43 protein-coding genes (2 of these 43 only partly in view) are annotated in these 57,671 nt (G+C 44.6%); 2 read left to right on the forward strand and 41 right to left on the reverse strand.

Annotation, left to right across the window (positions count from 1 at the left end):
- From FDP09_RS20710 to FDP09_RS20795, 18 genes are all read right to left on the reverse strand, one after another.
- Positions 1–860, reverse strand: partial view of an efflux RND transporter periplasmic adaptor subunit gene (locus FDP09_RS20710; protein ID WP_015267869.1) — the start only. Its footprint begins 958 nt before the window's first position; the window shows 860 of its 1,818 coding nt (coding positions 1–860); its start codon is at positions 858–860; its stop codon lies beyond the left edge, outside the window.
- A gap of 1 nt (position 861) precedes the next feature.
- Positions 862–2,109 carry a TolC family protein gene (locus FDP09_RS20715; protein WP_015267870.1) on the reverse strand — a complete coding sequence of 416 codons (1,248 nt, stop codon included), beginning with the start codon at positions 2,107–2,109 and terminating at the stop codon, positions 862–864.
- Positions 2,106–5,930 (reverse strand): efflux RND transporter permease subunit, encoded by a 3,825-nt coding sequence (locus tag FDP09_RS20720; protein ID WP_137404437.1) that lies wholly within the window; start codon positions 5,928–5,930, stop codon positions 2,106–2,108. Before FDP09_RS20720 ends, FDP09_RS20715 begins: the two co-directional genes overlap by 4 nt.
- 107 nt (positions 5,931–6,037) lie before the next feature.
- Positions 6,038–6,457, reverse strand: a complete 420-nt coding sequence (locus tag FDP09_RS20725) for an HYC_CC_PP family protein (protein WP_015267872.1) — start codon at positions 6,455–6,457, stop codon at positions 6,038–6,040.
- Positions 6,458–6,602: 145 nt separating this feature from the next.
- Positions 6,603–7,088: a heavy-metal-associated domain-containing protein gene (locus tag FDP09_RS20730; protein ID WP_015267873.1), complete on the reverse strand. Its 486-nt coding sequence runs from the start codon at positions 7,086–7,088 to the stop codon at positions 6,603–6,605.
- 18 nt (positions 7,089–7,106) lie between these two features.
- Complete coding sequence (locus tag FDP09_RS20735; protein WP_229683330.1) at positions 7,107–7,943, reverse strand: hypothetical protein; 837 nt, start codon at positions 7,941–7,943, stop codon at positions 7,107–7,109.
- Between the two features lie 9 nt (positions 7,944–7,952).
- Positions 7,953–8,357: a hypothetical protein gene (locus FDP09_RS20740; RefSeq protein WP_015267875.1), complete on the reverse strand. Its 405-nt coding sequence runs from the start codon at positions 8,355–8,357 to the stop codon at positions 7,953–7,955.
- Positions 8,358–8,388: 31 nt separating this feature from the next.
- Entirely contained in the window at positions 8,389–8,739 is a 351-nt protein-coding gene (locus tag FDP09_RS20745; RefSeq protein ID WP_015267876.1) for a heavy-metal-associated domain-containing protein, read from the reverse strand.
- A gap of 47 nt (positions 8,740–8,786) precedes the next feature.
- Positions 8,787–9,263: a DoxX family protein gene (locus FDP09_RS24375; protein WP_083891991.1), complete on the reverse strand. Its 477-nt coding sequence runs from the start codon at positions 9,261–9,263 to the stop codon at positions 8,787–8,789.
- The gene (locus FDP09_RS20755) at positions 9,260–10,432 is read right to left on the reverse strand and encodes an MFS transporter (protein WP_137404438.1); all 1,173 of its coding nucleotides are present in this window, start codon (positions 10,430–10,432) and stop codon (positions 9,260–9,262) included. The genes FDP09_RS24375 and FDP09_RS20755 overlap by 4 nt, the downstream gene beginning before the upstream one ends.
- 88 nt (positions 10,433–10,520) lie before the next feature.
- Positions 10,521–10,847: a four-helix bundle copper-binding protein gene (locus tag FDP09_RS20760; RefSeq protein WP_015267879.1), complete on the reverse strand. Its 327-nt coding sequence runs from the start codon at positions 10,845–10,847 to the stop codon at positions 10,521–10,523.
- Between the two features lie 77 nt (positions 10,848–10,924).
- Positions 10,925–11,194 (reverse strand): thioredoxin family protein, encoded by a 270-nt coding sequence (locus FDP09_RS20765; RefSeq protein WP_015267880.1) that lies wholly within the window; start codon positions 11,192–11,194, stop codon positions 10,925–10,927.
- Between the two features lie 216 nt (positions 11,195–11,410).
- Positions 11,411–11,776 carry a metal-sensitive transcriptional regulator gene (locus tag FDP09_RS20770; protein ID WP_015267881.1) on the reverse strand — a complete coding sequence of 122 codons (366 nt, stop codon included), beginning with the start codon at positions 11,774–11,776 and terminating at the stop codon, positions 11,411–11,413.
- Positions 11,777–11,852: 76 nt separating this feature from the next.
- Positions 11,853–13,196, reverse strand: a complete 1,344-nt coding sequence (locus FDP09_RS20775) for a dihydrolipoyl dehydrogenase family protein (RefSeq protein WP_137404439.1) — start codon at positions 13,194–13,196, stop codon at positions 11,853–11,855.
- Positions 13,193–13,414 (reverse strand): GDCCVxC domain-containing (seleno)protein, encoded by a 222-nt coding sequence (locus tag FDP09_RS24070; protein WP_083892019.1) that lies wholly within the window; start codon positions 13,412–13,414, stop codon positions 13,193–13,195. Before FDP09_RS24070 ends, FDP09_RS20775 begins: the two co-directional genes overlap by 4 nt.
- 7 nt (positions 13,415–13,421) lie before the next feature.
- A complete protein-coding gene (locus FDP09_RS20785) occupies positions 13,422–14,057 on the reverse strand; it encodes a class I SAM-dependent methyltransferase (RefSeq protein WP_137404440.1) in 636 nt (211 codons plus the stop codon).
- Entirely contained in the window at positions 14,057–14,959 is a 903-nt protein-coding gene (gene merTP / locus FDP09_RS20790) for a mercuric transport protein MerTP (RefSeq protein WP_137404441.1), read from the reverse strand. The genes FDP09_RS20785 and merTP overlap by 1 nt, the downstream gene beginning before the upstream one ends.
- Positions 14,956–15,330, reverse strand: coding sequence for an ArsR/SmtB family transcription factor (locus FDP09_RS20795; RefSeq protein WP_015267885.1), 375 nt, complete (start codon positions 15,328–15,330; stop codon positions 14,956–14,958). The genes merTP and FDP09_RS20795 overlap by 4 nt, the downstream gene beginning before the upstream one ends.
- 310 nt (positions 15,331–15,640) lie before the next feature.
- Here FDP09_RS20795 and FDP09_RS20800 point away from each other — a divergent pair, with 310 nt between their 5' ends.
- Complete coding sequence (locus FDP09_RS20800; RefSeq protein ID WP_041739003.1) at positions 15,641–15,937, forward strand: DUF4372 domain-containing protein; 297 nt, start codon at positions 15,641–15,643, stop codon at positions 15,935–15,937.
- Between the two features lie 800 nt (positions 15,938–16,737).
- On the opposite strand, the gene FDP09_RS20805 is transcribed toward FDP09_RS20800, so the two are convergent.
- The 20 genes from FDP09_RS20805 to FDP09_RS20905 form a co-directional block, all read right to left on the reverse strand.
- Entirely contained in the window at positions 16,738–17,694 is a 957-nt protein-coding gene (locus tag FDP09_RS20805) for a peptidylprolyl isomerase (RefSeq protein WP_137404442.1), read from the reverse strand.
- A 24-nt stretch (positions 17,695–17,718) separates the two neighbouring features.
- On the reverse strand, positions 17,719–20,352 hold the full coding sequence (locus FDP09_RS20810; protein WP_137404443.1) for a GH116 family glycosyl hydrolase: 2,634 nt from the start codon (positions 20,350–20,352) through the stop codon (positions 17,719–17,721).
- A 44-nt stretch (positions 20,353–20,396) separates the two neighbouring features.
- Complete coding sequence (locus FDP09_RS20815) at positions 20,397–20,789, reverse strand: DUF4945 domain-containing protein (protein ID WP_137404444.1); 393 nt, start codon at positions 20,787–20,789, stop codon at positions 20,397–20,399.
- Positions 20,790–20,819: 30 nt separating this feature from the next.
- The gene (locus FDP09_RS20820; protein ID WP_137404445.1) at positions 20,820–22,550 is read right to left on the reverse strand and encodes a RagB/SusD family nutrient uptake outer membrane protein; all 1,731 of its coding nucleotides are present in this window, start codon (positions 22,548–22,550) and stop codon (positions 20,820–20,822) included.
- 43 nt (positions 22,551–22,593) lie between these two features.
- A complete protein-coding gene (locus tag FDP09_RS20825) occupies positions 22,594–25,800 on the reverse strand; it encodes a SusC/RagA family TonB-linked outer membrane protein (RefSeq protein WP_137404446.1) in 3,207 nt (1,068 codons plus the stop codon).
- Positions 25,801–26,366: 566 nt separating this feature from the next.
- Positions 26,367–28,301 carry a glycoside hydrolase family 172 protein gene (locus FDP09_RS20830; RefSeq protein ID WP_137404447.1) on the reverse strand — a complete coding sequence of 645 codons (1,935 nt, stop codon included), beginning with the start codon at positions 28,299–28,301 and terminating at the stop codon, positions 26,367–26,369.
- 6 nt (positions 28,302–28,307) lie between these two features.
- Positions 28,308–30,350 carry a glycoside hydrolase family 172 protein gene (locus FDP09_RS20835; RefSeq protein ID WP_187328732.1) on the reverse strand — a complete coding sequence of 681 codons (2,043 nt, stop codon included), beginning with the start codon at positions 30,348–30,350 and terminating at the stop codon, positions 28,308–28,310.
- A gap of 144 nt (positions 30,351–30,494) precedes the next feature.
- Positions 30,495–32,054: a sulfatase family protein gene (locus tag FDP09_RS20840; protein ID WP_137404449.1), complete on the reverse strand. Its 1,560-nt coding sequence runs from the start codon at positions 32,052–32,054 to the stop codon at positions 30,495–30,497.
- 28 nt (positions 32,055–32,082) lie between these two features.
- On the reverse strand, positions 32,083–33,300 hold the full coding sequence (locus FDP09_RS20845; RefSeq protein ID WP_137404450.1) for a glycoside hydrolase family 172 protein: 1,218 nt from the start codon (positions 33,298–33,300) through the stop codon (positions 32,083–32,085).
- 19 nt (positions 33,301–33,319) lie between these two features.
- Positions 33,320–34,402 (reverse strand): hypothetical protein, encoded by a 1,083-nt coding sequence (locus FDP09_RS20850; protein WP_222840303.1) that lies wholly within the window; start codon positions 34,400–34,402, stop codon positions 33,320–33,322.
- A gap of 8 nt (positions 34,403–34,410) precedes the next feature.
- On the reverse strand, positions 34,411–36,417 hold the full coding sequence (locus FDP09_RS20855; protein WP_137404451.1) for a glycoside hydrolase family 97 protein: 2,007 nt from the start codon (positions 36,415–36,417) through the stop codon (positions 34,411–34,413).
- A gap of 144 nt (positions 36,418–36,561) precedes the next feature.
- Entirely contained in the window at positions 36,562–37,716 is a 1,155-nt protein-coding gene (locus tag FDP09_RS20860; protein WP_137404452.1) for a glycoside hydrolase family 172 protein, read from the reverse strand.
- Between the two features lie 18 nt (positions 37,717–37,734).
- Positions 37,735–39,444 (reverse strand): ribulokinase, encoded by a 1,710-nt coding sequence (locus FDP09_RS20865; RefSeq protein WP_137404453.1) that lies wholly within the window; start codon positions 39,442–39,444, stop codon positions 37,735–37,737.
- Between the two features lie 2 nt (positions 39,445–39,446).
- A complete protein-coding gene (gene fucP, locus FDP09_RS20870; RefSeq protein ID WP_137404454.1) occupies positions 39,447–40,742 on the reverse strand; it encodes an L-fucose:H+ symporter permease in 1,296 nt (431 codons plus the stop codon).
- Positions 40,743–40,852: 110 nt separating this feature from the next.
- On the reverse strand, positions 40,853–42,625 hold the full coding sequence (locus FDP09_RS20875; protein WP_137404455.1) for an L-fucose isomerase: 1,773 nt from the start codon (positions 42,623–42,625) through the stop codon (positions 40,853–40,855).
- 100 nt (positions 42,626–42,725) lie between these two features.
- On the reverse strand, positions 42,726–43,967 hold the full coding sequence (locus FDP09_RS20880; RefSeq protein WP_137404456.1) for a DUF6786 family protein: 1,242 nt from the start codon (positions 43,965–43,967) through the stop codon (positions 42,726–42,728).
- Positions 43,968–43,978: 11 nt separating this feature from the next.
- A complete protein-coding gene (locus FDP09_RS20885; RefSeq protein ID WP_137404457.1) occupies positions 43,979–45,121 on the reverse strand; it encodes a glycoside hydrolase family 172 protein in 1,143 nt (380 codons plus the stop codon).
- 360 nt (positions 45,122–45,481) lie between these two features.
- Entirely contained in the window at positions 45,482–46,492 is a 1,011-nt protein-coding gene (locus tag FDP09_RS20890) for a LacI family DNA-binding transcriptional regulator (RefSeq protein WP_137404458.1), read from the reverse strand.
- A 1,672-nt stretch (positions 46,493–48,164) separates the two neighbouring features.
- Positions 48,165–49,274, reverse strand: coding sequence for a glycoside hydrolase family 43 protein (locus FDP09_RS20900; protein WP_137404459.1), 1,110 nt, complete (start codon positions 49,272–49,274; stop codon positions 48,165–48,167).
- Between the two features lie 345 nt (positions 49,275–49,619).
- Positions 49,620–50,750 carry an endo-1,4-beta-xylanase gene (locus tag FDP09_RS20905; RefSeq protein WP_137404460.1) on the reverse strand — a complete coding sequence of 377 codons (1,131 nt, stop codon included), beginning with the start codon at positions 50,748–50,750 and terminating at the stop codon, positions 49,620–49,622.
- A 491-nt stretch (positions 50,751–51,241) separates the two neighbouring features.
- On the opposite strand from FDP09_RS20905, the gene FDP09_RS20910 reads away from it, so the two are divergent.
- Complete coding sequence (locus FDP09_RS20910; RefSeq protein WP_229683328.1) at positions 51,242–53,149, forward strand: 7TM-DISM domain-containing protein; 1,908 nt, start codon at positions 51,242–51,244, stop codon at positions 53,147–53,149.
- 57 nt (positions 53,150–53,206) lie between these two features.
- Here FDP09_RS20910 and FDP09_RS20915 read toward each other — a convergent pair whose 3' ends face one another.
- The 3 genes from FDP09_RS20915 to FDP09_RS20925 all read right to left on the reverse strand — a co-directional run.
- Positions 53,207–55,897, reverse strand: coding sequence for a glycoside hydrolase family 3 C-terminal domain-containing protein (locus FDP09_RS20915; RefSeq protein WP_229683327.1), 2,691 nt, complete (start codon positions 55,895–55,897; stop codon positions 53,207–53,209).
- Between the two features lie 81 nt (positions 55,898–55,978).
- Complete coding sequence (locus FDP09_RS20920; protein WP_137404462.1) at positions 55,979–56,923, reverse strand: alpha/beta hydrolase; 945 nt, start codon at positions 56,921–56,923, stop codon at positions 55,979–55,981.
- Positions 56,924–57,094: 171 nt separating this feature from the next.
- Positions 57,095–57,671, reverse strand: partial view of a glycoside hydrolase family 43 protein gene (locus FDP09_RS20925; protein WP_137404463.1) — the 3' portion only. It continues 1,169 nt past the right edge of the window; the window shows 577 of its 1,746 coding nt (coding positions 1,170–1,746); the start codon falls outside the window, past its right edge; it ends in the stop codon at positions 57,095–57,097.

Below are 57,671 nucleotides of genomic sequence, written 5' to 3' on the forward strand. Positions count from 1 at the left end.
TTGCCTTCAAACGTTTGGCCCGGCAATGATTGAACGGTAAACCGCACCTGATCTCCCTTACTTATCCAGGACATTTCCGACTCGTACACATCAAACAGCACCCATACACGGGATAAATTGGCAATCTCATAAACAGGCTCTCCTCGTTTGATGTAGTCACCCACGATGACATTTTTATTCAACACATACCCTGAAATGTCTGCTGTGATGGGAAAATCATCGGAAGGACTTCCCCTTTCTAATATTTTATCTATCTGACCGTCCGAAAGCTTCCAGTTTTTAAGTTTTGTCCGAGCCGATTTAAATAATTGTGGCTGCGTCTCTTTGATCTTCTGCGCTTCAAACAATTCTTCCTGGGCAGTCACTAATTCGGGGGAATAGATATAGGCAATTACCTGTCCCTTATTCACATATTCACCTGTGAAGCTGACATTGAGCCGTTCAATCCTCCCTGAAATATGACTGGATTGAGAAGAAACTAGCCGCTCATCTTCCTGCACCTTACCGTTCAGTCTAACTGTTTTCACCGGATCCATAGTACCTACTGCGGAAGTTGTAATATTCGCCAGTTGCATCGCTGTCGGTGACATGCTGATGGCCATAGGATCAAGTACCTCATTTTGATCTTCTTCCAATGGGATCAAGTCCATTCCGCAAATGGGGCAATCCCCAGGTTCGCTCTGTTTGATCTGAGGGTGCATGGAACAGGTCCATACCGTTTCCCCAGCTTCCTCAGCAGTGTGTTGGTGTTCCTTATCCCTGTTGTTTTCAGACGAACCTCCAAAAATAAGCCAGCCGAGTAGCACGCCCGCCACCAGGGTGGACAGTGCAATGAGTATTATTCTTTTATCCGTATTCATCTTAGTAGTTTTTTGCAGTTAAGTAATGTAGTTTGGCTAAGGCAATGTGAAACTGGATTTCTGCCGTAGCTTTCATCTTTTCATATTTGAGCAGCTGCTGTTGCATACGCAGCACTTCTTCAAATTCCTTTCCTGAATTACCATAAGCGGTAAAAAGCAGGTTGAGTGCTTGATCGGTTTCCTGAATTTGCTGACCGTATAAGGCAAGTAATTCTTGTTGCTGTTGCATCTCAAACCAGGCCATATCATAGCCGGAAGTGAGTGTATTGGCATAGTCTTCCTTTTGGAGTGCATAGCTCTTTTGTATGAGTTTCGCCTCTTTCACCGCTGCTTTGTATTTACCTCTGAAAAGGGGAATGCTTACAGATACCATCGGCATTAGGGCATTTTTGCCATTGTCGTGTGGAGCAGCCATGCCAGAAGCCAGATCGGTACGCTCTCCGATCATTACATAATCCAGTCCTAACCCGAATTTTGGAAGCCCTTGCTTATGTGCTACCTCTTCACTTGCCTCACTGGATGCAATTTTTAAATCCAGTTCTTCCAGTACAGGGTTGTTCAGCAACAAAGAGTCCTTCCTGAAGGTTGTTGGTAAAGGTTGAATTATAAGGGAATCCCGGACAGTAATCAATGCATCTTCCTTTCTGTTAAGCAGTTTATTAAACCTTGTCACCAGCGGTTTTTCCTTATCTTCCAGAATACTCAGATTGGTCACGGCATCTTTCAACATGATATCCACTCTTAGCACATCGACCATAGTACCCGTACCATTTTCAAATTTCTTGTTGGCAATGGTCTTATAGGATTCCAGAATTTCTATATTCTCACGTTCAATCTCTTTCCATTGATTGAGTTCATAAAGCGGATAATAGGCTGCCTCCACCTGATAATACAATAGGTTCCTGGCATCCAGAAAAGACTGGTATTTAGCTTCAGCCATCAAAGCTGCAGCATTACCCTGTGCTTTCAATGTACCAAACCAGGGAAACATCTGTGTTAAAGAAAACCTGGCCCTTTGAGGTCCCACCCTGGTTTCCACAGGCGATATGAAATAGCCAAAAGAGAAACTAGGATCAGACAAGGTATTTACCTGCTCCACTTTCTGGATGGCTGCTTCAAAAGCCGCGTATTTTGCCTGTAGACCAGGATTATTCTTGGCCGCTATTTCAAAATAATCCTCAGGAGCCTGTGCAAAGCCTATTCCGCTCCCGAGAAATAGAAGGATGAGGACATTTATAATTACTTTCATGATCGTGTCTTTTTTATTTTCCTTTCTTCTCTCATGCTGTAAAGCACTGGAACAATGAAAATGCTCACCAGGGCAAACGCCATTCCTCCAAATGAAGGGATGGCCATTGGAATCATAATATCTGAACCACGTCCCGTAGAAGTGAGTACGGGCAGCAGGGCTATCATGGTAGTCGAAACAGTCATCAGGGCCGGACGTATTCTTCTCAAGCCAGCTTCCACAACAGCTTCTCTGACTTGGTTCAAATTTTCAGGACGGTTTCTTTCAAAGCTCTGGTCCAAATAGGTGGCAATAAGTACCCCATCGTCCGTAGCGATGCCAAAAAGAGCTATAAAGCCCACCCAAACGGCCACACTCAAGTTGATGGTGTGCATCTGAAAGAGGTCTCGCATATTAGTGCCGAACAGGGAAAAGTTGACAAACCAGTCTTGTCCATATAACCAAAGCATAATAAATCCGCCACTAAAAGCCATCGCAATACCGGAAAATACCATTAGGGAAGTAGAAACCGATTTAAACTGGAAATAGAGTATGAGAAAGACAATCCCCAGAACCAATGGCACAATGATGGAAAGCCTTTTTTCTGCCCTTACCTGATTTTCATAGCTTCCGGAAAACTTATAGCTGATTCCTGAGGGAACAATTAAGTCCCCTTCATCTATACTCGCCTGAATAGCCGCCTGTGCGTCATTGACTACCCCAACTTCAGAATACCCATCTCTTTTATCAAACAGTACATAACCTACCAAAAAGGTCTCTTCACTCTTGATCGCCTGTGGTCCGCGTACATATTCAAAGTCCACTACTTGACTGATCGGTATTTGCGCCCCAGTTGGTGTAGGCAACAGGATTTTACCCAGTGATTCGGGATCGTCCCGAAGCTCCCTGGGATAGCGGACTCTGACTGGAAAGCGCTCACGCCCTTCTACCGTAGAAGTAATTTTCATCCCCCCTATGGCCGTTTCAACGGTCTGTTGTACGTCTTCAACATTCAATCCATAGCGTGAAATCTCATCCCGGTTAATATTTAAATGAAGATAAGGCTTACCCACAATCCGGTCTGCAAATGCAGCTTCTGCCTTTACAGAAGGAACATTTTTGAGTATTTCTTCCAACCGAAGCCCAAAATCCTCAATGGTTTTAAGATCGGGACCGTATACTTTGATCCCCATTGGAGCACGCATGCCTGTTTGAAGCATGACCAGTCTGGTTTCAATGGGTTGTAGTTTAGGCGCAGAAGTAACTCCCGGTATTTTGGTAACCTTCACAATTTCATTCCAAATGTCATCCGGGGATTTTATCTGAGGCCTCCAGTTTCGGAAATAATTCCCATTATCATCAGGTATAAGTTCCTCCACGGTAATCCCCCGGTCTATAGCCTCATCATTAGTAAGACTATCGCCGCTATCAAGGATAAAACGGTCTTCCTTATCCACTTTAAACCTTACCCGGTGCCCTTTTGCATTGAGCATATACTCCGGTTTATAATTGATGATATTTTCATACATTGAAATAGGTGCAGGATCCAGGGCAGACTCTACACGTCCAAGTTTTCCCACCGTGAGGTCCACCTCAGGAATATTAGTCAGCAACATATCCAGCTGTCCTACGACCTTGCGGTTAAATTCTACACCGGAATGCGGCATGGAGGTTGGCATTAGCAGAAAACTTCCTTCATCAAGGGAAGGCATAAACTCCTTTCCTACACCAGGGAAGCTATGCGTTAAGCCTGACCAGATTTTGGTGGTCTTAATATCCCAGCCTAAAGCATCAAACCCTTTTGCGGCAAAACCAAAAACCGCATTAAAACCCAACCATACATTGGCCCCTACCAGTATCAGGAAGGAAGGTATTAATAGAAATTTGACTTTATTGTCCAAACACCATTTCAGAATTACTTTATAGTAATATTCCAAAACAGAAAAGGAGCCTAAAATAAGCCCTAGCAGAAGGCCCACAAAAATTACATTAAGCAACAGACTTTTACCTGCTCCAAGTGGCAGCCAATATCTGGCCAGTAACCAGGTTATTCCCAGCACAGCAATGATAAGATCCGCTTTTCGGACAATTTTCACATACCATTTTCCAGAATCCTTGTGCGTTTCATGGTACTTGTTTTTTAGGATACCGGACAGGCCATAAAGGGCCAGTACAATGCCTCCCCAATAGTGGCCAAGTATAATGGCTAGAACCCCGATCAGCATTAATCCTATATTTACACCTCTTGCTAGGGCCTTGTTCTTTATCCTGGCCCCAAAAAACCAATGTGCGAGTGTTGGCAATATGATCAATGAAACGATCAAGGCAGCAATCAGGGCAAATGTTTTGGTAAAGGCCAAAGGACCGAATAATTTCCCCTCCGCTGCCTGCATGGTAAATACCGGAATAAAACTCACTATCGTGGTAGATACCGCCGTAAGTATTGCAGTAGCGACTTCAGTAGAGCCATTATAAATGGTCTCCTTGAGTTGTTGGCCAGGAGGGGCCTCATCCATGTGTTTAATGATGTTTTCAGAAAGTATAATTCCCAGATCCACCATAGTACCAATAGCAATGGCAATCCCTGATAATGCTACAATATTGGCATCTACCCCAAAATACCGCATGGCAATAAATACCATCAACACGGCAATAGGCAGAATGCTTGAAATAAGCAATGATGCCCGCAGGTTGTAAACCATCACGATAACTACAAGAATGGAGATAAGAATTTCCAATGACAGGGCTTCTTCCAAAGTTCCCAATGTTTCATAGATGAGTTCTGAACGGTCGTAAAAGGGTACGATGGTTAGCTGGCTCTCCCTTCCGTCTGCCAACGTTTTTTTCGGCAGTCCGGGAGCAATTTCCTTAATCTTATCCTTTACATTATTAATGACTTCCAATGGATTTGCACCGTAACGGGCTACCACAACGCCCCCCACTACTTCGGCACCATCTTTATCCAACAGCCCTCTTCGGGTGGCAGGTCCTAAAGTAGCTACACCGACATCCTTTATCCTTATGGGTACATTATCCTGCACCGCCACCACGGCTTTTTCCAGGTCTTCTACCTGCTTGATGTAACCTAGTCCTCTAACCAGGTACTCAGCCTGATTGATCTCAATGGTTTTGGCCCCTACATCCTTATTGGACCGCTGTACCGCCTGCATAACTTTATGCAAGGGTATTTCATAAGCCTTAAGGGCGTCAGGGTTGACATCTATTTGGTATTCCTGCACAAATCCGCCTATAGATGCCACTTCAGAGACTCCCTCAGTTGCATTCAGTCCGTACTTGACGTAGAAGTCCTGTACAGTACGGATTTCGTGTAAATCCCAGCCTCCGGTAGGATTTCCTTCTTTATCACGGCCCTCTATCGTGTACCAGTACACCTGTCCCAAGGCCGTAGCATCGGGCCCCAGAGCCGGTTGTACCCCCTCAGGCAACAGGCCTGAAGGAAGCGCATTGAGCTTTTCAAGAATACGTGAGCGGGACCAGTAGAACTCTACATCTTCATTGAAAATGATGAAAATACTGGAGAAACCAAATATAGATGAACTGCGTATGGATTTCACCCCTGGAATACCTAGCAGGTAAGTCGTCAGAGGATAAGAAATCTGGTCTTCAATATCCTGCGGAGACCGGCCTTGCCACTGGGTAAACACAATCTGCTGGTTCTCACCGATATCAGGAATGGCATCTACTGGTACCGGATCAGATGGCAAGGTCCCCATCTTCCAGCCAAACGGAGCGGTAACGATACCCCAAACTATAAATCCTGACAATACAAGCACGGTAACTAACTTGTTATCAAGGAAGTACCTAATGATTTTATTTAGCATAATTCGATTTTTTTAAGGAATAAACTCCCAAAAATTATTAACCCCTCAAATAGGGGATTTAGCATTAAGGTTATCCCTAATGCACCACAAAAACCAAATTATGCGATTTAAATTAGAAAGGATTGAAACATTACCTGCCGGTCTTGCTTCAACAAAGGAGGGGAATAATCGGTGTAAACGGTAGAGTGATCCTGATTAAAAGGATCAATACCTAAATAACTGTAAACAAAAGGGATAAAAAAATCAACATTGATCGAATTAAGGGACGTCTTGCTGAATATGGCTTCATCAGATTCGATAGTAGTGTAATGGTTATCACAGCACTTATCTTTAACAACCGTCCTCTCCGCAAATGAGTCATCAGTATTATCCAATTCTGAATGATTCATGCCGCAATCCAACTCCCCATTTCCAAGCATCAGGGCAGATTTAACCGCAATTCCACAACATAGATGGGTGGCCCAAGTAACCCCAATGTTACTCAAAAGCATCACAATCAGTAAGAATATGGAAACTGCTTTTTTCACCTAATTACCGTTAAGAAAATAGTTAGTTTAATTTCTTCCCACAATTATCCAAAATTTCGGGCTGATTACACTTATAGAATTTTGGTTTAATATTATAAGTTTTTGTACTAACATCAAAGAAGCCTGACCAATAAATGGGAAAAAATCACATAATTTCCTCTATTCGAGCCTCCCACGTACCACTTAATTCTCTGTCTGATTTATCCTTAATTAAAAGCCTGGCTTTTATTATTCCAGGATTTAAAGACCTGATTATTTCCCGGGTAGTATCAGAGGTAACTTGGAAGGTTTCGTCATTGACCTTTATTTGCCAAGTGCCTTCACTCTTGCACAGCTCACCGGTTAAAACTACCTCAGCCCTGCGAGCAGAAAATCCATTATTCTTTACTTCTTCCTGAATCTTTTGCAATGTCAGCTTATTATCCGGTGATAGCGTGAGGTAGGCTTTCCCATCATTGAGGCTTACTTTTATGCTTCCCAGTCCACCCATTTTCTTGAGCCCACGTTCCAGGCCATAGGCGCAAGGGGCACAATCCATTCCAAATACCTCCTGATCTACTTTGACCAGCTGTGCCATTGCACTGCCAAAGCTGAAAATGCTTATTACTAATATAATTCCTATCTTTTTCATATTTCTTTTTATTAAATGTTACAACCAATAACTTATATTCATTGAAAGCCTATATCGCTCTTGAGGGCCTTGCACGATATCCTGATAGACCGGAAATAAAGCCCCGAAGGATATTCCCCAGGCACCATAAAGACCAAGAAAGGAAGGCCCAAGCATTACTTTCTTTCCTCTTTGATCAATGGGAGAAATCTGGCCCGCATTCACGCTTGCACCCGGAAACTCAGCCAGCGATTCCACAAATACCCTCCAGTCGGGTTTTGGATAGTCTCCCATGAATATGTTGGGACGATAGCCAACCACCAGACTCGCATAAGGCAAATCGCCCAACTGGTCATTTGACTCTTCTAAGTAATATTGATAGCCGCCACCTACCCATGCGTACCAGGTACGGGAAGCATACCCGGTAGAGATAGCCCCATGCAGGGAGTTGCTTACATTGATACCTCCCCTTGTATCCTCAGTGGGTGTAGAAACACTTAATATGGCAGTAGATTCAAATCTTTTCCCCACGCCAAATGCATTGGAAAAAAAACGATACCAGACCGAAGCTTCAATATCCCCATTGGCGGGCATGTTGCTGTTTCCTCTAGTTCTGGGTGCTTCTGAAAGCCGGTTGATCATTGTCGGGGTAGTGATGTTTAACTGTAGGTCTTCTGTAACGCCATAAGACCAAATATACCTGAGCATGAAAGACTGATCATCTTTAGTGGCCAGACTCATGGCAGCAGCATTAAAATCTACTCCTCCCTTGGCTAAGGTTGGCGTTTGTAGTCCGAAGAGTGGCCCATGTCCTTGAGCGTAGGTTTTTGAAAGTGCCATCATGGCAACTATTATAATTATTATCGTTTGTTTCATCTTTACTTTTTAAATTGCTAAAAATTGTTGAAGTGGAAGCAGCAAGTAAGCAGAGAATAAGCCAACTACGTAAAGCCCAAAAGATATCCAAAGGATAACCTTACTCCACCGGGCGGCTGTATTGCAGGCCGTTTCATTTCCGTATTCATCTATTTCACAAGCCTGATCTTGCTTACGTCCATAGAACAACCAGAAATTGAACCCTATTAGTAATCCTGCACCCAAAAATGTCCAATGTTTATACTTACTTAACCATATCAGTGCGGGAAAATCTGATACCAACCCGGCCACAACCGCCCCCATACCCACAGCTACCAGCAATGATGGCAAGGCACAGCACAACAAGGTAGATACCGAAGTAAACAAGGACGCTATGCTGACGAAATCGTCTTTTAGCTTTATCAATTTTTGCATGATTAACTCTTAAAGTTCTTTGCTACTAAGTTTATTTCTTATCTGTTTTCTTTTTGACCTTAAACCCCCTGTCTTCAATAAGGGCAATAATGTCCTTTTCAGAAATTACCCTACTGTCATACCTGATTACTGATGAACTTTTATCAAAGAGGGTTTCACTGCTAAGAATACCTTTCTGTTCTTTGAGCATATTATCAATGCCATTGGCACATCCTGCCTGGCAACTCATGCCTTCTACTTTCAATTCAAGCTTGGTAGTGTTTTTTTCCATTTGTTCCATTTTCGGTGCTTTTTCTTTTTCTTGGGACTGTGCCCTTGCTCCATTAGCAATGAGTAAGGCTCCTAAACAAAACGTAAATACTAAAACTGTTTTCTTGATCATTTTTCTCATGATTTAACTCCTTTTTAAATTCATTCTCAAAAGTAGATTTATGAGGGGGGTGGTCTCCTAGGCCTTTTTGAAATATTTTTTTGATCTGAGTCTCTGGACCAAAGAAGTAGAACACTAGCCAGAGTGATAATATTTTTCATAACATATTGGCCTTCCATTGTCAGTATAAAAGGAAACTTGGCAAACATTAAATCAGGAAAAATAAAAAAGGTGAGCATTGTACCCAGCATGTGCAGAAATAGTAAGATCAATACAGGTTTTAAAAAATTTCCTATAATCAATAATATACCAAGGAGACTTTCAAAAACTGCCAGCACAATGGTACATGCAGGTGGAGAAATTACATGGAATGTAAGAGAACAAATGGTGCCAGCAGCCAGACTTTCTGCAGGACTTACCCCGGGGAAAAATTTAACTACGCCAAACCAGAAGAATATTGCTCCAATACTGATTCTGAGAATAGTATTGGTTCTATTCCTCAGGTATACAGGTATTGTATCTGATAGTAATTTCACTTTTCAGCTTTAAACATTCGAATGGCAAACAGCATCATCAAACCCTGCAATGCTGCGAATATCAAAAATGCGTTTTCCAAACCAATCGATAAGACTTCTCCAAATATGAGGCTCTCAACTCCAAAACCTGTAAACAGGGCAAAGACATTTAGTCCCATTGCTTGCCCTCCATATTTCTTGCCCCCTAACTCCGTTACAATTCCGGCAAAGAGAGGTTGGGTTAAGTCATATCCTAATGAAATCACTGTAACAGCAATGGCTGCCAATATTACTGATATATTGGTAGCCAATAGAGCAGTGGCCAAAGCCGCAATGCCTAGCCCAGGTATAATAAGCCGAAACCGGCCCCACCTATCTGCGGCCCTTCCGATACTGGAACCAAAAAGAAATCCCGGAACCCCATAGCCCAGAATAGCCAAACCAATACCTATTTCTCCTAAGATATATTTTACAGAGAAATAGTATCCAAGCCAGGTATAGATGCCTGAATGGAATATTCCATTCCAAAAAACAGAACTGTAAGTTTTTGCCCCTCTTGACATTGAAAGCAAATGGAAGAATTTTGAAAAAACCTGCCGTACATTTGGTTTATTTAATTCAGGTTTTTGGGATTTAAAATCAATTTGGAATGAGATAAACCATAATATTATGGCTCCTAAGATTGCAATCCCTAAGAAAAGCATCCGCCATCCGATAAAGGGCTCCAGCACAACTCCTGCGGTAGAACCTAGCGCCATACCCCCTTCCATAGCTGCAAATAGCAAACCTAGAGGTTTACCTCTCTCATGGGGCTCATATAAATCCCCAACCAGCGCCAGCGCCATGGGGATAACTCCGCTTGCACCAAGGCCAGTAAAAAGTCTGAGCATAATCAATTGTGAAGATGTTTGGGCCAAAGCAGTAAGTGCTGTCAACAGTATAAATGCCAGTAGTGAAAACCGAATTATCCGCATCCTTCCAAAACGATCAGAAAGAACCCCATAAAAAAGAATGGAAATACCATAGGTAATCATATAAGCAGGAATGACCAGCCCTATGTATTGCTCCGTTACCCCAAATACTTCTGACAGCTTGGGGATCAAAGGGGCTATCATATAGGCCTGAAAAAATATCAAAGAAGCAGCTAATGCCAGCAACCAGAATGCTTTTGATCTGTAAATTTGTTTCATTAAATCTTTTTAGTCTAAAGACTGTCTAAAGATATAAAAGGTCAATTCTGCCTCGCATAATTGACCTTTTATAAAATAATCTAAATTATTATGCCGCCATTTTAGCGCAACTTTCTGCGCAAGCTTTGCATTTCTCTGCACACTGCTTGCACACCTCACTGTCAAACTTGCTGCACTCTTCTGCACAGGCTTTACAGAGATCGGCACAAATGGCGCAAACCCTGTTTACATAATCCGACTGAGATGCCAGCATTTGGACACAAGCAGTACAAAGGGCAATGCAATCCAGACAAAGCTGATGGCATTTTTTCATATCGGGTTCACCCATATGCTGGTCCAGACAGATGCGCGCAGCGGTGATACAGGCATTACACTCGTCAATACATTGTTGAATTTCGTTGTTCAATGGTTTCATAACTTTGTTGGTTTAAAAGCTTTCCCTGCAGGCACGGCTACAGAGAAAATTTTATGAATAAGCCGTGCCTTATTGTTTTATCCCTGGCCGATACCCGCTTTGATCAGTTCTTCTTTGGTTATACCCTGATCCTGGCAACAGTCCAGCAATTTGCCATTGACTGCTATGGCCGGCACTTTTTTAATCTGGTATTCTTTCAGTTTGCTCAGACAGGTTTTGTCTTCACATTGCTTTACCAGATCATAGACTGTTATTTCACATTGATCACAGGCTAAGTCTTTTACCATACTGACCACCGGATCACAAACTGGGCAATTAGACGTAAATATTTCTACTTGTCTTTTCATAAATTCCTCCTTTTGAATTGTTCTGTAAAATGATTTGAGATTCTTTCCGGATAAGAACAATTCAAAGGTAAGCTAAGGGAGGGGGTGGTCGGCAAGAGTAAGAAGCCAGAAAATTTGATTTATTTTTCCGGAGATAGGTAAAGTGCTGGTGAAAAATGGAAGTTTTACCAGATCATACTGAAGGTAAATCCGGCACTTGCAATATAGAGCAACGGCTTATGAGTCGATATTTGCATTGCCTATTCGTTTCTTTAGCTCGGCTATTTCCTTCATTTTTTGAGTAAGGCTATCCAGTTCCAGGATAGGAAACTGCTGGCGGATAAATTCGATTCGTTCTTCATTCCCGCAATTACCCGGGCAGGCTTCAACGGTTTCTGAAATCTTAATGGCAAGAGCTTTCCGGTAAGCTTCATCCAATAATAAATAATGGGCTTTGTCCAACCCTTTTTGTGCTGCTTTGAACTGTAGCAAAATTTTTTCCGGATCTTTTCCTTCATCCAACATTTTTATCAAGCCATCCACCTGGCCTTTGATGCTTTGTAAGCGTGTCTTTATATCTTTTGTTAGGTCTTTGGGTATCATAATTTTTCACATTTTATTAAAGCTACGTTTCTGCACGGGGTGGTGAACAACGAATTGTTTATGTTTTTGAATTCAATTAAACCATAGACCCGATATCCGAACCCATAGAGGGATTGGAATAGACCATGTTCCTTATGTCAGCTACTTTGAGTTTTCCTCGAATAGCCATCGCAAAAAGATTGATCATTTCTTCCGCATGCGGGCCGATGATATGAGCGCCTAAAATGTGGCCATCTTTATGCGAAATCACTTTGTAGGCATAAGTGGATTCATTAATCCGTTTGGCATTATACCAGTTGGAGGCAGAAGCACTTTTTACCTGGTATTCTACATCTAACTCCTTTGCCTGCTTTTCTGTCATACCTACTGCTGCTAAAGTGGGTAGGGTGAATACTGCACTAGGCATTTCTGTATAGTCAGGCACTTTAGAATTTCCTCTGATAATGTTAGCCGCCACAGCATGTCCTTCCATTACGGCTACAGGCGTGAGGTTTAGCCCATTACTATTAGCTGCATCACCTGCTGCATATACTGTAGGGTTACTCTCACTTTGCAGATATTCATTTACCTCAATGCCTTTTTTGTTGTAAGCAATACTGGCTTTTTCCAGATTCATTCCATCCAACTCTGGTACTCGGCCTGCCGCATTTACTAAAAGGTCAGTGTGATGTGTTTGCTCACCATTTGAAGATTTTGTGAAGACTATAAACTGATCACCATCTTTTTCAATACCAATTACCTCAGTTTCAACATGTAAGAGAATACCTAAATCTTTGGTGGCCTTAACAAGATGTTTTACGATATGCTCATCAAAATTTTCCAGTGGACGCGCACCACGATGGAAGATAGTAATCTTACTGCCCGCTCGAGCAGCAAGGTGGGCAAACTCCATCGCAATATAACCACCTCCAACAAAAGTGATATGTTCAGGAAGCTTTTCCAAGTTTAGAAAATCGGTACTGTCGATGGGCAAATCTCCACCGGTAATATCAAGAGTCACTGGTCTGGCACCTGTGGCAATCACGATTTTACCACCTTCCAGTAGATCATTCCCAATACGGACAGTGTTTTCAGATTCGAAGCTGGCTACTCCGTGGTACTTCTTCACACCTGCTTTTTCATATCCTTTCTCAACGCCTTTGGGCATTTTAGAAACAAAATCGTTTTTGTAAGCCATTAAGTCTTCCCAATTAATCGAAATATCCCCTGAGATGCCTATTCCGCTCATTTTATCAGCTCTACCAATGATTTCGGCCGCTCCCACCAGAATTTTCTTAGGATCACAACCACGAAGGGCACAAGTTCCACCATAAGGTCGTGAGTCGGTGATAGCTGTTTTTAATCCTTTCTTAGCACATTTATTGGCGATGGTCATTCCAGCCATACCGGATCCGATGACGATGATATCATATTTTTTCATGAGCAGCAACTATTTTTTCCACCTTCCTGAATCGGAGGACAGGCGACTGTCCCATAAGAGCAATACACACAGCAATCACCATCTTTGGGCTTGATTACTTCTTGGCAATTTTCACACTCGTAGAAGTACTGGCATGCATCCTTAGGCATGGTCTCTTCTTTTTGATGCCCACAGTTTGGACATGTAATAGTTGATTGTAAAATGATTTCTTTCTCCATTTCAATATTAAATAAGGTCAATTTGTAACTTTCTGAAACTACAAAAAGTGAACTGTTGAATTGTCTCAAAGGGAGTTTTATGATTAACCGATTTGCATTTTAATTTCTCAAAAAACCTCTGAAGAAGAGCTGTCATAGTTGATTCTGAGTATTGTTTGATTTTAATCCCACTGCACTTCTGTGGGCCTTCTTCTGAAAAGGTGCCCAGCATGAGTATTCCTTCTGACTTTATACTTCTTTGGGCATTTTCTAAATAGGTTTCAATTTCTTGTTCTTCAGTTAGAAAATGGAAGGCCGCACGATCATGCCAGAAGTCATATTGTTCTGTTGCTACAAAAGTTTCCGCATCTGCCACTAGCCATTTCACTTTATTGGCACGATTACCAAGTCTTTGCCTTGCTCGCTTAAGTGCTGATTCAGAAATATCGAGAACAGTAATGTTCAGATACCCCAAGTCAATCAGATGATCTACCAGTAAACTGTCCCCTCCACCAACATCTATGATTTTAGTATGTTTAGGTATATTAAACTGCTTTAAGAAACTCAAAGAGGTTTTAGGGGTTGGTTGATACCAGCTTACTTCTTCTAATCGTTTTGATTGATAAATGTTCTCCCAATGTTTTTGCCTGTCAAAACTTCCCATTATTCCTGAATTTTGTTTTCTACTACTTTGTATCCGGTCTTATTGATCGCTTCTACGATTTTGTCTTTTCGTACTTGGCTTGGATCATACTTTACTATGGTATTACCCTTTTCGTATGATGCTTTCACCTCTTCAACTCCATCAAGTTCGCCTACTGCATGGGTTATATGGGATTCACAACCCGAACAGGTCATTCCTTTTACAGATAGTTCTATGGTATTAAAAGTAGTAGATTGAAACAGTGCGTTTTCAGAATTCCAGTCACTTACTTTGGATTCAGTGACCGTATATCCCGTGCTGTTAATTGCCTCAATAATTTTGTTTACATCAACTAATGATGCATTGTATTTTACTTGTGCATTAGCGTTTTTATGCGACGCAGTCGTTTCTAAAACTCCATTCAGACCTGATACTGCATGTTTAACGTGCTCTTCACAGCCTGTGCAGGTCATGCCCTTGAGCTTAAAGTCAGCTAATTTGATTTGGGTCTGATCCTGATCAGCTACAACTCCTGAACTGGTGCTGTTGGGATAGAATATATGTGAATAGGAAGGGAATGCGAGCGTAAGAGTAGCAAACACTGTAACTATTCCCAAAAACTTTTTTGACTGCCAGAACGATGGTTTTTGGTCATCCTCACAGGCACAAGCAATTTCTTCAGCTGTTCTGGATCTGAGTTTTTGATACCAGGCGAAAGCTAACACCCCAATTGTCAGCATAATTAAGTACGGCCTGAAAGGCTCCATCCAGGATAAGGTGGAGGCAATGCCACTAATTCCGGCAAGAAACGAAATTACTGGCGTGATGCAACATAGCGAAGCTACAATAGCAGCCAGCAATCCGGCACTTGCGCTCTTGGTAGAAAAATCTGCCTGTTTGGAATGTTGGTTACTGGTATTCATGACACTGTAGATTTTTGATCTGTCGATACGAGGCTGTCTAAAATTGGAGCAATTACTTTCAGGTTTTCCATTTTAAGTGAATAGAATATGGTTTGTCCTACTTTTTCACTCACCACTAGTCCGCCCTCACGCAGCTTTTTCAAATGCTGAGAAATTGCAGGTACAGTCATATCTAAAATGTCACTCATGTCACAGGGACATAGCTTGGATTCCTTGTGGAGTAGAAAAAGGATTTTAAGCCGGATTTCATTGCCCGACAGGCTCAATGCCTTAGCTACCATAGTTATTGATGGCGCTACTCTGGTAATTTCTACTTTGCAATGTTTGATCTGCTCAACGTCTGCGAAAACCCGGATACATGATTTATTCATAACTGTTCTTATTTAAGCAACTACTTAAATAACGAAGATGGATATTAAAAGTTTAAACTCATAGATGATTTCCATCTGTTTCGTTAGAAAGTTCCATCTACATACTATACATAGCCCAAAGAAATCACAAACAACTACTTTATACTACAATTTTTTTTTTAAGCAATACTAATTACATATCAATAACCAGTACTGTCCCATTAAAATCTAAAACAGTTCTTTGAAACGTCTGAAATAGAGTTAGTTGCAGGGGTTTCTAAAGCGAACGGACTTGAAACTATAGCTTTGTATCAGTTTAACCTGATGGTATATGTTTCAAGATAAATACGTTTTCGCCCAATTGATCTCATTTCTTAATCGGAGTAAGTTCATTCGTATCGTCGCCAGGTATAATGGCGACAAATATGTGAAGCATTTCAACTGTTGGAATCAACTACTGTGCATGATGTTCGGCCAGCTCTCCAATCGTGAAAGTCTAAGAGATTTGATCGCCGCTCTTGATGCACATCATTCCAAATGCTATCATTTAGGGGTGGGGAAGAACGTCTCCAAATCGTCTTTGGCAAGAGCCAATCAGGACAGGGACTATCCTTTTATACTTACTTGAAAAAGGAAAAATCTCAAGGAAAGAGGCTGCTCTCTTATTGGTAGTTAAAAAACACAAAAACCTACGAAATTCTCACTGAAATGGTGAGGCAAAACCTTATCAAAAAACAGGGAAAAGGAAGAGCCACTTATTATGCTCTTAGATGACTACCCTAACTTTGATCATCCTTTCTGATTTCATATATCCGCCAAAAGCCTTAAATCCTCCACTAAGTGGTTCGAGTTTTCTCTTACCAGCTCCACAACCCAAAAACGAGGCGAAAATTCACCTCGTTTTTTATTTATATTACATAAACCAACAAACAAACATCATTTTCACTTATATAATAAGCTGTTAATTCGAAAGAAGAATTGTCAAAAACCAATTCCATCAAAAATCAGAATACTGACAACAACCTTCAAAAATCATATGATTTAACAAATGGTTCGATCAATCCCATTGGCTTAGCCCATAGGATTCGAACCAAATTTTAAACAGATATACACCCAAATACCATTAATTATTCCGAATAAATGGAATAAACTTATTTTAAAAGTTAAAGCTAAGGCAGCCAACAATGGCTTCCTTGAATAACCAAAAGCCCAGAATAACTTATCTTTTTTGACTTTGGCTTATGCTTTCATATCAAACAATTCACAAATACCAAAGGTAAGCCGTTCAGCCTTAGCCCTGAAGCTATATAACCACTTCCTAATTATAGTAGGGGTCAACTTCAATAGGAATAGGATTTCTCAAACTGATTGTAAATCATACTAAGATCTCCCACTTGCTGCTAATTAATATCAAAATACATCATTGCTTTACTCGCTTCTTTCCAACATCACTTTAAGGACTTTCACATCAATAAAGCAATCGCAACCCAGGCCCAGCTCATCATATGCCAACTTGATTGTCCTTTCATCTCCCTTCGTGGCTCCTTCCAGTGCACTTTCAAGTGATCTCATAATCTCCCCGATACCATGGGTATAGGTTATGGGATTGTCAGTCGTTCGCTCCTCCAATACCTCACCTGAACACTTTCGCATCATAAAGCTGACGGTCACTTCACAATTTTTTCCAATACAAACTGGTTTATCACCAGTACAGCTCTGCGCAATTCTCTCTTCAGCAGATGAATCGGGGCAACAACATGATTGTTCTTTTGGTAAATTCAAGCTGGGATGGGCCGGCCGGAGATCACAGCCAAACATCTTCTCGCTCACATGGAGCTTGCCCAAGGCAAACTCATAAAAAACTTCCTCTGTGGGGTATACCCAGTACTTTTCATCCACTTGCACATGACAGCAGGATACTTTCTTCCCTTCACCACTCTGTTTTACCACTGGCCAGGAAAAGAAACTGGCAATACAGGGAATCTTCCCAAAGACTTTCTTGCTCTCCATATCTTCTTTTCTAATGTCAATGCCAATATGGTCCAAGTAGGGAAAACTCCCTCGCTGTTGACCGGATTTTTCCTCTTCCGAAACCGGGATACTGGAAAAAATAATGTTCAGTCCCTCAGGGAAACAATACTTGATGTATCCAACGGCAGCGTTCCTTGCCTGTCCACCATGTGTTGCTATTAATTCATGGGGCAATGAATCCACTGCTTCGACTTTGATGTGTAGGTGTATGCTTTCCGCCAGGTACAATTGCTCCTGAAAGGCAAAATCGCCCCTTGCCATATCACCCAAAAGTAGGACCACCCGTCGGGGCAACAATCCCGCTCGATCCATAAAATCCAAGATTGGCGTAATATTTTTCGGATTGATGTTCATAGGTTTTAGTATTTGGTCGTCGTGTTAGGAAACATGATAATTTGTAACCGGAATTTTTCCCATCGCCACATTCACGTGAGCTTTTCCATTTTTATAGCTCACCGTGCCAAAGCCTGTGGCAGTGGATAGAAAACAGGTGAAATCCCCAATTTTGGAAGAAATATAAAGGGTCTTTTCCACGGCATCATAGCGCAGCCCGGTAAGCCCTTGGAGCATCCCATAGCTTGACAGTGCCCTGGCATACCAGCTACCACATTCATATTCATTGAAAGGATTACGGATCCGGCCATCATAGCGATCCCTGCATGCACGGACGATTTCCAGCCCTTCGTCCACCCGTCCGGTGAGCATTAGGTGGGAAGCCACTTGGTATTCTATTCCTGTCCACACCTCATTGCTGTAGACAAAGGGCAGTGAAAGCTTCCCTCCCTTTGGCCAAGAACACAACAGCAACCCTCCTTCATCACCTAACGCATATCCTGGCCTCTGGGGGTTTACATGGTCGCTGAGCTCTGCCTTAAAGTTATAACGGTGAACCGAAGCAAGATGGCTGGCCACCTGCTCATCGTTCACGGGGTGGGAAAGCCCGCACATCTGGGCTATCCACGCCCCCAAAATCCCGTCAGAAAGGCAGCCCTTGCCATATTGGTATTTTGGGCCTTCCCTTTCCAGTAAAGCCAGTGCCTCCTTGGAGTATTGGGTATGAAAGGACAAGGCTTCTACAGGATTGGGCGCCTTCAGGCCGGTCCATTGGATCTTCTGGATATAATATTCACCGTCAAAAAGCTCTTTTTCCATAAAACCCTTTCCCTTTTGGTATAGATTTCGGTAACCGGACACATCTTTTCCCAGATATTCTCCCATGCCCGTCATCGCCAAAAGTGCGCCAAGGTAAAAACTGGTACACATCCCATCAGGTCCCCAGAATTCGATATCATAGGTATTGTGATGGGGTTCTTCCACGATCCCTTTCCTACCGGGATCCCAAGTGGAAATACAAAAATCCATGCTCTGCTTCACCAGTGGATACATTCGCTTTAGCCATGCTTGGTCCCCGCTGATCCGCCACTCTCTATAGACTTTCATGATTCCTCCCAACTGCCCATCAGCCGCTGAATGGAAATCATGCTTTAAAGGTGAAATCGGCAAATTCGCCCTGAAGGCCTGGTGGCCTTTTTCACTTTGGTTTTCGCATAATTCGGTATGGCGCAGGCTTCTCTCCAGTGCCGGAAACAGGTGGGGCACGGCTTGGGCATAGTTCCACACATGGGTGCATGAACCATGGCAGCATCCCCAGTCATCACTGCAGCCCTCCCAGTTCCACATCCTTCCGTCTCGCTGCCTCATGACGGTCGGGGATTTCAAAATGGTAAGATTGGCGGCCACCGCCTCCATTACCTCAGCAGGAAGTGTACTTGCGTAAAAAGCAGATGAGAACGTTTCGCTTTTGTCTTTTAGTGACTGATAATTGGAATTCCAAAAACCGGCCACTTCATCTATGGTGGCAAATTTCGAGGCATACCACGGCTTGTACTTTTTCGGGGTATCCTCATCGGCCGGTAAGCTTGCGTCTATGTCCGAGGCCTGGTCACAACAGCCTGATCCGGGCGCACATCCCTCCTCTGGCATCGGTTCTCCAAAGTGAAGGTCTGATTCGGGCACGTACCAAGCCATAAGTATCTTGATGGTACGGGACTCACCCGGGCTTAATTGGACAGGAATATAAAGCGACGCCCCAGGGGCTCCTTCCTCCACCGGATCATTGGATTTTACTTTCCCTTCTTTTATCGTTTCCCACACTATGGTGAGCGGATCAAACCATCCTCCCCTGAACCAGCAATGGTCCACCGTAGCTTCTTCTGTGGCGAAAACAGCAAAATCACCTTGGAAAAAAGGCTTGTCCTCTATTGCTTCCTGATGTAGGACAAAACCATTTTCCATGGGCTTTACGGTTCCTTTCTGATCCGGCATCCGCATAAAATTGGCTGAATGGAACGAAAAGACCCCTTCAACAGTACTTTTACCTTTATTGGTCAACTCGTACTCCACTCCTCCTACCGGCAAGCTGGAACTGTCCTCGTCAGTGGGGACAAATGGGCTCCAGCCGACTACTTTTGCCCCAATGGGCAGGTCATCATCGGAAAGGGAAATATGGCCAAAGGGAAAGTGTGCCCTAAAGTCTGCTTGTCCACATCTCGGCAGCCCAAAATTGGCTCCATGGGAACCATTGCCAGAACCTCTCCCACCAAATTTCTTCCAATCCGGAACAGGACCTTCGAGGACTTTGGCTCCCTTTTCCACACCTTTCACAGCGATAGCCGCAAACATATTGGGCTGGCGGAACATCTCTGGCCTGGCCCTTACCGACATGTGTGAAAAGGCACCTGTTCCTTCCAAGCAAAACATCCCTGCCCCAATTCCTCCGATGGGGAAGGCAAGCCTGCTGAGGTGCGCCCCGCTGTACGTTCCGTTATATTCATAGTTGGTCAGCGGGGCACCCTTCTTGATTTTAAGCTTGCTCTTTGAAGAGGTGTTCCTTTCCTTGGCCAAGGCTCCTCCCTGCTCAAAAAAGGAAACAGGAATTGCAGAAGCTCCTGCTCCCAATCCCAGTTTTTTTAGGAATGATCTGCGGTTGGTGGTTGGATTATTTTTGGGCATGTCAGTGTCGGGGTGTTTTTATGGTTGAAATGTTTATTTCACGTTTAGAAATTTACCGTATTTCCCAATGAATACCTGATATCTGATTCAAATTCATCGGAGGTTTCGATATCTGCCAATACCTTCACGATAAATTTGTAGGTGTTTTCTGGATCATAAGGATAGGCAAACGACACGGGATCATTGTCCAGTACCTGTGTTCCGGCATTTTGTCCATTGATGGAAATACTAATATGTACCATTACAGGCTGGACCACGTCAGCGGGATAACTGCTGGGCAGGTCCCACGCCAATGTAACTTCCTGTTCCTCCAAAGTATACTCCAGGTTACTTACAGGATCCACCGGCTCTCCAGGCTTGGACATCAGGATATCATCATCCTGACAACCAAGACAAAAAATCCCCATCATTAATAAATATATCAGTTTTGTTTTCATGGCGTTTTTCGATTTGTTAATTAATTGAAATTAGTAACCGGGATTTTGTTGGTACACTCCCTGGGCCCAATTGATCTGGTTTTGGGGAATGGGCAGGTACTCGTCCCTTCCTGTTGTAAAAAAGGCCACATCCAGCCACGACCTTCTTTCCCTTTCCTTTTCGAAGTGGGCATTCATCACTTCTGCAGCAATACCCCATCGTACCAGATCAAAGAACCTCCGACCTTCCATGGCCATTTCCAAACGGTTTTCCCATATCAATGCCTCCCAAGCATTCTCCTTGGTCCAATTGATATTGACCCCATCCACATAGGGTTCCACACGGTATTCCACCGGGTAGCTGCCATCCGGATAGGCCAGTCTGGTGGCGCTGTTGGACGCACGTTCACGAATTCGGTTGATAATGGGAAGCGCTTCGTCCTGCCTGTCCAGCTGAATCAGAATTTCCGCCTTCCACAGTAGCACTTCTGCAAATCGCACTTCAATTTGGTTCTTGGAATTGAACATCCAGAACTCATCCCATTTGCCCGGACTGTCCGTGGTGACATTTTCCTTCATGGAATGGAAATATCCATAAATACCTGGATCCCTGGATCCTGCACTGTCGTATCGTACACTTTGGTATTTCCATGGGAAACCTGGGATCCCAACCGTGTGGCCCAGCCTGGGATCCCAGGTATTGCCGTCAAAATATGCATCATAATCTGTCAGCTCGGCCTCATCATAGGTATCGAATAGCGGCAAGCCGTCAGCTCCTACACGGAAAGCATTGACCATATTATAGGTGGCCTTATGGAAATCACAGCAACTAAAGTAGGGATTCCACCAAGGGGCCGTAAGACCATTTCCTTCATTTAGGTTGCCTCTGGGTGTACCATCATCCCGGGTAAACTGCAGCTCCCACAAGGATTCGGGAGAGGCATTATCGTATTCCAGGATAAAATTATTGGCAAAATCCTCTGCCAGGTCATATCCTCCCTCGTCTATGATCATATCGATCAGTGAAAGGGCCTCGGTGAGTTTTTCACGATCGATATTGGTCACTTGATGGTTATTGTCCTGCGGATAGCCCATCCACATCAGCGTTTTCGCCTGATAGGCCAAGGCCGCAAACTTATTGGCCCTTCCCACCTCTTCTTGGTTGGCGGGGAGGTTTTGCGCAGCAAAGGCAAAATCGTCAAAGATTTTTTGCCATAAAGGCAAATCATTCGGCATATCTTCAGGACGGTTGGGGATGGTGACGATATCATCAGAAGTCGCCGTCTCATCGATATAGGGAATCCACTTAAACCTGCGCTTCAGCTTAAAATAGATCCATCCGCGCAAAAAGCGCATTTCGGCCAGCCTGGCTTGTTTCAAAGGATAATCTGCATCCTCTATCCGTAAGATGGCGTTGATCGCTGTATTGGTACGGGAGATGCCTTGGTAGCCCCTGTACCACACCCCGTCATTGTTCCCCACGCTGGCATTGACCAATGAAAAAACCTCCATTTGGTACCAAGGGGTCTGGTCACTTAGTCCCCCTCCGCCTTTATAAGCATCATCGGACCTCAAACTGGCGATCCAAGGATTCTGTGTATCAAAAGCATGGGTCCTTGGCATAAATGCATAGGCTGCTGTCACCAGTCCGTCCACATGCTCTGCTGAAGTCAACTGGTCTTCTGTAATGATTCCCTTTGGGGTTACATCCAGGATATCCTGGCACCCTGCCAAGGATAAGCTCAAGACACCCACCACTATATATTTTATCGTTGTTTTCATATCTGTTTATATTTTTCCGTTATTACCATGAATGGACATAGGATCAGAAAGTCACATTTACTCCTACCAAAAACATCTGTGGCCTCACATAAGGGCTTGAATATTCATTGGCCTTGGAAGGGTTTTCGGGATCTATGCCGGTATATTTATCATCTCCCCACCATTTTTTGATGTTGACGATATTCTGTGCATTGACATATAACCTGCACTGCTGCATTCCGAGGTTGGATATAAGGCTTTGTGGAAAGGTATAGCCCAATTCTATGTGCCTAAGCTTCAAGTATGATCCGGATTCCATAAAATAGGTAGAAAGCCGTCTTTCGTCATTGGGGTTCATGAGCGATACCGCTGGAATGGTGGATGTATTGTTTTGGGGTGTCCAAGCGCCCAACAGACGGGTAGCGTGGTTAAAGCCCTGCTGGGTCCACACATTCCAAAAATCGCTGTAGGTCTTCCAGTCATTCCTTACGGTGTTGCCCTTGACACCCTGCCAAAACATGGAGAAGTCAAAGTAACCATAACTTGCATCTACATTGAGCCCATAGATAAAATCCGGATCGCTCACGCCTATCCAGGTACGGTCATGCTCCCAAGTGATCCGGCCATCATTGTTCATGTCCCGGTAACGGATCCTTCCCAAGCCTTTGCCTGGCTGTTCAGGGGAATTGTCCACTTCCTCCTGAGTGGTAAAAAGCCCGTCTGCAATAAACCCGTAGAAGGAATTGAGTGGCCTGCCCAGGATATCATCATCCAGCCCGTTTCCTCCATAGGTGAACTTAACAGATTCCGGAAGATCATCGATCTTGTTTCGATAGGTACTGATATTTCCGGTTACGGAATAATTGAGCTTACCGACATGGCCGTGATAGGTCAGTGCAGCTTCGATGCCTTTATTGGTCATGTTGGCGGCATTGATCCATCGGTATCCGCCCTCTCCAATGGCCCCAAGGTACGGTGGTTCGTACAGCATTCCGTCCGTATATTTATGGAAATAATCCACTGAACCGGACAGGGCACCCTCCATCAACCCGAAGTCCAGGCCAATATCCGTCTGCCTGGTGGCTTCCCAGCGCAGGTTTGCATTGCCCGTATGCACCTTGCGATAACCGGAATAAAGCTCCCCTGTCTCGTTCCCTGCCAAACCATAGCTGGTTCCGTGATGCCCGGAAAAGTAGGCTGCATCATAAAAATTCACCAGGGCATTGGTCGGAATATTGCTGTTTCCGTTTTGGCCCCAGCTCGCCCGTAACTTTAGGTCACTGATGAGATCATTGTCCTTTAAAAAATTTTCCTCACTCAATCGCCATCCTGCTGATACGGCCGGAAAAAATCCAAATTGGTTATTCGTGCCAAACTTGGATGACCCATCATACCTTAACGTGGCAGATAGCAGGTACTTGTCCGAATATACATAGTTAAACTTACCAAAATAGGACAGCAAAGACCACTGATCACCTCCCCCGTTGACTTCTTGGTTTCCCGTGGCCGCATTGAGGAAGGCATAATCATAGTTTTCCAGTTCGATGTCCCTTCTATATCCATTCAGGTCTTGAAAGTTGTACTCCACGGTCTCCATACCGGCGAGTACATCCAGTTTATGGTTTTCGGCTTCCAGGTTATACGTTAGGGTATTGGTCCAAGTGGTGGTCATGTTCTGGCCCCAATAGCTCCTTACGCCGTTATTGATATCCTGTCTTCCACCGCCTTCTTCCCAGGTAAAATCCAGGTTACGGTAATTACTAGCACCGTAATCAATGCCGTAAGAGGCCCTAAAGGCAAAATTTTTCAATAAGGTAAGATTGGCGTAAATATTCCCCACTACTTTATTGGTATAACTGTAATTGTCCTTGTTCATCGTGAGCATACGGACGGGGTTGTTATAGTCATCCATTCCCAGCCTGGTGGCCGATCCTCCCCATCCCCCATCGGTCGTATACACCGGCACGATCGAAGGCATCGTCATAAAGGAGTGGCTTACGTTTTGGTCATTCATTTTGATATTGGACAGGGACATATTTTCGCCTATGGTCAGCCTGTCCTCGATAAGGTTATACTCGGAATTCAAGCGGATGGAATATCTCCTGAACATGGTATGGATCTGTGTTCCCTGGTTTTCGTAATAATTCAGGGAAAAAAGTGTTTTGGCCCTTTCCGAACCATGTGATAGGGACAGTTGCTGGTTGTTTTGGATACCCAACTGCGATCCTTCTTCAAACCAATCCGTATCGGCGGAAGGCATGGTCTGCTCTTCATTTAGCCATTCCAAGGGCGCCACATTGTCCAGGACGGCATTGCCGTTGGGGTCAGTGTGCCAATCGTAAGTATAGATCTGGGTCATTAGGTTCGGATCCTGGCCATCATTGATGGCAGCCTGCCAGAGCGTGGCACCGTACTCCTGTGTATTCATCATGTCCATCCTGTTCATAAAACTGGACACACCAAAAGACCCATTGTACATCACCTTGGTCTGTCCTTCCTTGCCTTTTTTGGTCTCGATCAAGATCACCCCGCTGGCGGCACGGGAGCCATAAATACTGGCCGATGCAGCATCTTTGAGCACTTGGATGGATTCGATGTCCTGGGAGTTGATATCACGCAGATTGAGATTGGTCGGCAGACCGTCCACTACCACCAATGGAGGAGCTGATCTCATCGAAGTGAGTCCCCTTATCTGGACATTGACATTTCCCACAGGACTACCATCCGTGGTGATATAAACACCTGCTAGTCTACCCTGAAGGCCTTGCATCACATTGGCATAACTGTTTTTTTCTATTTCTTCGGTGGATACCGCGGCAATGGCACCGGTAAGGTCCGCTTTCCGTTGGGTCATGTACCCTGTCACCACTACTTCTTCGAGTTGTGCGGTATTTTCCTTTAGCTGAATATTGATGGTGCTTTGGTTTCCCACTGCCATCTCTTGGGTAGAATAGCCAATAAATGAAAACACCAAGGTCGCTTCCCCTTCCGGCACTTCAATGCTGTAGTTGCCGTCTATGTCACTGACAGTCCCCGTAGTAGTGCCCTTTACCAGCACCGACACACCGGGCAAAGTCACACCATCCTCATCTGTGATCTTTCCCGTGACGGTTTTTTCAAGCTTGGAATACATCTTTCCTGTCCAAGCCCCCTCTTTGCTTTCATTCGCATACGCTTCTGCGCTAAGAGAACCTATAAGCCAAAACGAGCCTACAAGCAATAAATGGCAATAGTACCTTTTGCCATAAGGTTGATAAAATTTCAATTTCATAATCTGGTTATTTATGGTTTGTGTTAATTGCAATTTATATTAAGTTAATCGATTAACTAATAATTAATAAATCTGATTTTTCCTTACACGGTTTCCTCCACAGGCATCTTAAAATATCCTCTCTATGCTGATTTTTTAATTTTTAATGGTGAATTCATCGCCTGTTGGGGATAGGCTATTTGAATTTTATAGGGAGATATTTCTCATTATTATAAATGAATTTTCAAGGATGTAAATTAATCGATTAACTAAATTTCTTATAAAAAAGCCAACAACTTGGCCAATACCTTAATTAATTTCACAAATGATCATTACTATTTATAAAAATATCAAATCGTCATATAATATGCAAAAATATATTCTGTTTTTTCACATCGTTTTATGCAAAATGGTGAATTAGACCTAAAACAAGGTAATCAACTGCTTTTGAGCCCGTTAAAGCTTCACCAAATAGTTTTGTATCTACCGGTTCCTTCGACTATGCACAGGAACCGGTAGATACAAAACATTCACCAATCCCGGATTCATCTACTTCGCACCTCATACTTCACACCTCGCTCTTCAACCTACTCCTTCCTAACCAAGTAAATTTTCTTTATTTCAAGGTGATTTGATGCCCCGTCACCTTCTTTTACATGAAAGGTTAGCGTGCTGGTCTGGGCAGTAAAGTATACCTCCCCCAGTTTCCGGTCCTTGACCAGCTTTTCCTCCGGTTTTTTGCTACTGATCCAATCACTTACCCTTTGTTGACGTTGCCACACTTCGAAGTCAGCTCCATCAGGTTTTTCAAAATACGAAAGGTATACTTCATACATTCCCTCTGGAATGCCGTCCAATTCAAACCGGGCCTGCCCGTCAGGACTGCAGGTCATTTGTACCCCTCTCTTCCGTTCTATTGCCAGGCTTCCATTCACCTGAACGTCCACCAGCTCTGGATAAAAGGTATGCTCTTTTGGCAAAACAGTAGAAAGCAGCTCTCCCTCTGGGACCATACCAGCCCTGCCCAGTGGTGAATCCGAGTAATAATAGGCCACACTGGTATAGTCCACCGGATAGCTGTTCCCTTCCGGGCCATGTTCTATTCCCATATAAAGCTCCTCCTCGAAAGGGATCTTATCGCTTAGATAAAACCTGTACCCGCCGGTTCGGGCCATCCGGACAGAATAATCCAGCGAACCGTGGATGGGCAAGCTTATGCCTTTGTCCCACCTATCGGGTATGGCATACCACCCACCGTTAAAATAATCCTCAGAGCCCGTGCCGTGTATGGTCATTTTCCCGTCTACCCGTGTGGAGTCATCCCCTTCGAAAAAAAGGGTCATTTCAGCCTTAAGGCCTTGGGTCAAGAATGTTGTGCCCACATAATGGCCAGCTCCTTTAAGATTTGCAAAAGTATAATACTCCCCGTTTTCGGGTTCTATTTCCCGCCTCCAAGAGGCGTAAAACTTCCCTTCCATGACTTTGTCCCTTGCCTCGGGCACCCAATGCACCACCGCTGTAAACTGCTTTTCGACTTGACCGGTCCCTGCTCTCTTATGATATTTGACAGCAATATTGGCCTTTTCATCATAGGGAAAGGGCAAATAGCAATAGTGGAAGCCATCATAACTTCCCATCAGCATCCCTCTCATGGAGGGGGTGCCATAGGCATAACCAAAAAAATCGGCCACAGGCACATCGATGGCCTTGGTGGATTCCCCGTCCCATGTGGCCTGAAGCACCAAGTCTTTCTCCAAGCCCGTAAAAGCAGCATCGGATTTCAGTTCCAATCCCACAATCCTTCCCGGAACGCTTTTGTCAAAAATCTCTCCAGACTCCCCGGGCGTTAGACGAATGGTTTTCTCTGTCGTTTGGTAGTCCAAATCCTTTGCATTTGGAAACGCTGCCAATTGTGGCTTCTTGATGTCCCATATCGCATTCACCTCCTCAATGGCTCCGCTCAATTTCCGGGCGCCTGCCTCCGTGTAAGTAGATACGGACTGCCCCGGTAACATCCGGTACTGGATCTGATGAAACATGATCTTTTCACCGGTGAAGACAATTTTACAGGATTTGGCAAAAGGGATGGGAAAATAGGTGTAGAATCCCCCAATTTCATTGCCGCTCATTGGCCTTAAAAAGGGATATACCTGGCCTGAAAACAGGTCCTCAAACCTGATTACCAATCCCGGCTCATCATTTCCATCAAAATAGAACTTCAAGGTATCCGCAGTGGGCGTAGGTGTCCAGATCCGGTTGATCACACCAGGTCCGTCAAAATCTGCCAGTACCAAACCGTCCTCTTCCTTTCTGATATAGGAGTATGTACCGTTAAAGCCATCATCGTTACCCCCAGTGGTATCATAACTGCTCACTTGTCCGATCATGGTCCCCTGTCGGTAGGTCGGCAATAGGTCCGGCCGTGCCAGTGACATGATCTCGGCTTCCCAGTCAAATTCTTGCGCAGATAGCGACGTGCTGATCAGGCACGATAACGTCAATAGAACCAATAAATATTTCATAAATGGTTATTTTTGGATTTTTAAATAATCTATTTTCAGCGTTCTTCCTTTATTTTTTTCACCTTTCCAGACGAGTTTGATTGTATTGGTTTCGCTGTCCCCTAGCGCAGCCTTTCCTAGATAAACCTCTTCCACCCTAATTCCTTCCTGATCAATAAAACAGTCGATAGGATCCATCTCTTCCCCGTTTATCACTAGTATAAACTCCCCTCCTTCTTTATTTTTAATGACGTTTGCATAAACTTTGTACCTTCCATTTTCATAATCAGAAGGAATCCGAAGATCCAATTCATTGTCTTTTTCGGGCGCAGCATTCCATAAGAGGACCTTATGTCCGCTTATTGCTGTGTACAGTTTTTCATTTGCCCAAGAATCGACGGTCGCCCAGCCTCCTGTATTCTTTTCTATTGCCAGCTCCTCACCCTCTACGACACCTTCTTCCCGATAGACTTCATATGGGGTTTCAAATCCATACCGCTCCTTTACCGCCACCCTCTTCAAAGGATCTTCTCCCCCTGGCTCTAAGTACCAATACACAACAGTGGAATATTGGGTAGGCCAGTTGTTTGGAAAATATTTTTCCAAATAGCCCTGAAAAGATTGCTGGAACGGGATATTGTCCGTTATATGCCATCTGTTCATGGGCTGGTATCCCATATTGTCATTGTCCATCGATTGGCTGTGAAATGCCTGCTCGAATTCGGTGGGGTCACACCAGGCATAGCCAAAATAATCCTCGGTTCCCGTACCAAAAATGGAAGGAAACTTTTCCCCATCTATGAAAAACTTTTCATCTCCCTCTCCCCACCACCAATGGCCCGGACCGCCCAGGCTACAGCTGCCACCTTTGGGATTCCATACTGTCAACTGTGTGCCTACGAATCGCCCACTTCCCTGAGTTTCCAGTAATGTCCAATCAGGCCACCTCTCTTTTGGCAAGTTCTTTAAATCCCGGTGCCACTTGGCATGGAACCTGCCTATTTCATCCTTATTGAAATCTTCCAAATCGTCTTTTTCCACCTCTAGGAAAATCTCTATGTCCTCATCAAAATCATTGGTGACAGTTATCTCTGCCCCATCCTCAAACGGCATATACCAATAACTGTACATCCATTCTTCTGTCATGCCCATGGGTAGTGTCTTGTATAGATTCTTTCCTGGAGCGGAGCCAAAAAAATCTCCCAACGGAGCCCACACTGCATCTTCATTGCTTCCATCCCACCTCATGCTGATGGTCACTTTTCTCATGGCCTCTGCACGCTTCTTTTCATCTTTGATATCCATTCTTATCTTTAGCGAGGCAATAGCTCCGGAACCTTCAATGGAGAGTAGGTTTTCCGCATGTCCAGCCGGAATTTTTTCCTTTGCCCGTATGGACTCAAACTCCCCTTTTTGATAGGGAGAGTTACCCATCTTATGGGTGAAGAAATCATTTACCTCTTTTAATGCTGTTCTGGCATTATCGCTTAGTTCTGCCGTGTAGGATTCCGTTGTTTTCCCATCGGCAAAACTGATGTAATTGAAATGGTAATACTGCCCCCATCCCGGATCGGCCACGACCTTACAGGAGGTATTGTAAGTAATGGGCACATAATTGTTAAAACCCCTTGCATTGGTTTCATAAACAAGTGCCGGATACTCAAAAGCCGGGATACTCGGTTTAAAATAATCGATAAAGGGAAGGTCGATGACAGGCTGCTCATTGCCATCGATATATATTTTCACATGCCCTTTGGCAGGACTTGCCGACCAAATCCGAACAATAGCCCCAGGACCTTCCATCTCTGCCAACACCTCCTTGTCCCCTTCTTTTCTGATGTATTGGGGCTTGAGCCCATCTATATTGGCATCCCAGTTAATGAATTTTCCAGATTCGTCGATTTTACTCTCCCGATCATAACTGGACCACATAGCACTTTTCTCACCATGCCCAGGTAGTTTTGCCAAAGCTTTCATATCCATAAGACGGCGCACCACTTCTTCGTATGCTACTTCTTTTTCTTCGCTCGTTCCACAGGAATAAAAAACAACCATTACAAGTAAAAACATACATTTACGTACACTTTTAAATAAATCCATGATTATTATTGAGTTTAGGTATTCTTTCGCCACTAGTTTTCTGTTTTATCTGATTGCCGAACAGGCTTCAGTTGATTATAGATGGAATCTAAATTATTTACCCCATTCCTCGGATCACTTCGAATTTACCCCCACTTTTCTGCCCAAGGTTTCTTCCAACAGCTCATGAAGTCCCTTGGCAATCTCCAGTTGTGAATTGTAAACATTTTCATGCTGATAGGGGTCTTTTTCCAAGTCATAAAGCTGCGCAGGAGCGGCATTTGGCTTTATTTCCCCATCTTCTATATCGCTGTTTTTTTGGCCGGTAAAAGGGAAAGCGGCAGCCCCTCCAAAAGCATGGTCACCCTCGTGAATGGCCTCAAAGCCTCCACCTCCCTGACCCGAAATATACATCCACTTTCCTTTTCTAATGGCAATGTTCTTTGGCTGGGCGGGGCTGATGACCAAGTGGTCGCGGATAGGCTCCGCTGGATCACCTGTCAAGGCCTGAAGGATATTGTAACTGTCCCGGGCCTCGTTTCCGTTGAGCTTATACCCTACCAAAGCTGCCATAGTTCCCAAAAAATCAACATTGGAGACCAATTCATCCGAAACGGTGCCCGCAGGGATCATCCCGGGCCACCTTGCGATCATTGGCACTCGGTGGCCACCTTCCCAGGCATCGAATTTAAAACCCAGCAAGGGGCCATTCTGATGGTGGCCTGCCCGGTAGGCATCCTGTCCTCCCTGGTTCAGCATACCGCCATTGTCACTGATCAGGATCAAAAGGGTATTTTCCGCTAGGCCCTCTTCTTCCAGGGTACGCATCACTTCTCCCACGATCCAGTCCAGCTCATGGATAAAATCCCCATAGCGGCCCGCCTTACTTGTTCCGATAAAACGGGGTGCTGGAGTAAAGGGATGGTGGATATTGGTGGTGGCATAATAAAGGAAAAAAGGCCCTTCCTTATGTGTTTTGATCCACTCCAGTGCCTTGTCCTTTAAGGTGGTGCCCACCATCCTATCATCGTATTGCTGGTGGGCAGCCCTTCCTCCTCCGATATCGGCCAGACCAAATTTTTCGGGAAACCACCTCGTTTCCGCTTGTCGTCCATAGATAAGAGGATCATCCGGTGTCAAGCCCACCACGTGATGGTTTTCCACGTACACAAATGGCGGGTGGCTGTTCAATACCGGCACCCCAAAATAGTAATCAAACCCAAATTCCAACGGGCCGGGCTTTAGCGGCTTGTTCCAGTCCACTGGGCTTTCATTACCAAATCCAAGGTGCCATTTACCTATGATCCCTGTGGCATAACCAGCGGACTTCATCACTTTCGCTATGCTCATCTGGCTGGTGTCCAAGACAGACGGATGCCTTAAAAATATAGCGCTGTAAAAATCCTTCCTACTGGGGTACTCCCCTGTGATCAGGGCATACCTGGAAGGAGAACAGACCGCTGCGGCGGCATGTGCATCGGTAAATTTTCGCCCCTGGCTGGCCAGTTTGTCGATATTCGGCGTTCGGACCATCGTGGCACCGTTCACACCGATGTCCCCATACCCAAGGTCATCTACATTGATGATGATGACGTTGGGTGCTTTTTCTGCCCATTTCTCTTGAGCAATTGTATTATTGATTGTAGCCCAAATGAAAGCCAATACAAGAATTATAAGCGGCAATTTACGTCTCATTACGGTAGTATAATTAGGTTAAATAGGTCTATTTATGCTGTCTTATTTCCAACGAAGCCAATGGACCCAAATCATTTGAAGGCTTGTCATAATAGAAATATGCCAACGTAGTTAGGTCGTCACTCCTGTAAAAATTGGTCCATCCCTTGGGTGCATTTTCAAAGCTAGCTCCTTCTTCCTCCAATAATTTCAGAAACCCTTCTGGCCAACTGACAGTGACAGGGACCAGCTTGGCCCCATCGACCAGCATTGCTTTCACTTTCTCCCGAGGAGCTCCGCCCATTTGCTGGATGGTCACTTTTATATCCTGATGGAAATAGACCGGATCAGGAACGTGAAATCTATAAAAGGCATATCTTCCTTCTTCCACATCGTTTATTGGCGCTCCTTGGTAGTGGTTGACAAACTTGCCCTGGCCATATGCCGTACCAATATAATCCTCTGTGCCACTGCCCACTAAAGTAGGAAACTGGCTGTCTCCATCCAGGTAAATCTTGACTTCGCCTTCGCCCCACCAAGTTTTGCCATAATCCGGATGTGTATTAAGGCCAAAACCCACACCTAGAAACCTGCCATTTCCTTCCAGTTTCGGCAGGATCACGTGGTCTTCGCCCAATGTGGTAGCCGTATCCCGGTGCCAGAATGCATGGAAATATCCCACATCGCCCAAATCGGCATCAGATGTTGTAATGTTGATATCGTAAAAAAGAGCTTCTAAATCAGTATCAGATTCATTTGTAATGGAAATTTTAGCACCTTTTTTAAATGGCATCGGGATAATGCAATTAAATGACCTTCCTTCTGGATCTGAAAAAAAGGCATTTTCCATAGGAACTTTTTCCCCTAACATCGCTCCAAAGAAATCTCCCAATGGAACAGAAACGGCGGGCTTCTCTTTTCCATCCCAGTACATCTCCAATTTGAGCGACCTTAACATTTCTGGACTCCGGTCACTGATGGTCATCCACATCCTGCGCACCACACCTGCCCCTTCGGTTTCCAAAATGACTTGCGTTTCCCCGGCTTTTATGGCATCCGCGGGGTGCCCTTTTGCTCCCTTGTTCTCCATCCCGCCTTTTCCTTTCAGGCCTTGGAGGTTTTCAAAACTAAACCACCTTGTTTTTACATCCTTTTTGGGAAGGTCATATAGTTCTTGGCCTTGACCGATACTTGGTGCAAAAAATATCATGACAGATACAATCGCACAAAAACCAAGTATTTGATTATTTTGAATATAATTTTTCATTCTTTCCATAGATTTAAGATTACTTCATCCAGTTCATAATAAGTCCGTAATTTCCTTTTGCTTCCTTATCGTCCATCGGCACCACCCCGAAAACAAAGGTATCCCCATTTTTAAAGGGTTCGTTCAGTTCGAAATTCTCAAAGGATATTCCTCCGGGAATAGGGCTTTCGCTGGCCCAATAAGCCCACCGGCCATTTACAAGTCCTTTTAGTTGATCGGAAGGATCGGGCTTCTTCCAATACTGCACGGCCTTCTTTCCGTAATATTTCCAATGTTCATTGGTTCCCTTCGTGTAAGTGGCTTCCTCTGGCTCAGTTTCATCAGGCGTGGCGACAAAATAGGCATTCCCACTGCTGTCCCTCAGCATATTATCTACCGGTGTGGTGTCATGGGAAGTAAAATGCACGTCTTTATACCCTTCCCATATCTTCTTGGAATACTTCACAGTGTCTTTCAGGTACAATTTCCGCAGCCGTGCAAAATTGCCCATGGTAGCCGTGATGATGAATTTTTCCAAGGGTTTAGAATCAGGTACTGCATATGTTTTGATTTCCACTTCATAGGGCCTGTCTTCATAGAAGCGCAGCCTCACATACACCTTTGCACCATTGTCAAACGGTTCCGAAAAAACAAACACCGTCAATGTCCCAATTCTATCTACTTCCTCAATGATCCCTGATGCGGGTGCTGTCTCGTCCCTTGGTACACTTGCAAGGGAATCATTCGCACTCCAAAAACGCTTCCCGCGGACACCGTCAAGGGAACTCATTTCCAATTCTGAAAACCCACGTTGTTCATTTCCTTTTACTATGGGCTCCATCGCAAAAAAATTAACCATCTTTGCCGTCTTATGGCCCAAATAGGGCGCATAGACGTTCATCAATCCCCTAGGGCCCGGCATGGGCGAAATGCCGATTTGGAGGCCATTTGCATGTCCCCAGATCGGCTGGGCCTTTCCATTTGCTGAAGGCTGAAGCCAGGCTCCATTGGTTTCAGGAGGGGCCAATTCCTGCCAGCTCACAGTACCTTTGGAAGACTGACAGGCATTCCAGGCCAAGGCCAGTAGCAATAAAGCACTTGAAGAAAAGGATTTCGCTTTCATTTTGCTATTTATTTTGCTGCCGTAGCATTATCTTCCATGATCTTTATGGCCACCCCTCCTCCCGCTGCCAATTGAACGGGAAGCTGATCTCCCTTTTTGACCTGACGGTGGCTAATTTCCAGGGCATTGGGGTCTTCAACTGTCTTTTTGGTATCTTGGTAGATGGTGGCCTGATAGCTCTTGGAATCATCCAGAAAATCTAACTCCAATGTCAAGGATCTTTCTTTACTGTTATTGATTCCTCCCACAAACCATGCTTCCCCTTTTCTCCTTGTGATCACCGCATACTGTCCCAATTTGGCAGTCGGAACCACTGTCTCGTCCCAAACAGTGGGCACCTCCCTGATAAAATCAAACCCCTCCTGCCCCTTATAGGCATCCGGGTAATCGGCGACCATATTCAGGTAACTTTCCAATACCACGTACATGGCGAGCATATGGCACCGCGTCCCTCCCATCAGTGGTCGGGTATACTGGGTTTTGAAAGCATCTTCATTGGTTGCCCTAAAACCTCCCAAATGGTAATCAGAAGCTCCGGCGAGCATTCTGGTAAAGACGATGTCCAGGTCATGCTCTGGTGTCAAGGGAGATGGCAGCCATTTGTTTTGCTCATAATTATAGGTACCCTCTCTGGTGAGTTCATTCGGAAAGGTGCGGTGAAGTCCTGTGGGTTTGTGCGCTCCATGAAATTGGATATAAAGGTGGTGCTTGGCGGCTGACTGTAGGATTTCCTCTTGAATCTTGACCATTTCCTGATCGTCCCTGTTCAGAAAATCCACCATCATGCCTTTGATCCCCCATTGTTCAAATTGGCTAAAAGCTTCCTCCAACTGAGGATAAAGTGCCTCCCAATGTACCCATACATGGATACCCACACCCTTGGAGGCCGCATAATCACAGATCTGCTGCATATCCAGACTGCTTACCGTTTTGGTAAGATCAGCATAGGAGCCCGGCTGTCCGTAACTCGGCCAATCATTTGGATACCAAGCAAATCCTCCATACCCGATCACTGCATGGTACTCAATATCATTGGCCGCACAAAAATCAATGTAATATTTATTGAAGTGAAAATTGGCCCCAGGTGCAAAGGTGGTGTCCGGCATAATGTCCCCGTTCCACCAGTGAAACGACGTTTTGCCCGGTTTGAGCCATGACCAATCGTCCGTTTCTGGTGGATCAGCCAGATTGGTTAGGATATTTGAAGCGATCAGATCACCGATTTTATGGCTGATCATCATTACTCTCCAGGGAGTCTTATGGGGAAGGTTAGCCTTCACCTTTACCTTTTCTTGTCCTGGGAGTGGAGAAAGGGCTGTATGAAGGATCCCTTCTTTGTCCTTTGTAAGGTACATCCCCGCATAGTCCCTTAAATTGGCTTCCGTGATGGCCATAAGGGTTCCATTGTCATATTCGAACAAACTGGGAACGTCCACCAAGGTATCTTGCTTCACTTCGCTCAACAATGATTTTTGGTATAGCCCCTCATGGCTATTGTGATAATGACCCCAAAGCAAAGCGGTAACTTCCGGGTCTCCCGACAACACAAATGAACTCTTTTCATCCAAAAGAACGTAATTTTGCCAGTTTTCCTGCTTTGGAAATTCATGTCGAAAGGCCACACCATCATCAAACACCCGGAATCTCAATAGCATTTCCCGCCCTTTTTCGTTCTTTTCCAATAATGGTACGGCGAGTTCTCCATACGTATTCACGACCTTTTTAGCCTTGCCCACTACCAATTCGTACTCCTCTTCCACCGTCTTGATATTGGCCTTGCCCCATTGGGAATGGACATAGTTCCACTTTTCCTCAAAATCCAGTTCCAGCGTGCTGGCTGCCACCAACTCCTCCCCTTGAAAGGTGACCGAATAAGAGGGTATTCCCTTGTCCAAGCTTACGGCAACTTCAAATGTACCATTTGGAGAGGATACGGATAGGGTTTCTTGGGCTTTGGCATGGGTACACCAGATGAGCAGTAGAATGAGCACAATGGGCTTTATGGGATGTGGCATGGTATAGGTTTTAGTGAATCGAAACTATTGTTAAGTTATGTATAGTTTGTGATTTGTCAAGGGTCTCGACTCCGCTCGACCTGACTACACCCTGTCACCTTGAGTGGAGTCGAAAGGTCATCTAGCGATTAACTTAACACTACGCTATTTCCCCATCGTGGGGCCTTCGGTATTCAGCACTTTGGGAATACGCTCTTCTACAGAAGGCAATGGAGGGAAAGGCTTATGAGGACCGGTCTGGTACCAATACCCGACTGTATAGTAATTGTCCGACCGGTGATTGGCATGCCCATGCTCAATGGTCATCTTGATGGATTTTTCGAAAGTAATGGGCGATTCCTTGTGAAAGCGGTATACCGTCCACTGTGCCCCACGGTCATCACCACCGTTTTTGGGGTTTCCATAGCCATCATAGTCGAAAGTAGGCTGTTCATTTCCAAATGGATTGATACCACATCCTCCATAGCACCATGCGCCAAGGTAATAATCTTCTGCACCGGTTCCCCAGATTTGCGGACTGGTCTCCCCGTCGATAAACACCATCTCATCACCTTCGCCCCACCAGTCGCCTTGGTTTTGGATGATCGAATGGGTCACTCCAAGAAAATGTCCTTTTCCTTCGGCTTCCATGATCACATAATTGCCTTCTCCGGTTTTGTTTTCATGGTTGTTTATCTCGGGATCCCCGTTTCGCTCCCAATCGGACGACCATCCGTCTGTCGGGGTTTCCTGTCTGTATTGGGCATGGAAGTAGGCAGTGTTTTCGGGAAGCTGCTCGTGTTTTTCCCAGTCGATATTGTAGTAGAATGCGTCAATGGCCTGCTCTCCTTCATTAGTAATGGTGATTTTTGCTGATTTTCTGAAAGGCATGGGAAACGAGGCATTCAGCGCCCTTTGTGACCCTACAGAGGTGTATTCCGATTCATACAGAAAATAGCGCCCAAGGCCCAATCCAAAAAAGTCTCCAATGGGTGTCTCCACGCTGGGACTTTCCTCACCATCCCAGTACATTCTAAGGACAATTTTCTTCAAGTGATAAGGTTCCCCACTAGCTATGGTCATCCAGATATGCCTTATGATACCTGGTCCGGTTACTTCTCCGATTGTTCGGGTTTCATTTGGTTTGATTTTGTTTTTCCAGTTTCCATCGTCATTTGCACCGGAGGTGTCATAGCTGGAAATACGCTGGGAAGTGTAATTTTTCAGCATGAAAATTTCACCTTCTTCTTGTGCCATGGTCAAATGGGAACAGACCATGAGGCAAAATAACGCCAACAAGCCTTTCGTTAAGGTTTTCATAGGTAATTGGTTTTTGGGTTAAATGTATGATTTAAGTGTTTTTGGTCTCATTGCTTGTTCTTCGGCAAATGCCGCCAGTTCCAAGTAGTCAGGATAACGTTCCTTGTACCACTCTACATTTTCCTTTATGGGGCGGTAGGTGCATTTTGTACTGGCAGCCATAATATTCATCGCCGTATGAATATCAGGTTGGATTCCTGCTGCCACAGCCGCATATATTGCAGCCCCTAATGCGGGAGCCTGCTCTGCTTCAGACACACTTACGGGAATGTCGAGCACATCGGCAAGCGTCTGCATGACCAATGGTGACTTGAGGGCCACTCCTCCCATGCCAATGACATGGTCTATGCCAATGCCTTCTTCTGCAAACCTATCCACGATTTTCTTGGACCCAAAGCAAATGGAAACCACCAATGCCTTGAAAAGCCTCACAGCGTCAGTGCCCATGCTTAGACCCGCTAATGCTCCTTTTAGGTTTTGGTTGGCATCGGGCGTCCTCCTGCCATTGATCCAATCCAATGCAACGGGCAATGTTTCGGTCAATGGCAATTCCGAAGCTTCCTTAGAAAGCTTTGCAAGTAACCTGTCTTCCATCGATTTGATCAGGTCTTCCTTTATGGACCTCTCCAATTCATTTTGACCACGGATCAGCTCAATGGATTGTTGCAGGATCAATGATTTCAACCAGGCCAAAACATCCCCAAAGGCCGACTGCCCCGCTTCCAACCCAACCATATTGGGTAAAATGGCCCCTTCCACTTGGCCACAGATCCCACGGATGGCACGATCGCCCAAACGTTCCACTGACGCTACCATCATATCACAGGTGGACGTACCCATGACCTTAACCAAGGACATATCCTTTATGCCACCTCCCACGGCACCCGCATGAGCATCGAGGGTGCCCACCGTCACCAGTGTAGCCTCAGAAAGCCCAAGTCTTTTGGCCCATTTGGTGGATAGCGTACCTGCGGATTGGTCTGCTGTGAAAGTGTCCGAATATAAGCGGTCCCTTAAATCCGCCATGAGGGGACTGAGCTGCCCCAAAAAGGCTTTTGAAGGCAGTCCGCCCCAAACCGGATGCCACATGGCCTTGTGGCCTGCAGCACATCTGCTCCGTTTTAGATCTTCTAGTTTATGGCAGCCTACCAATTCCGCTACTACCCAATCACAATGCTCCAACCACGAATGGGCAGAATTGGCCACTCTTGGGTCATGGCGGATAATGTGCAGGATCTTTGACCAAAACCATTCCGAAGAATAGATACCGCCGGAATATTTGGTATAATCCTCACCGCCCCAAGTATGGCAAAGTGCGTTGATCTCTTCGGCTTCCCCAACGGCTGTATGGTCTTTCCATAGTACTACCATGGCGTTGGGATTGTCAGAAAATTCAGGCGTAAGGGAAAGTGGGAAAAGTCTATCATTTACAGGAACAGGTGAAGAGCCCGTGGTATCCACCCCAATGGCCCTGACACGAGACCTGTCCACACCGCTGCTCTCCAACACACCCAAAATAGTCGCCTCCAAGCCCTCGAGATGGTCCAATGGATGCTGGCGAAACTGGTTCTTGATGGCTTCGCAGTACCGGCCTTCCAACCACCGGGAAAATCCATACACATCACTGGCCAATACACGTCCATTGCCTGCATTGACCAAGCTGGCCCTTACCGAATCCGTGCCGTAGTCAAGCCCAATCACATAAATTGCTTCTTTGCTAAAACTCATGATCAAGCGCTCATTTTGGGTTGGATTTTCCTAAAGGCATAAGCAAACACCGCTACCACCACAAAGCACACAAACGGCACAAAGTAGGAAAGCTTAATGGATCCCGTTAGATCAGAAACTTGGCCTTGGACAGCCGTCAGCACTGCACCTCCCAAGATCGCCATGATCAAACCGGAACCGCCCACTTTGGTATCTTCGCCCAGCCCTTTGAGCCCTATTCCGTAAATGGTCGGAAACATCAGTGACATAAATCCCGACACCATTACCAAGGCAATAACAGCAGGAAGTCCAGCCCCAAATATCACCACCAAACTGCTTATCCCCGCACCCATTCCAGCATACATCAGCAGTCGCTGCGGACTGACCACCCGCATCAAGGCCGTAAAGATGAATCTGGAGAACGAAAAGAGAATAAGTGCTCCCAAATAATACGAGGACGCATCATCCTCATTAAGTGCCAGCTCCTCCATCACATAGCGAATGGTAAAGGACCAAACGCCTATTTGTGCACCCACATAAAAAAACTGTGCCACTACCGACCAATAATAATGAGGGATTCTCAAGAGCCTTTTTAGACTTGATTTCAAGTGCAGTTTTCGACCATTATCACTCCCAGCGGGCATTTTCATTACTTTGATCAATATCCACAGGACCACCAAAAACAGCGCAACGCCCACATATGGCCCCATAACAGCCGTAAGCTCTTCTGATTGGATGGCCTTTAGTTCGGCGGAATCCATGATTTTACGGTCTTCTGCACTGATAAAGTTCAACTGGGAAAGGATAAATGCCTTGCTCAAAAATACGCCCGTGATAGAACCTATGGGATTGAAAGCCTGGGCCAAATTAAGCCTTAATGTGCCCGTATCTTCATTTCCCATGGAGATGATGTAAGGATTGGCAGTTGTTTCCAGTATGGAAAGCCCACCGGCCAGGACGAACAATGCCACTAAAAAATGGCCATACTGCATCGTGATGCTGGCGGGATAAAACATCAAGGCTCCGGCGATAAACAATCCCAAACCAAGTACTACGCCCGTTTTATAGGTGAATTTTTTAATAATTATCGCTGCGGGCAAGGCCAAAAGAAAGTAAGCCCCGTAAAAAGCCAACTGGATCCAGGAAGTCTGGAAATCGGTCATGCTCATGATTCGCTTAAAAGCTGCCAAGAGCGTATCGGTCATATTATTGGCCAGCCCCCACATAAAAAAGAGGCTGGTGATGACCACAAAGGCCCATTTGCTGCCTTCTCTAATTAAGGGCACTTTGGTATTTTCAACGGTTTTTAAGGTATTCATAGGGTGGTTATTGGGTTATTTGCTATTGGGTATGGAATTATGGGGCAATCAGTATTCGATAAGCTGCAGTATGCTGGATACTGGCCACCAAATACTGATTGCCCAAAAGGTCAATACAAGGCACCATAAACCCTGCACGCCCTGTAATCCGCACCTTCCTTGTCCGTCCCGAAGGAATTCCAAGCAGAAGGCCTGAAGATGTCGGCATCATCTACATTGTGCATGCAGATGGGGATCCGTAACATCGCCGCCAAGGTGATCAGATCCTTTCCGATATGGCCATAACTGATGGAACCGTGATTGGAGCCCCAATTGAGCATCACCGAATATACATCTTTGAACGCATCCTTTTTTTCATCCAGACGTGGCACAAACCAAGTGGTAGGCCAAGTCCTGTCCGTCCGCTCATCCAATGTCTGGTGCACCTTTTCCGGCAAATCAATGGTCCAGCCTTCGGCAATCTGGAGGACAGGACCGATTCCCTTGGTGATATTGACCCTGCACATGGTCACTGGCATGCCTCCACGGGTCAAAAAGCCCGATGAAAAACCCCCGCCCCTGAAGTAATCGTTATTGGCAGGATACCAAGTGGTGGCCTCTAGGCATTTTTCCACCTCTTTATCGGTGATTTCCCAGAAGGGTTTCATTACTGGAGCACCGTTTACTTCTTGCTGGCCAGTTCCGTCTAGGGTACAGGACCCTGAATTGATCAGGTGAATGAACCCTTGTTGGGCTTTTCCTTCTGGAGCCCATCCAGTGACACGCTTGACGGCATCGGGACTCCAGTAAGTTCGGACATCGGCAAAAATCTGGGCAGTATTGGTGAGGAGGTTCCCAAACAGCATGGAAACGCCATTGAGCGAATCGTTCTCGGTGGCAACGGTATATGGTGCCCTTATCCCATTCCAGTCAAAGGATGAATTCAAGATGGCTTCGGAAAAGTCTCCATTTGGAAGAAAATCTGTCCACTGTCGCTGCCCTTGGAAACCCGAAAGCAGGGCGTTGTGGCCATTGGCTTCTTCTTGGTGCCCCATATCTTCCAGCACTTTGTTTCCGGTCATCAAGTCCCTTATGATCAAGGTCATTTTGGTCACGTATTCCCAATCGTCATCTTTTTGCTTTCTTGGGCGCTGCTTCTCCTGGGCATTGAAGTCCTCTCCTTCTTGGCAGTTTTCCCTCACCCATTTTATTGCACGGTCAAATTCCTTTTGGTCAAAAATCTTCTTTTCTATCCTTCTGATAATCTCTGAGGAATCTATAAATTCATTGCGCATGCCCAGATACCGCTGGAAGAAGTCCATGTCGATCATGGAGCTCGCTATCCCCATGGACACCGAGCCAATGGACAGGTAGGATTTGCCTTTCATCTGCGCCACTGCCAAGCCTGCTTTTGCAAAAAGCAGCAGTTTGTCCTTTACATCGCTGGGGATGGTCTTGTCTCCGATATCCTGCACGTCCCTTCCATATATTCCAAATGCTGGCAGTCCCAGTTGGTTATGGCCTGCCAAAGCTGCAGCAAGGTAAACGGCTCCCGGTCTTTCGGTGCCGTTAAACCCCCATATCGCCTTGGGGACCTGTGGATCCATGTCGATGGTTTCTGTGCCATAGCACCAACAAGGGGTTACGGAAAGGGATACCCCGACATCCTCCCTGCTGAATTTTTCTGCACACATGGCGGCTTCCTTCACACCTCCGATGCATTTATCGGCGACCACTGTCTTTATGGGGGTGCCGTCTGGGTAACGGAGCTCTGCCTCATACAGGGCAGCCACCCTTTTGGCCATTTCCATGGTGGTCTCTTCCAGCGATTCCCTAACTCCCCCATACCTGCCATCAATGATGGGTCTGATGCCTATCTTTGGATAGGTGATACAATGTTTCATAATCTTTGGTTAGCTTGTTTTTGTCTGTATTATCTTATTGTTGTTTGGATCTTTTCTCTGTTTACATCTGTACCTTATCAAGTAGAAAGCCCTATATAAGCTATTCTATTGCTGTCTTGATGGTTTCCAAGTCTACTCCCAATACCTTTTTGGCTATCCTGTCCAGCCCAGCCTCCTCGCCACTGAAGTGATACACCCAATGCCGGTGGCCCAAGCGCTCTCCCGGCGCCAAAAATGCAGCAGGAGATACGCTTTCTATTTCATAAAAGGGGCCCATCTGGCTTCCATCCTCGAGGGGTCCGTCGTTGTAGGCATTTACAGCATCGCCTTTAAGGGCGTCCACATCCGGTTTCCACTCTTGGTTAAGGTAGATACCCTCCTTGTCCAGATCAAAGCGGGTAATCGTCAATACACTATTTTCGGCATCATAGCTTCCCGCCACCTCCGTGGCCCTGTCCGGTGCCAGACCGAGTTTTCCCCTGGATTTGCCATCCGCTTTAAAGTACAGGACTCCGTCTTTGTGTAAAATACGGTCCTCACTGATCTCTCCAAAATAGTCGGTTGTCGCTACCTTGGATTTGGCCGATTGGTCATAGGGAATGACGACGGTAGTGGCTGGTGAAGGCCTGAACATATCCAAAATCCATATGCAAGGCGCACCGGTTTCGGCTGTCCAAGCTGTATCTCCCACATTCTTTATATTGTTTTCGGTGAGATATCCCACAGCTTTTACATTCGTGTCCCGCAAGCTTTCATCAGCCAACTCACCTATTTCCTCTTGTGAAAGCAATGAAATCTTCCGGTCGATCTTGATGTCAAGCTGGTGGCCTTGGTAGTTTTGGAGCTGGGTTTCCTTGCTCAGTGCCACTGATGTTTGATCCTTGTTCACAATGTTCCAGCTTTCTGTATCGATAGATGCCGGCGTAAACCAGTTTTCGAAGACCATCTCCTTGTCCGGTGCAAAATACAGCGAATAGGGGCCGCCTTCCGGCCCCAGCCAAAACCTGTTCTCACCTCCGTAGGCATTCATATGCTTGTCCACAGGACCGTCAAAGGCATCATAGTTTACCCAACCATAACTTCTGCCTTGCGGACCTTCGGCAGAGGAAGTGAACACTTTTCCCTGATATTTGGCAGACACCAGTACCATGGCCTCTCCCCCTTCGCCATGAAGGGTTATCAGGTCACTGTCCCAGTCTTCCAAAAATGCCTGGTCAAAGCCTAAGGTACCCTTATTGGGAGCCTTCGGCTGAGTTGTTTGTTTTTTTTCTTTTTCCGAATTGCAAGATGACATGGCCATAAGCAAGAAACCTGCTCCAAAAAGAACTTTAAATAAGGTCATAAGCGGCTAAATTAATTGACTTCCAGTTCATTGGCTGAAGGGAGCTTGGGAAATGGCGCATGAGGCTCTGCCTGGTACCAGTAAACGACAGAGCTGATGTCTGATTGCTGTTGCAAATAACGGTGGTTACTTCTCCACCCCAAGTCCTGAATGGTCACTTTGAGCTCTTTTTCAAAGCGGATAGGATCCTGTACGTGCCACCTGTACATCCCAAACCGTTGTTGCGAATTATAAAGACCATCTGGCCTTATGACCTGGTGAAGTCCAGCATAGGCAGTGGTAAATTCCTCGTACTGATGGGTTTTCTTGTTCTCAAAATTATAAGAACCTAAAAAGTAATCTTCGGTACCTGTCCCAGCGATCGTAGGAAATTCCTTGTCACCATCCATATAAAACTTGATTTCTCCTTCTCCCCACCAACCTCTGTTGTTCACTTGCCAAGCGATATAGGTTCCGACATAATGTCCCTTCCCCTTAATACCGTCCACCAATGTGTGAATGGCCCCCTCAGTAGGATGGCTCCTTCTAAACTGGGCATGGAAATATGCGGCATCATCCGGTACCTCTGTTAAAGTATAGTCAATCTGGTAATACAGCCTCATTTCTTCATGGCCGATATTTTCCATGGTAATCTTGACCTTTTCTCGAAAGGGCATCACCCAATAGCAGTTGAAGGCACTTCCAGGGTTTACAGTAATCGGTAGTGAGTTCAGTGGGGCATATTCTTGCCAGCCCATGCCGAAGAAATCTCCAACGGGCACTTCCACAGAAGGCTCTGTTTCGTCATCATAATATATTCTTAGGATAGAATAGCGCCAGTTTCCAGTAGGTGTCATCCAAATGTGCTGAATAGCTCCCATATCATCGATTTCGGCCAATGTAAATGTCTCTCCTTCTTCGATGATTATGAAGGGATTTACTTTCCATCCCTGGCCCAGCTCCCTTGCTACATCGCCAGCATTTCCTTCCTCCAAGGTGGCCATGCCTCCTTTTCCCGGTTCCCCTGTGAAATTCTCTGGACTTATGGACCTTGTTTTGGCATCTGAAAGTCTATAGAGGTTTCCAAGGTTCATCTCCAAACCGTTAAATTCTTTTTGGGCTAGGAGTACAAACGGGGCTAAAAAAAGCAATAGGATGAGTTTGAACTTTTTCATAGGTTATTTTTGGTTATAGATTATTAGAAATTCAAGGTTAATTTCTTTGAATAATTTTACTTAATCGTTTAACATTTGTGGGACAGATTCAACTTAGGAATAACTTCCCATCTCCATTCTCCACGGACGCTTATCAGAAGTTGGCCCATCTCAAGGAAACCCACCGCTGGTAGTTATGGGACAAATGGATCAAAATGATCACAAGGGGTTTAAATTGAATGTTTACAGAATGCTTCTTCCCCTCCGAAGAGACAAGGACAAGCACTTATGAAATCCCAACTGCTCAAACATTTCAAATATATATTTAATCGTTTAACTATTCAACTTCAATTATAATTAATTTCACCTTTAATCAATTTTTCAATCGCTGGATTTTCCAATGATCAGGTCTGCTTCCAAGGAAGTCTGGCTGACTCCACGATTCCCCATATTTATTTGATTGATAAGAATATTGACGGCTCCTTTGGCCAATGATGAAAGGGGCTGTTTGATATAGGTAAGGGGGCAATAGTAAAAATCGAACGCTTCTCCCTGGTCAAAACTGACGATCGCCACATCATTAGGTACATGGAGCTTTAGGGAGTCAATGTATTTCAGTGCCATCACAGCAATGGTATTGGTAGCAAAAAAAAGAGCATCCACCTCTTTCCTTTTCCCAAAAAGAACGTCCAAGGCAGATTTCACGTCTTTTTCTGCTTCCTCGTAGCTTATTTCACGGATCCAGTTCCTTTCGATTTTCAGCTTGTTGTACTCCATCGCTTGCCGATATCCCCGCACCCTCTCTTTCATATGGACAAGGCCATTGCTGTAGGAGAGTATGCCAATCCTTTCATGCCCATTTTCGATCAACTTATGAACACCTTTATAGGCAGCTTGGTAGTTGTCAATCACCACATAACTAGATGGGATATTGGGAAAAAACCGATCTATCAAAACATATGGAATGTTCAGTTCCTTCAGCCGCTCGATTTGCTTTTCTGAACCTTCCACCGGAGTAATGATAAAACCATCCACCTGGCGGTTGATAAAGAAGTTGATCAGGTCTTCGGATTTGTCCACGCTTTCATCCGAACTACCAAATATGACAGTATAGTTCAGGTGCTTCGCCTCATCCTCAATGATCCTGGCAATATTGGCAAAAAAGGGATTGGAAATGTCCGCTACGATCAACCCTATCGTGAAGGTCTTCCCCATTTTTAAGCTCTTGGCAATCTGATTGGGCTGATAACTGAGCTCTTTGGCCACTTTTTTGATCTTTTCTGCTACCTTTGGGCTTACCCGGTTCTCCTCCCCTTTACTGAGCACGTACGAAACCGCCGCTGTGGATACCCCTACGACCTTTGCTATATCCTTTAGGGAAGTTTTCTTCATTGCAATCTATTTTAATTAAACGATTAACAAACATATTATATTTTTGCTGCTTTTCAAAGACATATTCACAAATGGTATAATTGATACTCAATAAAAGGTTAAAAATGACTCCTGTCAGAAGTCACTTCTTTCCTGATATGAATTCCCTTACCTAAAAACCACTTAACCACATATAATTCATTGGGGGAATACTTTACAAGTTAAATAAAACTAATCAACAAGACAGGATTACGAACGATTAGAAAAAGAAAAACAGACCATCCTTTTATACTTACTCGAAAAAGGAAAAATCTCAAGGAAAGAGGCTACGGTTTTATTGGACTTAAAAAACACAAAAACCTACGAAATTCTCACTGAAATGGTGGGGCAAAATCTTATCAAAAAACAGGGAAAAGGAAGGGTCACTTATTATGCACTTAGATGACTCCCCTAACTTTGATCACCCTTTCTGATTTCATATATCCGCTAAAAGCCTTAAATCCTCCACCAAATGGTTCGAGTTTTCTCTTATCAGCTCCACAACACAGAAACGAGGTGAATTTCCGCCTCGTTTTTTATTTATATTACATAAACCAAGCAACAAAAATCGTTTTCATCCATATAATAAGCTTTTAATTCGAAAAATGAATTTCCAAAAACCAATTCCATCAAAAATCAAAATACTGACAACAACCTTCAAAAATCATATGATTTAACAAATGGTTCGATCAATCTCATTGGCTTAAGTTTATAGGATTCGAACCAAATCTTAAACAGATATACACCAAAAAACCATTAATTATTCCGAATAAATGAAACAAACTTATTTTTAAAGTTAAAATTTAGGCAGCCAACAATGGCTTCCTAGAATAACCAAAAGCCCAGAATAACATATCTTTTTTTGACTTTGGCTTATGCTTTCATATCAGACAATTCACAAATACCAAAGGTAAGCCGTTCAGCCTTAGCCCTGATGCTATATAACCACTTCCTAATTATAATAGGAGTCAACTTCAATAGGAATAGGATTTCTCGAATTGATTGTAAATCATATATTAAGATCTCCCACTTGCTGAAAAACACTGGCACAGGAGTGCTTCCCCAGCCAGTTTGACCAAGTTGAGCACTTATCCAAACCATCAACATGAGAGTATAAATCATTCGTCAATTTTCACCCCAAAAACCGTTGTTTATTTGATATTTACCTTGAATATGGCAAACCCGCACCACATGTCTCTCCGAGGGAAGGAAAATTCCCCATCAATGGTATACTCCAGTTTATTGTATGATTTATATCGTCCATAAAACATCCCCCTTCATTTAAATTCCTGATAGCATATAAAAAATCAGGAAGGATCCCCTCCTGACTTTCTTGAATAATAAACCCCAAATATGAACAAAGCACGTTTAATGCACCTTTCCATATTGCTTTTAAAAGTTGGTTTCTGTACATCACACAAACGACAATAGCTTCTTCATCCCCAACAGGAAGACGGAAAATTCTAAGTTCTATTAAGGTTCAGAGAGTACACTCATTTTGCTTAGGCAGTCCTCTTGTCCTAAAAAAATCCGGAAAGGACCCCTTCCCGGATTTCCAATCAAGTTTCCCCTATAATAATCCGTCAATTGGGGATTATTGTCTTTTTATTTCCTGAAATTTCCTTTACCCCACCTGGTCATGAGTGGGACTTTATTATTCATTTTTGATAATGGGATCAATTGTCACAATACTTCCATCCTTTCTATGTTCTAAAGGCATCATCTTTATATTCCTGAGGTGCGTCTTCCCTGACAATTGGGTATCGTGGTAAAAAAGATACCACTGATCGTCCACCTTCACTATGGAATGGTGGTTGGTCCATCCTTGCACCGGCTCCAGTAGCACTCCCTGATAAGTAAACGGGCCATAAGGGTTACTTCCTGTCGCATAAACAATTTTATGCGTATCTCCAGTAGAGTACGAAAAATAATAAATACCATCATGCTTGTGCACCCAAGCAGCCTCAAAAAACCGCCTATCATGGTCCCCCGCTACTATAGGCTCACCTCCTTCGTCCACAATTATCACATCCCGTGGTGCTTCAGAAAACTCGATCATGTTTTCGGCCAACTTGGCTACTTTAGGAGCAATAGCAGGCTCATGATCAGAAGGTTCATCTGCATAGGGACTGTCACTGGTGGAGAGATATGTTCCAGTCCTCCATTTTTGGAGCTGGCCACCCCAAATTCCTCCCCAGTACAAATAATAGTCTCCCTGATCATCTTTGAATACCGCTGGGTCAATACTAAAACTCCCCTTTATCGGCTTATCCTTAGGCTTAAAAGGGCCGGTAGGTCGAGAAGCCACTGCAACACCAATTCTAAAAATATCGGACGAATCCTTCGCGGGAAAATAAAGAAAATATTTCCCGTCCTTCTCGGCTGCATCCGGAGCCCACATTTGCCTTCTGGCCCAGGGCACATCCTCTACTCCCAAAACCTTTCCATGATCGACGACTTCTGCATCAGGGCTTTTCATGGAGTACACATGATAGTCCTCCATGTTAAAATGCCCCCCGGTATCATCTTCCTCTACATGGGACTCCACATCGTGCGAAGGATAAATATATATCCTGTCGCCAAAAACATGGGCGGAAGGGTCAGCCGTATAAGGTGACTCGACCAGCGGTTCATTAAGGTAGCTCAGTTCAGTGGAATCCGACCTGTCCTGTGTATCCTGTTCGACGGGTTTGCGGCTGCAGGACATCATTGTAGCTGCCACTGCCCAAATGGGCAAAAGTTGCTTAAACTGAAATTGAAACATAAAGTATTTACAGTTATTATAATGAAAACTCGATGCTATCATGGTATAATTATATAATCTTAAACTACGTTGCTTAGATCATTTATTTTCAAATGAACTAAAGCCAATCAAATTAATATTAGAGTCAAGTCAAACCTGCTTTTATCGTCAGGCAGGCCCAAACCGACGTGTAATCCGCTGTGTCTTTTGACCTAACTTTGTGTTACAATAAAACTTCCTTCCACGGATAAGGGCATTTTTTTACCTTGATCTAGCCCAAACTCCATGACCGATTATGTGCATTTTGCTTTTTCTTAACGGGAATGAAATTGATCTAGGGAAGCCTCCTGAGCACTTGTACTTTTCTTACGGGTTTTTCTTTAGCTCTACCAATTTATCGAAGAGGTAATTTTTCAACTTGTAGTCCTGATCAAAAAACAGCGGATAAGCAGTTCTCCCACGGATTGGCCAATTGTTGAGCCAACTGTCCTGATCCCTTACGCCCCAAAAAGTCACCCTGTCTATATGCTCTGTATATTTCAATAGCAATTTGAAAATATCCCGGTACCTATTGGCCAACTTTTCTTTCAATTCATTGGGTAAGCCATTTTGAAAGGGATCATATCGGGCTTCATAGGGAAAGTTTGCATCTATATCAGCACCTTGACGACCACTGGGATTTGGCAAGAGGTCGATATCAAGTTCTGTGATGGAGATGTTAAACCCATGATCCACAATTTTTTGGATAGCCTCCTCCAATTGCCCTATGGTGGGGTACTCCAAGCCCAAATGGAATTGCATGCCAATACCATGAATGGCCACCCCCTCATCCCGTATCCTCGAAGTAAAGGCAAGGATGCCATCAGTCTTCTTTGGCTTCCAGACATTATAATCATTATAGTACAATTGTGCTTCTGGATCGGCTTTATGGGCGGTTTGGAATGCTAATTTAATGAAATCTTTCCCCAGTACATTGAACCAGGCTGACTGCCTAAACTGTCCATCGTCAGTAAACGCTTCATTGACCACATCCCAAGTGTCGATCCTTCCTTTATAGCGGTTCATTACCACTTGGATATGGTTTTTCATTTGGGATGACAGCTCCGCTCTTGACCTGGCCTTCCCGTTTTCCTTTTGAAAAACCCAATCAGGTGTCTGTTTATGCCAGACCAGTGTATGGCCTACCATGTGGCTATTCATTTTTTCGCCCATTTCCACATAACGATCGGCCAGATCAAAATTAAATCGTTCTGGCTCAGGATGGACACTTTGCCACTTCAATAGATTCTCAGGGCTGAGACTATTGAAATTATTGCTAATGGTGACCATCAGATCATTGGGTTGATTTCGGACATCACCACCGGACAATGCCGCTCCGATATAAAAATCACTGGTAAACAGGCCTTTGATCCCCGATGTTTTTTCAGGATTGATCAAGGATAAAAAAATGCCATACCATATGACGGAGATTGAAATAGCAATAGTGTATATTTTCATTTTTATTCGAGGTTGTTTAGGGTATATGTTCCTTGAAATCTGGGTTGCCCTTCTTAGGCATGATCAAATATACCTGAGCCTTATCTGATAAAAAAACCACTACATTAAACACAACAAGCTTATTATCAGATAATTATAATTTAAATACCGTTTACATGAAGAGAAAAAAATCTTCAAATATGCTACCATTGGGCGTCCTAGCCTTTTCCTATAAACGAAAAATACATGAATACTCCTGCCGATGGTACAGGTAAAATGCCCCATCGTCATTGCGGATAAATCAAATTACTGAAAATCAATAATTTACAACTTTACCCGAGGAAGTAAAATTGATCTCCACCAGCTAGGCAGCCATTTATCCTTACCTTAAAATTACTTTTTTAAACTTAGTTACTTCCATTTTTTCACCTAAAGGCAAAATAACATAGGTAGAAATAGCAGATATCATTATATTCAATACTAATTTCTTTTATCAACCCAGCACAATAACCGTGATTAGACTACGCACTCCTTTTCCATGGATATTTCCACTGTTGTTTTCACTGATATCCGTAAATGCAATTGCACAAGAGCGATCTAAAATCGATTTGAAGGAGGACTCCAAATGGATTCCTGAAATCATTCAGCGTCTTGATTATTTCATAGACACCACCAATGCACTGGATATCAAAAAGGTATCATCTCCTGCATTTCAGGAAAAGTTCAAGCCAATATCCGACCCCCATATTGTATATGAAAACATTACTGATTTTATTTGGATCAGGATGACAGTGGCCAACCACCAACAGAATGACCACTACAGTTGGTATTTCGAATCTTGGGGATATGACCTTGATGAGATCATTTTTTATTCTCCACAGGAGAACAAAGGGTATTTCCCTATGAAAGCAGGCTACGATTACCCATTTGGAGACCGGGATATACTACATAAAAACTTTAACTACTTTCTCAACATCCGTCCCGGGGAAACGAAAACATACTACATAAAAATTCGGAGAAGCTATCCCCTAACTTTTTCGTTTCATCTACGGACCAATGATGAATTTATTTCCCATTCACTCAATGAATACTTCTTTTTGGGACTCTATTATGGGATTTTACTGCTTATTCTGACCCTTCACCTGTACTTAGTGGTAAAATTAAAGAAAAACCTCTACCTGTTTTCCTCCATTTTGATCTTATCCAGTATTTGGTTTTCCTTGGGGAGGGACGGCCTTGGCTTCCAGTATTTATGGCCGTCCGTTCCTGGCATTAATACGATTACCAATTTCAGTAGCTTGACAGAGCTATTCGTCATTATCTCTACCTTGCTCTTCTCCTATTTCTTTGTCCAAAAATATAAGAAAAACCCAAAACTCAAGTCCCTGACCTTGGCTGCCATTGCCATCATGGTGGGTATGTTCTTAAACCAAAATTATGGACTGGTGATGGATGCCATACCCTACATGATCATTTCCTTTTTGATTTTGCTGGTTCCGTTTACCATTGGCCTCAGGTCACTGCTTTCCATAGGCAGGTTTTCATTGTCCTATACATTGGCCTATGTTTGTCTATTTCTGATCATCGCCCATAGCTACACCAGAGCCTTTGCCCTATTCAGCGACCCCATATTGAATTGGTATTTTGTCCACCCGGTCATTATCGTGGAGATGGTGCTTTTCTCACTTTCCATCCTTAACCAGATCAAATATTTACAAGAGGAGTATAAAAAGGCCAACTTGGAAAAAACTACTGCCTTGGAAGAAAAAAATCGGGTCACTTATGAAATGAACAACAAACTCCATCAAAAAGTAAAAGAGCGGACAGAAGAAATCGAAAACATGGCCGCCGACCTAGCCCAGAAAAATGTGGTACTGCAAACCACCAACCTAAAGCTCGAAGAACTGAATACCCAGATTTCAAACATCAACCGATACCTGAAAGAAAACAACGATAAGCTTCGGAACAATGTCGAAGAAATCACCAAGGACATGGCCTTGATGAAAGGTTTCGAATTTGAAGATTTCAAAAAAGTATTTCCTGACAAAGAGACGTGTCTTAAGTTCCTATCTGAACTAAAATGGCAGCAAAAATTTATTTGCAAAAAGTGTGGCTACAACAAATCCACTGAAAGCAGGAACCATGGACGTAGATGCAAAAACTGTAACTATTATGAATCTCCTACCGCGGACACCTTGTTCCATAAATTGAAATTCCCTATCGAAAAGGCTTTTTACATCCTTTATCTCTCCAATAGGAAGGATGTGGAGCTTACCCTAAACGAACTGTCGGAAATTTTGGATCTAAGAAGAGAAACCTGCTGGGCTTTTAAGAATAAAATCGCCCAAGCCATGGAAAAAGTTGGGCATAACAAAGAACTCAGTGGATGGGAAACCTTGGCTTTGGTTCATTTGGAGTAATCGCACCGGTACTCTTCCTTGCATTCTAAGGATACCTACTATAGCGGTTAACCTACCTTAAATGTCCGCAAATTGCAGACTTCCGACGACCAGTACTTCCCCACTCACCACCTCCGTGGATCCTGCATCCAGATCACCGCTATATCCAGGCTGTTCGCCGCCTACATGTACCGTAAACATCCCTTCCTCGATGATTCGGTTCGTCTGCTTATTTATCATGGAAAGCTGTCTGGGAGAAAGTTCGAATTTCACCTCTTTGCTCTCCCCTGATTTTAGGTGGATTCGCTCGAAAGCCTCCAGTTGCCGGGTCGGCCTAACTGTGGAAGCTTCTTGATCTGTCAGGTACAACTGCACCACCTCATCACCTGCCCGCCCCCCTACATTGGTGACTTTTACACTTACCGATACTACTTCTCCAGCCTTTACCTGTGCCGGAACTTTCAGTTCCGAATATTTGAAACGGGTGTAACTGAGGCCATAGCCAAACGGATAGAGCGGCTCTCCTTCAAAATACCGATAAGTCCTCCCTGCCATGTCATAGTCTTCAAATGGCGGCAAGTCATCCACCGATCGATAATAGGTAATGGGCAATCTGCCAGCAGGATTATAATCCCCAAATATTACGTCCGCAAGGGCATTTCCTCCTTCCTCTCCAGGATAACCTGCGCTGATGATCGCATCCACATGTTTCTTAGCCCAGTTAATCGCCATCGCACTACCTGCATTCAGGACCAAAACAACCGGTTTACCGGTGGCTTTCACCGCCTTGAGCAATGCTTCCTGTTGCTCGGGCAAGGTGATGGCCGTCCGATCACCTCGATCAAACCCCGGGGTGACCACATCCATGCTTTCTCCTTCCAGCCTTTGGGACAACCCCAACACGACGATAGCCAGATCGGCGCTCTGGGCCAGTGCCACCGCTTCATCCATTTTACTCACATCCGGCATTGCCCATAGCACTTGGGCGATGGCATTGGTTTCATCACTGAAGTAGGTCACTTCAATTTTGTAACGCTCCCCTTCTTCCAGAGAAATGATGTCCGTGGCATACCTCCCCCGGTGGATGGTGCCGGATCCATTGGAAATTTCTTTTCCATTGACGGTTACTTTCATTCCCCTTTTTGAAAACACGCCAAATTCATATCGGCCATCTGCTGGAGGTACCAAGTAACCTTCCCATTTTACAGAGAAATTGTCGATCAGCGCTTTTGAAATAGGCTCGTGTTCCCATGAAAAATCAATTTGATCATCTATCCGCTCCAAAACCGGCTCTCCCTCCCAACTTACATTATCGTAATACGAAGCTTCAAGTCCCTGACGTCCATCTGCCGTTTCAAAATACACGGAAGGAATAGGCTTGAGATTATAAAACCCTTCAGCCGGATGTACCCCTTCCGAATACACTACTTCTGCTTTGGGGCCTACTTTACGCTTTATCCCATCCAAAAAAGTAACAGGTTTCTTGGGTATGCCATGGTAATTGCCCAAAAGTGATTCCACATTGTCCGCATTGGGGCCAATGACCGCAATCGTCTTGACTTGGTCAACTGAAAGGGGCAGCAGGTCGTCTTCGTTTTTGAGCAGCACCATGCTCTTTTGGGCAGCTTGCCGAGCCAAGGTATTGTGTGCTGATGAGCAGACTATACTGAAAGGAATCTGCGCATAGGGCACGGCTTCCTCCGGGTCAAACATCCCAAGTCTGAACCGAGCCAAAAACAATCGTTTCACGGCGGTATCAATTTCTTCCTCGCCTATCAGGCCTTGTGCTACAGCATCGGTCAGGTGCGCATAATAATTCCCGCAATTCAGGTCACAGCCTCCAGAAACTCCGATGGCGGCGGCTTCCGCTTCAGTAGAGGCAATCTTGTGACCGGTATGAATGTCCTGAATCGCCCCACAGTCTGAAACCACATATCCTTCAAAGCCCCATTGCTCACGCAACAATTGATTGAGCAAAAAATCGTGGCCACTGCAGGACTCTCCTCTAAACCGATTATAGGCACCCATAATGGAATACACCTTGGCCTTTTTAACCGTCTTGCGAAATGCCGGAAGATAAGTTTCGTACAAATCCCGGTCACTTACGTCCACATCAAACGAATGGCGCAAAGGCTCTGGCCCCGAATGTACTGCGAAATGCTTGGAAGTGGCGATGGTCTTAAGGTATTTTCCATCGGATTCTTGCAAACCTTCAATAAACCGGGATGCCAACTCCCCGGTCAGAAAAGGATCCTCACCATACGTTTCATGTCCCCTTCCCCAGCGGGGATCCCGGAAAATGTTGATATTGGGTGACCAAAAATCCAGGCCAGTATAAATTCCACGCTTGCCATTTCGGATAAACTCGTGGTGCTTTGCTCTGGCCTCATCGGAAATCACCGAACCGATATCCTTCATCAAGGCTTTGTCAAATGAAGCGGCCACTGAAATGGACTGGGGAAAAACCGTCGCATATCCTGCCCTGGCCACTCCATGAAGACACTCGTTCCACCAGTTGTATTCGGGCACTTTCAAGCGTGGAATGGCAGGAGAGGCATTCATCATCTGACTGACTTTCTCCTCCAAGGTCATCTGGTCGACCAAGATGTCCACACGCTCTTCAAAGGTTTTATCCGTATCCAAAAAGGAAAAATCCAGTGGGCTGTGCTGGGCATGGCTCCCCATATTTCCGGAAAATAAGTATAGCAGCAAACAAAGTACCGGATAATTCATCCATTGGGCACTGAAATTAAATCCTAATGTATGCATTCGTGGTTTTTCGTTGATATTCATGTTCAGGATTACGTCAATTTAATGAAATATTTTACTTCTGCTCCCATTTTCCAGTTTTCACCTGTCATCCCCCTTCAAAAAATCATTCACATCCAACCAGTGCATAAAGGCCTCAAACCAACGGTTGCTGGTGCGATCGGGATTCCCCAAGCCGAAACCATGGCCGCCATTTTGGTAAAGGTGAAATTCTACCGGTATACCGGCTTCGTACCAGGAGCGGATCACCCCAAATTGTCCATGGAACAGAAAATCATCACTGGCAATCGCATTGAACATGGGAGGCGCATCCGCTGGCACATCTACTTCTCCCATCCCGCCATAAACCGGACCGATAAAGGCCAAATCCATGGTCTCTGAGCGGAGCGTGCAGTGCATGGTAAGTCCGGCTCCTGCCGAAAAACCGATCATGCCTATCCTGTCCGTATCCACTCCCCACTCTTCGGCACGCTCCACGATCATGGCGTAGGCGGCTTCTGCATCTTCGAGTTGATCGGACAGGTTTCTTCGAGGTCTTTGGGGAACATCTTTTTCTTTGTCATTGGTCGATTTGGATGCTTCATCAAAGGTCCTGTTCATGGAATCACTGAAATCCTCCAAGGATTCAGGGGTAGGATGAAGCCTGTATTTTAGTACAAATGCCGTGATCCCCTGCTCAGCAAGGGCCTTTGCGACTTCCCATCCTTCGTTACCCATTGAAAGCCATCTGAACCCTCCTCCGGGCGCTACGATCACGGTAGCACCATTGGCCTTGCCAGGTGCTGGAAAGAACGGGGTCAGGGTGGCGGTACTGATATTTCTGGCCATAGGGTCACCCCATTGTCGAAACCAGGTCTCCTGAGCAGGTTGGCCTTCCACGCCGCCTGTACCCAATGGGATGGCATTGGGTTCAGCGGGGTTCTCCATAGGGTACATCGTTCCGTCCTGTGCCATTGTAGGCTGGAGGCAAAAGAGCAACACAATTGCAAAAACGGTTGTAGCGAGGGTTTTCAAAAGGTATAACATCTTCGGGTTATTTATTAGGTTAAAGTGAATTGTCTGTATCACGGAACTTGGCCACATAGACGTCTGGTTATCCAAGTCTCTTCTTATAGTAAACCTTCCAGGTTTGGAATTTCAGGCTCCTGAAGTAGTGAAACTTGAACCACACAAAGCCTGGAAGGTATTAGCAAACAACTATTCTAAAACAGGTATAGCATCATTGGCTTTGGTGGCATACAAGCCGATCATATTTCCGGTAAATCCTCCTGCCACATTCGTGGAAAGGATATCTCCGGACACGGTTCCTCCCAGGTTTTGGAAATCGGCCCCATTTGTGGAATAGCTGAATTCGAAATCATCTCCTTTGGCACTTACCCTCAATGAGACAGGCTTTTTGAGGTCAATCTCAGTACTCGCCAGGATTTCAGACTTCACCTCACGGTTTCTTCCCCTGCCCGCTGCCTCAGTCCGCTCTAAAAGCAATATGTTTTTATTTCCAACCCTGGTAATCCCAAACACATAGTTGAAGGCTTCACTTTGCACACAGGTCAAGCCAGCCAAATCTTTTTCCGATTGGGGCTGGTATTCCATCGTAGCAGTAAAAGAGAAATTTTTGTGCTGCTGTCTGTGAAAGAGCGTGGAAGTAGGCTTTACCTCTTTAATATTGGCATCAAAGGGATTGATCTGAATACCGCCCTCAGTGCTGGAAATGAAAGCCTCCCTTGGTCCCCTCAGGCCTATCCATCGGTAATCCAGTTTCCCTGCAGTAAAG

It is taken from the genome of Echinicola rosea (genome assembly GCF_005281475.1).
GTDB lineage: Bacteria > Bacteroidota > Bacteroidia > Cytophagales > Cyclobacteriaceae > Echinicola > Echinicola rosea.

What these genes read in the sequence shown, in the direction of transcription:
- FDP09_RS20715 (WP_015267870.1), bottom strand. Translation starts at nt 2,109, where the DNA reads ATGAAAGTAATTATAAATGTCCTCATCCTTCTATTTCTCGGGAGCGGA.
- FDP09_RS20720 (WP_137404437.1), bottom strand. Translation starts at nt 5,930, where the DNA reads ATGCTAAATAAAATCATTAGGTACTTCCTTGATAACAAGTTAGTTACC.
- FDP09_RS20730 (WP_015267873.1), bottom strand. Translation starts at nt 7,088, where the DNA reads ATGAAAAAGATAGGAATTATATTAGTAATAAGCATTTTCAGCTTTGGC.
- FDP09_RS20735 (WP_229683330.1), bottom strand. Translation starts at nt 7,943, where the DNA reads ATGAAACAAACGATAATAATTATAATAGTTGCCATGATGGCACTTTCA.
- FDP09_RS20740 (WP_015267875.1), bottom strand. Translation starts at nt 8,357, where the DNA reads ATGCAAAAATTGATAAAGCTAAAAGACGATTTCGTCAGCATAGCGTCC.
- FDP09_RS20745 (WP_015267876.1), bottom strand. Translation starts at nt 8,739, where the DNA reads ATGATCAAGAAAACAGTTTTAGTATTTACGTTTTGTTTAGGAGCCTTA.
- FDP09_RS20755 (WP_137404438.1), bottom strand. Translation starts at nt 10,432, where the DNA reads ATGAAACAAATTTACAGATCAAAAGCATTCTGGTTGCTGGCATTAGCT.
- FDP09_RS20760 (WP_015267879.1), bottom strand. Translation starts at nt 10,847, where the DNA reads ATGAAACCATTGAACAACGAAATTCAACAATGTATTGACGAGTGTAAT.
- FDP09_RS20765 (WP_015267880.1), bottom strand. Translation starts at nt 11,194, where the DNA reads ATGAAAAGACAAGTAGAAATATTTACGTCTAATTGCCCAGTTTGTGAT.
- FDP09_RS20770 (WP_015267881.1), bottom strand. Translation starts at nt 11,776, where the DNA reads ATGATACCCAAAGACCTAACAAAAGATATAAAGACACGCTTACAAAGC.
- FDP09_RS20775 (WP_137404439.1), bottom strand. Translation starts at nt 13,196, where the DNA reads ATGAAAAAATATGATATCATCGTCATCGGATCCGGTATGGCTGGAATG.
- FDP09_RS24070 (WP_083892019.1), bottom strand. Translation starts at nt 13,414, where the DNA reads ATGGAGAAAGAAATCATTTTACAATCAACTATTACATGTCCAAACTGT.
- FDP09_RS20785 (WP_137404440.1), bottom strand. Translation starts at nt 14,057, where the DNA reads ATGGGAAGTTTTGACAGGCAAAAACATTGGGAGAACATTTATCAATCA.
- merTP (WP_137404441.1), bottom strand. Translation starts at nt 14,959, where the DNA reads ATGAATACCAGTAACCAACATTCCAAACAGGCAGATTTTTCTACCAAG.
- FDP09_RS20795 (WP_015267885.1), bottom strand. Translation starts at nt 15,330, where the DNA reads ATGAATAAATCATGTATCCGGGTTTTCGCAGACGTTGAGCAGATCAAA.
- FDP09_RS20800 (WP_041739003.1), top strand. Translation starts at nt 15,641, where the DNA reads ATGTTTCAAGATAAATACGTTTTCGCCCAATTGATCTCATTTCTTAAT.
- FDP09_RS20805 (WP_137404442.1), bottom strand. Translation starts at nt 17,694, where the DNA reads ATGAACATCAATCCGAAAAATATTACGCCAATCTTGGATTTTATGGAT.
- FDP09_RS20810 (WP_137404443.1), bottom strand. Translation starts at nt 20,352, where the DNA reads ATGCCCAAAAATAATCCAACCACCAACCGCAGATCATTCCTAAAAAAA.
- FDP09_RS20815 (WP_137404444.1), bottom strand. Translation starts at nt 20,789, where the DNA reads ATGAAAACAAAACTGATATATTTATTAATGATGGGGATTTTTTGTCTT.
- FDP09_RS20820 (WP_137404445.1), bottom strand. Translation starts at nt 22,550, where the DNA reads ATGAAAACAACGATAAAATATATAGTGGTGGGTGTCTTGAGCTTATCC.
- FDP09_RS20825 (WP_137404446.1), bottom strand. Translation starts at nt 25,800, where the DNA reads ATGAAATTGAAATTTTATCAACCTTATGGCAAAAGGTACTATTGCCAT.
- FDP09_RS20830 (WP_137404447.1), bottom strand. Translation starts at nt 28,301, where the DNA reads ATGAAATATTTATTGGTTCTATTGACGTTATCGTGCCTGATCAGCACG.
- FDP09_RS20835 (WP_187328732.1), bottom strand. Translation starts at nt 30,350, where the DNA reads ATGTTTTTACTTGTAATGGTTGTTTTTTATTCCTGTGGAACGAGCGAA.
- FDP09_RS20840 (WP_137404449.1), bottom strand. Translation starts at nt 32,054, where the DNA reads ATGAGACGTAAATTGCCGCTTATAATTCTTGTATTGGCTTTCATTTGG.
- FDP09_RS20845 (WP_137404450.1), bottom strand. Translation starts at nt 33,300, where the DNA reads ATGAAAAATTATATTCAAAATAATCAAATACTTGGTTTTTGTGCGATT.
- FDP09_RS20850 (WP_222840303.1), bottom strand. Translation starts at nt 34,402, where the DNA reads ATGAAAGCGAAATCCTTTTCTTCAAGTGCTTTATTGCTACTGGCCTTG.
- FDP09_RS20855 (WP_137404451.1), bottom strand. Translation starts at nt 36,417, where the DNA reads ATGCCACATCCCATAAAGCCCATTGTGCTCATTCTACTGCTCATCTGG.
- FDP09_RS20860 (WP_137404452.1), bottom strand. Translation starts at nt 37,716, where the DNA reads ATGAAAACCTTAACGAAAGGCTTGTTGGCGTTATTTTGCCTCATGGTC.
- FDP09_RS20865 (WP_137404453.1), bottom strand. Translation starts at nt 39,444, where the DNA reads ATGAGTTTTAGCAAAGAAGCAATTTATGTGATTGGGCTTGACTACGGC.
- fucP (WP_137404454.1), bottom strand. Translation starts at nt 40,742, where the DNA reads ATGAATACCTTAAAAACCGTTGAAAATACCAAAGTGCCCTTAATTAGA.
- FDP09_RS20875 (WP_137404455.1), bottom strand. Translation starts at nt 42,625, where the DNA reads ATGAAACATTGTATCACCTATCCAAAGATAGGCATCAGACCCATCATT.
- FDP09_RS20880 (WP_137404456.1), bottom strand. Translation starts at nt 43,967, where the DNA reads ATGACCTTATTTAAAGTTCTTTTTGGAGCAGGTTTCTTGCTTATGGCC.
- FDP09_RS20885 (WP_137404457.1), bottom strand. Translation starts at nt 45,121, where the DNA reads ATGAAAAAGTTCAAACTCATCCTATTGCTTTTTTTAGCCCCGTTTGTA.
- FDP09_RS20890 (WP_137404458.1), bottom strand. Translation starts at nt 46,492, where the DNA reads ATGAAGAAAACTTCCCTAAAGGATATAGCAAAGGTCGTAGGGGTATCC.
- FDP09_RS20900 (WP_137404459.1), bottom strand. Translation starts at nt 49,274, where the DNA reads ATGTTTCAATTTCAGTTTAAGCAACTTTTGCCCATTTGGGCAGTGGCA.
- FDP09_RS20905 (WP_137404460.1), bottom strand. Translation starts at nt 50,750, where the DNA reads ATGAAAATATACACTATTGCTATTTCAATCTCCGTCATATGGTATGGC.
- FDP09_RS20915 (WP_229683327.1), bottom strand. Translation starts at nt 55,897, where the DNA reads ATGCATACATTAGGATTTAATTTCAGTGCCCAATGGATGAATTATCCG.
- FDP09_RS20920 (WP_137404462.1), bottom strand. Translation starts at nt 56,923, where the DNA reads ATGTTATACCTTTTGAAAACCCTCGCTACAACCGTTTTTGCAATTGTG.